We start from the raw sequence: 57,671 nt of genomic DNA on the forward strand, positions 1-57,671 counted from the left end.
GCGGCCGGTGCCTGCCGGGATCGGTCGGCGGCGCGGGAGTCGGGGAACGGGCCCCGGGGCGGGCCGCACCCCGGCCAGTCCACCCGGGAGCCGGGGCCGCCGCATGCGGCGCGCACCCGAGCGGGTGAGCGCCGGCGGGGGCCGGGGGTGCGCGGCCGCGGCCCGACATTTGACGGTGCTCAGTCTGCTCTACGGTCTCCGACCGGGCACGGAATCATAAATTCCGGGCCGACTGTCAGTGCGGTGGGACACCATGTCCGGCATGTCCTACGAACTCCAAGCGCTGATAGGAACATTGGAGCTGCTGACGGTGGCGGCGGCGGAGGTTCCGACAGCCCGGGTGGTGCCGCTGGCGCAGGGGCTGGCGCTGATCCCGGTCACCCCCGCCGTCCTCGCCGCGCTCCAGGGCGACGGCAGTGTGCGGAAGCCGTTCGGCGGAGCCGGGTTCGGCTGGCACTCGGACGGCTTCGAGCTCCGCCTGGCGGCCTGGTCGAAGGCCGGCCCGATCGCCTGCGTGGAGGCCGAGTACTTCGGCGGCAGCGGCACCCAGCGCGCCGCGGTCTGGGAGGACGGCCGGGTCGTCCTCGGCCCGCTCGCCATCGGCGAGTTCGAGCCCGCGTCGGCCGAGGGCGCGCCGATCTCCCGGGCCCTGCGGCGGATCGGCGCGCGCACCGAGGAGGGCCGGGTGGACGAGTTCGACTCGGTCGGCCTGGGCGCGCACCGCAGCACCGGAGGCTGGGCCGGCACCGACTAGCCCGCGCTCACCGTTCGGCGTACGTGCGGTGGCTGCGTCCGGACTGCTGCCCGACCGTGTGATGCAGGCGAGCTCGCCTGATCCACAGTGAGAGGAAGCGGTACCCATGCGTGCCACCCGGATGGCCGTCGTGCTGACCGCAGCGTTCGCGCTGACCATGGTCGCCACGGCGTCCGCCACCGCCGCCGGCCATGGAGCCGCGGCCGCCCGTACCACCGTCCCCGTCCCCGCCCTCGTCGGCGTCCCCGGCGTTCCCGCCGTCCCCGGGATCCCCGGCGTCCCCGCGGTGACGCCGTCGACCCTCCCGGCCGTCGCCGACCCGGCCGCGTCCACCCTCCCGCCTCTTCCGGCCCTCCCGTCCCTCCCCGCCGTGCCGGATCCGACCGCGGCGCTGGGCGACATCCTCAAGCTGGTCACCGGTCTGCTCTCGACGGTGACCTCCGCCCTTCCCGACCCCGCTGCCGTCCAGCAGCTCGTCGCCGCCCTGCAGGCCGCCCTGCAAGGCCTGATCGGCCAGCTCCCGACGCCGCCGACGGTGGCCCCGGCCCCGTCCAAGGCGCCCGGACCGGCCGACACCCCGCAGCAGCAGCTCGATGCCCTCCGCACTCAGGTCCAGGCGCTGAGCGCGGCGGCCCGCGCCCATCCCGCCGCCGGGTGACCTCACCGACGCGAACGGCCCCGCCGACGCGAACGGCCCCGCTCCCGAACCCGGGAGCGGGGCCGTGCCGTTCGCCCGCCGACCGGAGGCCGGCGGCAGGTCACGATCGGAGGCGGTCCGTGATCAGGCCGCGATCACATCCGCGATCACGTCCGTGATCAGCGGTAGTTCACGAACTGGATCGCGAAGTCCAGGTCCTTGCCCTTGAGCAGGGCCTGCACGGCCTGGAGGTCGTCGCGGCTCTTCGAGCTGACGCGCAGCTCGTCGCCCTGGACCTGGGCCTTGACGCCCTTCGGGCCCTCGTCACGGATGATCTTCGCGACCTTCTTCGCGTCCTCCGTGGTGATGCCCTCCTTGACGTTGGCAAAGATCTTGTACTCCTTGCCGGAGAGCTGGGGCTCGGCGGCGTCCAGAGCCTTCAGCGACAGGCCGCGCTTGATGAACTTCGTCTGCAGCACGTCGAGGATGGCGCGCACGCGCTCCTCGCCGTTGGCCTTCATCTCGATCTTTTCGCCGGAGCGGCTGATCTCGCCGCCCACGCCCTTGAAGTCGAAGCGCGTCGCGATCTCACGGGAGGTCTGGTTGATCGCGTTGTCGACCTCCTGCCACTCGACCTTCGAGACGATGTCGAAACTGGAGTCGGCCATGGGTATTGGTCTCCTTGATGCTCTGGCTTCACTGGCACGGCCCGCCCCACCGGGCGCCCGCCGCCTCAGCCTATCCAGCGCTGCCCCGCCCTCGCCCGTGGCGACCACGCCGCGTTCCTTGATCATCGCGTGATCTACCGAGTGGCGGAGCACCCCCCGGCATCGGGTATGGTTTACCAAGTCGAACGGGGCGAACACCCCGGTCGGCGAAAATCCTGGCTGGTTGCCCGAGCGGCCAAAGGGAGCAGACTGTAAATCTGTCGCGCAAGCTACGCAGGTTCGAACCCTGCACCAGCCACAGGATAGAGAACAGCCCCTGATCTGCGGAAACGCAGATCAGGGGCTGTTCTGTTTTCCCACCCCGCGCACTATTGCGAACTACTTGCAATTGCCTCCATGAGGCAGCAGAGTGGGAGCCCGGGGGTGGGAGTCCTTCGACCGAGCTGATCGTCTTCCCAACCGGCGCCCGCCGGGACAACGGCTCACCCCACCCCCGCCAGTCACCCCCGTCGAAACAGCCCCTCCAGGGCGGACGGCAGGCGCGTCAAGGGCCCGTCAAAGCCGCTCGTGGCCGCGTCAGGAACGCGTAGGGGCCGGGGGAGGGCCGGGCGCGCGGACCGCAGGATCGGAGCAACTACCGACCGCGGAGGTTCCGTCCGATGTCCAGCGCCACCACCACCCCGGCCGTCGCGGCCGATCCCCAGCCTCCGGATACCGGCGCCGGTGACGAGCGGCACCGGCTCAGCGTGCTCGGCGGACTGGCGGCGCTCTCCCTGGACGCCATGGCCTCGGTCGCGTACGGGCCGGAGTCGATCGTGCTGGTGCTGGCCGCCGCCGGGGCGTACGGGCTGGGCTTCACGCTGCCGGTCACCGTGGCGATCGCCGTGCTGCTGGCGGTGCTGGTCGCCTCCTACCGGCAGGTGATCGCGGCGTTCCCGGACGGCGGCGGCTCCTATGCCGTCGCCAAGGCGCACCTGGGCCGCCGGACGGCGCTGACCGCGGCCGCCTCGCTGGTGATCGATTACGTCCTGAACGTCGCGGTCTCGGTCACCGCCGGCGTGGCCGCGCTGACCTCGGCCGTACCGGGCCTGTACGACCAGCGGGTCTGGCTGTGCCTGGGCGTGCTCGCCCTGGTCACCGCGGTGAACCTGCGGGGGATAGCCGAGTCGGCGCGCTGGTTCATGGCGCCGACGGCCGTCTTCGTCGTCGCCGTCCTGGCGATCATCGTGGTCGGCCTGTTCCGGGACGGCCCGGCCGGCACCGCGGCCGCCGCCGGGCACGCCTCCGCGCTCGCCGGGAACGCCACCACCGTGGGCGCGTTGCTGCTGCTCAAGTCCTTCGCGGCCGGCTGCTCCGCGCTGACCGGGGTGGAGGCGGTGGCCAACGCCGTCCCCTCCTTCCGCACCCCGCGGGTCAAGCGCGCCCAGCACACCGAGGTCGCGCTCGGCGCCCTGCTCGGCGTGATGCTGATCGGACTGGCCGTGCTGATCGGCCGCTTCCACCTCCAGCCGGTCGAGGGCGTCACCGTGCTCGCCCAGCTCGCCGACGCCTCGCTGGGCCACGGCGCCGGCTTCTACGTCGTCCAGTTCGCCACCGTGGTCCTGCTGGGCCTCGCCGCCAATACCTCCTTCGGCGGGCTGCCGGTGCTGCTCGACCTGCTCGCCCGGGACAACCACCTGCCGCACCTGTTCGCGCTGCGCGCCGACCGCCAGGTGTACCGGTACGGCGTGCTCTTCCTGGCCGCGGTGTCCGCGGTGCTGCTGGTCGGCTCCGGCGGGGACGTGAACAGCCTGGTGCCGCTGTTCTCGATCGGCGTGTTCGTCGGCTTCACCATCTGTCAGGTCGGCATGGTCCGGCACTGGCTGCTGCGCCGCCCGGCCGGCTGGCGCCGAAAGGCGGCACTGAACGGCTTCGGCGCGCTGCTCACCGGCGTCGCCGCGCTGGTCGTCACCGGCACCAAGTTCACCGAGGGCGCCTGGGGCATCGTGGTGGCCCTGCCGCTGCTGGTGGTGCTGTTCGAGGCGATCCACCGCAGCTACGGGCGCATCGGCGAGCGGCTGGAGCTGGGCCGGGTGCCCGGCCCGGTGATCAGGCAGCGCAGCCTGGTCGTCGTCCCGGTGACGGCGATCACCAGGCTCACCCGGGACGGCCTGTCGGCGGCGCTCTCGCTCGGCGACCAGGTGATGGCGGTGACCGTGGTGCACGAGCCGACCGCGGCCGAGGCGCTGCGCCGGGACTGGGAGCTGTGGCAGCCGGGCGTGCCGCTGGTGGAGATCCCGGACGACCACCGCCGGTTGGGGCGGCCGATCGCCGAGTTCGTCAACGAGCTCGGGGCGGAGCACGTCTACGACCGGCTGACGGTGCTGATCCCCGAGGTGGAGCCCGCCCACTGGTGGCAGCGGGCGCTGCAGAACCGGCGCGGCGCCGTGATCGACCGCGCCCTGCGCCGGAACACCGACGCGGTGGTCTGCCGGCTGCGGATGCGGATGTGACTAGGCGGGTGTGACCGGGCGGGGTGACCAGGCCGATGTGACCAGACGGACGTGACCGGGCGGCTATCAGCGCGCCCTGTGCCCGCGAACGGCCCCGGACGGCAGCCAGCCGTCCGGGGCCGTTCGTCGTCCCACCACCCGTTCGCGTCAAGGTCCCGTCAACGCGGCGCCGTCACCCGTATGGAGGGCGTCAGGGCCCGATAACGCGCCCCTGACGGCTGCTTGGCTGCATCTGCCGGTCGTCCGCCGGCGCCGCGCGAGCCCTCCGGCCAGGTCGCGGCATCTCCCGAACCACGCTGGTGGAGCCCATGTCCGATCTCATCTACGTCGGTGTCACGGTCGCCGTGTTCGCCGTCATCGCCCTGATCGCCCGGGGGGTGGAGAAGCTGTGAGTGCGGAGAACATCGCTGGTCTGGTCGTGGCCGTCGCGCTCGTCGGCTACCTCGTCGTCGCGCTGATCTACCCGGAGAAGTTCTGACATGAGCTCCACTCTCGCGGGCTGGCTGCAGGTCCTCGCCCTCGTCGGCGCGCTGGTCCTGTGCTACCGGCCCCTGGGCGACCACATCGCCCGCGTCCTGACCACCTCGAAGCACCTCAGAGTCGAGCGCGGCATCTACAAGGTGATCGGCGTCGACGGTGACGCCGACCAGCGCTGGCCGGTGTACCTGCGCTCGGTGCTGGCCTTCTCGGCCGTCTCGGTGCTCTTCCTGTACGGCCTGATCCGCCTCCAGGGCCACCTGCTGCTGAGCCTGGGCGTTCCGCCGATGGAGGGCCACCAGGCCTGGAACACCGCGGTCTCCTTCGTCACCAACACCAACTGGCAGTCCTACGGCGGCGAGTCCGCGATGGGCCACCTGGTGCAGATGGCGGGCCTGGCGGTGCAGAACTTCGTCTCCGCCGCCGTGGGCATCGCCGTCGTGGCGGCGCTGATCCGCGGGTTCACCCGCAACCGGACGGACCGGCTGGGCAACTTCTGGGTCGACCTGGTCCGGATCAACCTGCGCCTGCTGCTGCCCATCTCGATCGTGTTCGCCCTCGTCCTGGTGGCCAACGGCGTGATCCAGAACTTCCACGGCTTCCACCAGGTCGCCAACCTCGCGGGCGACGTGCAGAGGATCCCGGGCGGCCCGGTGGCCTCGCAGGAGGTCATCAAGGAGCTGGGCACCAACGGCGGCGGCTTCTTCAACGCCAACTCGGCGCACCCGTTCGAGAACCCGACCGGGTTCACGAACTGGCTGGAGATCTTCCTGATCCTGCTGATCCCGTTCGCGCTGCCGCGGACCTTCGGCCGGATGGTCGGTGACAACCGCCAGGGCTACGCGATCGCGGCCGTGATGGCGATCTTCTGGGTCGCCTCGGTGGCGCTGATCACCCTTGCCGAGTCGCAGCACTCGGGCTCCGCCCTGCAGGCCGCGGGCGGCGCGATGGAGGGCAAGGAGCAGCGCTTCGGCATCGCCGCCAGCTCGCTGTTCGCCGCGTCGACGACGCTGACCTCGACGGGTGCGGTGGACGCCTTCCACGACTCGTTCACGCCGTTCGGCGGCGGGATCACGATCTTCAACATGATGCTGGGCGAGATCGCGCCCGGCGGTGTGGGCTCCGGTCTGTACGGGATGCTCGTGCTGGCGATCGTCGCGGTGTTCGTGGCCGGCCTGATGGTCGGGCGCACCCCGGAGTACCTGGGCAAGAAGCTCGGCGGCCGGGAGATGAAGTTCGCCTCGCTGTACATCCTGACCACGCCGACGATCGTGCTGGTCGGCACGGGTGTGGCGATGGCCCTGCCGGGCGAGCGGGCCGGGATGCTCAACTCGGGCGCCCACGGCTTCTCCGAGGTGCTGTACGCCTTCACCTCCGCCGCCAACAACAACGGCTCGGCGTTCGGCGGGATCACCGTCAACACCGACTGGTACGACACGGCGCTGGGCCTGGCGATGGTCCTCGGCCGCTTCCTGCCGATGGTGTTCGTGCTGGCGCTGGCCGGCTCGCTCGCCCAGCAGCAGCCGGTCCCGGCGACGCCGGGCACCCTGCCCACCCACAAGCCGCTGTTCGTGGGCCTGCTGTCGGGCGTCGTCCTGATCGTCGTCGGCCTCACCTACTTCCCGGCCCTGGCTCTCGGGCCGATCGCGGAAGGTCTCTCCTCCTGATGTCCACTCCTACGCTCACCCCCGCGCCGGCCGAGACCCAGGCCGAGCCCGCCGCACCGCACAGAGTGGCCGGCGGCCTCCTCGACCCCAAGTTGATCGCCGCCTCCCTGCCGGACGCGGTGAAGAAGCTCGACCCCCGGGTGATGGTCAAGAACCCGGTGATGTTCGTGGTCGAGGTCGGCTCGGTCGTCACCACGGTCTCCGCGATAGCCGACCCGTCCGTGTTCGCCTGGGCCATCACGGTGTGGCTCTGGCTGACCACGATCTTCGCCAACCTGGCCGAGGCCGTCGCCGAGGGCCGCGGCAAGGCCCAGGCCGACACCCTGCGCAAGACCAAGACCGAGAGCGTCGCCCGTCGGCTGACGAACTGGCCCGCCACGCAGGACGAGGAGGAGGTGCCCGGCACCGCGCTCAGGCTCGGCGACCACGTCGTCGTGGAGGCCGGGCAGGTCATCCCGGGCGACGGTGACGTCGTCGAGGGCGTCGCCTCCGTGGACGAGTCGGCGATCACCGGCGAGTCCGCGCCGGTGATCCGCGAGTCCGGCGGCGACCGCAGCGCCGTCACCGGCGGCACCAAGGTGCTGTCCGACCGGATCGTGGTGAAGATCGCCTCGGAGCCGGGCAAGTCGTTCATCGACCGGATGATCGCCCTGGTCGAGGGCGCGGCCCGACAGAAGACGCCGAACGAGATCGCGCTGAACATCCTGCTGGCCTCGCTGACCGTCGTCTTCCTGGTCGCGGTCGTCACGCTCCAGCCGATGGCCACCTACGCGGGCGCCCCGCAGTCGATGATCGTGCTGGTCGCCCTGATCGTGGCGCTCATCCCGACCACCATCGGCGCGCTGCTCTCCGCGATCGGCATCGCCGGCATGGACCGGCTGGTGCAGCGCAACGTGCTGGCGATGTCCGGGCGTGCCGTCGAGGCCGCCGGCGACGTCAACACCCTGCTGCTCGACAAGACCGGCACCATCACTCTGGGCAACCGCCAGGCCGCCGAGTTCCTCGCGGTGAGCGGCGTCTCCACCGACGAGCTGGCCGGTGCCGCGCAGCTGTCCTCGCTCGCGGACGAGACGCCCGAGGGTCGCTCGATCGTGGTCCTCGCCAAGACCGAGTACGGTCTGCGGGCCCGCGCCCAGGGCGAGTTGACGCACGCCACCTGGGTCCCGTTCACCGCCCAGACCCGGATGTCGGGCGTCGACCTGGACGAGACCTCCGGCGTCCACCAGGTCCGCAAGGGCGCGGCCGCCGCCGTGTCCACCTGGGTCACCGAGAACGGCGGCAAGGTCACCGACGAGGTGTCCACGCTGGTGGACGGCATCTCGGCGGCGGGCGGCACGCCGTTGGTCGTGGCCACGAAGGTCGCCGATGCCCCGGCCCGCGTCCTGGGTGTCATCCACCTCAAGGACGTGGTCAAGGAGGGCATGCGGGAGCGCTTCGACGAGCTGCGCCGGATGGGCATCAAGACCGTCATGATCACGGGCGACAACCCGCTGACCGCCAAGGCGATCGCGGAGGAGGCCGGCGTGGACGACTTCCTCGCCGAGGCCACGCCCGAGGACAAGATGGCGCTGATCAAGAAGGAGCAGGAGGGCGGCAAGCTGGTCGCGATGACCGGCGACGGCACCAACGACGCCCCCGCGCTCGCCCAGGCCGACGTCGGCGTCGCGATGAACACCGGGACCATGGCGGCCAAGGAGGCCGGCAACATGGTCGACCTCGACTCCAACCCGACCAAGCTGATCGAGATCGTGGAGATCGGCAAGCAGCTGCTGATCACCCGCGGCGCGCTGACCACCTTCTCCATCGCCAACGACGTGGCCAAGTACTTCGCGATCATCCCCGCGATGTTCGCCGGGGTCTACCCGGGCCTGAACCACCTCAACATCATGGGCCTGCACAGCCCGCAGTCCGCGATCACCTCGGCGATCATCTTCAACGCCCTGGTCATCATCGGCCTGATCCCGCTCGCCCTGCGCGGCGTGAAGTACCGCCCGTCGGATGCCAGTTCGTTGCTGCGCCGCAACATCGGGATCTACGGCTTCGGCGGTCTGGTGGTGCCGTTCGTCGGCATCAAGCTGATCGACCTGATCGTCCGGTTCATCCCCGGCCTGAGCTGAGAGAGGAGTCCACCGCCATGTCCAAGCCCCTGCCCGCCGTCGTGCGGACCCACGTCACCGCCCTGCGCGTGCTCCTGGTGCTGACCGTGATCCTCGGAGTCGCCTACCCGCTGCTGGTCACCGGCGTCTCCCAGGTCGCCTTCGGCGAGAAGGCCAACGGCTCGATCGTGAAGTCCGACGGCAAGGAGATCGGGTCCAGCCTGATCGGCCAGAACTACAACCTCCCGAAGAAGAACCCCGACGGCCCGAAGGAGGAGGCGGAGCCGGACCCCAAGTGGTTCCAGCCCCGGCCCTCCGCCGCCGGGACCGGCTACGACGCCTCCTCCTCCGGCGCCTCCAACCAGGGCCCGAACAGCGAGGACCTGCTGAAGGCCGTCAACGACCGCCGCGCCGCCGTCGCCGAGTTCGACGGGGTCGACCCGGCGAGCGTCCCGGTCGACGCGCTGACCGCCTCCGGCTCCGGCCTCGACCCGCACATCTCGGTGGCCTACGCCAAGGAACAGGTGAACCGGGTCGCCAAGGCGCGCAACCTGCCCGCGGAGAAGGTGGCCGAACTGGTCGACACGTACACCGAAGGCCGTTCCCTCGGCTTCCTCGGACAGGAGGGCGTCAACGTCGTCCTGCTCAACAAGGCTCTGGAAGAGCAGAAGTGACGCAGCCTCACCCATCAGGATGACCGGCCCGGCCCGGGCGCGGGAGGATGCTTCCCGCGCCCGGGCCGGCCGCCCCGTGACCGCAGACGTCCACCAGCTCCGATCCGATGGAAAGAGCAGTGCCCATGGCCCGCGACCTCACCCCCGGCTCCGGCATCCGCGGCGGCCGGCTGAGGGTGTACCTCGGCTCCGCGCCGGGGGTCGGCAAGACCTACCGGATGCTGGACGAGGCCCGTCGCAGACGGGAACGCGGCGTCGACGTGGTGGTCGGGTACGTCGAGTGCCACGGACGCCGCCACACCGAGGGCATGCTGGCCGGTCTGGAGGTCCTGCCGAGGGCGCACCGCTCGTACCGGGACGCCGAGTTCGAGGAGATGGACCTCGACGCGGTGCTCGCCCGCCGCCCCTCCGTCGTCCTGGTCGACGAACTGGCGCACACCAACATCCCCGGCGGCCGGCACGCCAAGCGCTGGCAGGACGTCGAGGAACTGCTCGCCGCCGGCATCGACGTCATCACCACCGTCAACGTCCAGCACCTGGAATCGCTGAACGACGTGGTCCGGAAGATCACCGGCATCCCGCAGCGCGAGACCGTCCCGGACGAGGTGGTCCGCCGGGCCGACCAGATCGAGCTCGTCGACATGGCCCCGCAGGCACTGCGCCGCCGGATGGCCCACGGCAACGTCTACAAAGCGGAGAAGGTGGACGCCGCGCTCTCCAACTACTTCCGGGTCGGCAACCTCACCGCCCTGCGCGAACTCGCCCTGCTCTGGGTCGCCGGGCGGGTGGACGAGGGCCTGCGCGACTACCGGGCGGCCCACCGCATCGACCGGGTCTGGGAGACCCGCGAGCGCGTCGTGGTCGCCCTCACCGGCGGCCCCGAAGGCGAAACGATCATCCGCCGGGCCGCCCGGATCGCGGACCGGACGGCCGGCGGCGAGCTGCTCGCCGTCCACGTCACCCGCAGCGACGGCCTGGCCGGCGCCTCCTCCGGCGCACTCGCCCAACAGCGGCAGCTGGTCGAGGACCTGGGTGGCAGCTACCACGTGGTCGTCGGCGACGACATCCCCGCCGCGCTGCTCGCCTTCGCCCGCGCCCACGACGCCACCCAGCTGGTCCTCGGCACCAGCCGCCGCGGCCGGATCAACCGCTTCCTCACCGGCCCCGGCACCGGGCAGACCACCGTGGACGCCTCCGAGGACATCGACGTCCACATGGTCACCCACGAGTTCACCGGCCGCGGTCGGCTGCCCGCACTCGGCCGCCGCCACTCCAAGCGCCGCACCATCGCCGGGTACGTGGCCGGCTTCGTGCTGCCCGCGCTGCTCACCGCCGCGCTCTCCCAGGCGCACCACAGCATCAACCTCACCACCGACGCGCTGATCTTCCAGCTCGGCGTGGTCATCGTCGCCCTGCTCGGCGGGGTCACCTCCGCGCTGGTCGCCGCGCTCATCGCCTCGGTGCTGCTGAACTACTACTTCATCCCGCCGATCCACACCCTGACCATCGGCGAGACCAACAACATCGTGGCCCTGGTGGTCTTCGCCGCCATCGCCCTCACCGTCTCCACCGTGGTCGACCACGCCGGCCGGCTCACCAGCCGGGCCGCCCGCGCCACCGCCGAGGCCGAGACCCTCTCCACCCTGGCCGGCAGCGTGCTGCGCGGCGCCGACGCGCTGCCCGCCCTGCTGGAGAAGTCCCGGACGGCCTTCGGCATGCACGCCGTCGCCCTGCTCTCCCGCTTCGACGGCGAGGTGCTCGCGCACTCCGAGGGCGAGCACCAGGGCGACGGCGACGCACCGCACGAGACCACCGAGGTCCCGGTCGGCACCGACGCCCTCCTGGTGCTCACCGGGCGCCGGCTGCCCGCCGCCGACCAGCGCGTCCTCACCGCCTTCGCCGCGCACGTCGCCGCCGCCCTGGAACGCGACCGGCTGGCCGTCGTCGCCGCCGAGGTCGAGCCGATCAGGGCCGCCGACCGGATGCGCACCGCCCTGCTCGCCGCCGTCAGTCACGACCTGCGCACCCCGCTCGCCGCCGCCCGCGCCTCGGTCGGCTCACTGCGCAGCCCCGACGTCGAGTTCTCGCCCGAGGACCAGGCCGAACTCCTCGCCACCGCCGACGAATCGCTGGTCAAGCTCACCCGCCTGGTCGACAACCTGCTCGACATGAGCCGCCTTCAGGCCGGCGCCCTCACCCTGCACCTCACCGAGACCCACCTGGACGAGATCCTGCCCCGGGCGCTCGACAGCCTCCCCGACCCGTACGCGCCGATCCAGCCGCTCGACCTCGACACCGCCCCCGCGGTACTCGCCGACCCGCCGCTGCTGGAACGCGTGCTCGCCAACGTCATCACCAACGCGCTGCGCCACAACGCCCCCGGCGCGCCCGTCCTGGTCACCGCCAGCCACCACGCCGAGCAGGTCGAGATCCGAGTGATCGACCGCGGCCCCGGCATCGCCCCCGAGGACCGCGACCGGGTCTTCCTGCCCTTCCAGCGCCTCGGCGACACCGACAACACCACCGGCGTCGGCCTCGGCCTTGCCCTCTCCCGCGGCCTCGCCGAGGCCATGGGCGGCAGCCTGGAGGTCGAGGACACCCCCGGCGGCGGCACCACCATGCTGCTCACCCTGCCCGCCGCCGCGCCCGCCCCGCCCGCCGTCCATGGGGAGGAACCACCGCATGAATGAGATCCTGATCGTCGACGACGAGCCCGCCCTGCTGCGGACCTTACGGATCAACCTCAGCGCCCGGCAGTACGCCGTCCGCACCGCCGCCAGCGGGGGCGAGGCGCTCGACCGCGCCGCGTACTCGCTCCCCGACGCCGTCCTGCTCGACCTCGGCCTGCCCGACCTCGACGGGATGGAGGTGCTGCGCGGCCTGCGCACTCACAGCGCGATGCCGATCATCGTGCTCTCCGGCCGCAGCGACGCCGCCGACAAGGTCGGCGCCCTGGACGCGGGCGCCGACGACTACCTCACCAAGCCGTTCCTGATGGACGAACTCCTGGCCCGGCTGCGGGCGGTGCTGCGCCGACCGCTGGGCGGCGTCCCGCCCGCCCGGCCGGTGATCGGCGACCACACCGTGGACCTCGCGGCCACCACCGTGACCGGCCCGAACGGCACGGTGCGGCTCACCCCGACCGAGTGGCGGATCCTCGCCCTGCTGCTCGCCGACCCCGGCCGGCTGGTGCCCGGACGGCAGATCCTGCGCGAGGTGTGGGGCCCGGCCCAGGAGGGGCGCGGCAACTACCTGCGGGTCTACCTCGCGGGGCTGCGCCGCAAGCTGGAGCGCGACCCGGCCCGGCCGCGGCACCTGATCACTGAGCCGGGGATCGGATACCGGTACGTGCCGTAGGGTCCGTTCCCCGGCCCGCGTCATCGGTGAGGCGTCAACGAGGCGTCAAGAGCGGGCCGCGGGCCGACAGGAGGGCGTCAAGGCCGGGCTGCGGCGGCGCTCCGTGGGCGTAGCGTCGGTACCGAACCGAGCGGGCCCTGCTCCGTGTGGGGGAGGCCTGGGGCCGCTCACGCCGCCGTCGAAGGACGGCCAGCAGGTGGGGAAAGGGGCGCGCGACAATCCGTCGCGCGCCCCTTTTGGCTGCCGATCCTGTGCGTGCCGATCCTGTGCCTGGCGATCCTGTGCGTGCCGGTCTCCGCGGGTCAGTCTTCCGCGCTCCCGGACTGCCGCGGCAGCGCCAGCGCCACCGTGTCCGCGAACTCCCGCACCGCGCTGGTCCGGCTGACCACCCGGCCGCTGTGCACCACCAACCGGCTGTGCCCGCCCGCGAGCGCCCCGGCCAGGCTGTCCCCGCGCACCGCCAGCAGCTCCGCCGGGAACCCGGCGTCCACCCGGACCGGCGGCAGCCCGAGCGCCGCCCGGGCCTGGTTCGCCACCGCGTCGTACGCCGCCTCCGGGTCCAGCTCGCCACCGGCCGCCAGCAGGTACGCCGACTCCAGCGGATCCGCCCGGCCGACCGGGTTGGACGGGTCCCGCAGTGCCCCGCTGCCCGCCGCCAGCGGCACCCGGGCCGACGCCAACTCCCGTAGCAGGCCCGGCCGCAGGCCCGTCGTCCGGCCCTCCAGCCCGGTGCAGCCGCCGTTCTGCGGCAGGCAGACCACCCGCACCCCGCTGGTCGCCAGCACCGTCGACGCGCCGCGGGCCAGCGCACCGCACGGGCCGAGCGTCACCCGGGGCCGCAGTGGAGCCAAGGCGCCTGCCAGCCTGGCGAGTTGGGCGGCATCGGCGGCGGTGGTGTGCAGGTCCACCGGGCAGTCCGCCTCCCGGGCGGCCTCCAGCAGCAGCTGCACGTACCCGGCCGGGTCCGGGTCCAGCTCCGGGCAGCCGCCGGCCGCCGTGGCACCCAGCTTGAGCGCCTCCCGCAGCTGCGCCCGGCCGTCGGCGCCGGCCCGGCCGGTGAGCAGCCGGGGCATCGCCACCGCCTGCAGCTCGGCCAGTCCGCGCAGCGCCTGCCGGGCGGTGAGCACCGCCTCCAGCCGGCGCAGACCGTGCACGTCGCCGATCCGGACGTGGGTGCGCTGGGCGGTGGCGCCATAGCCGAGCGAGGTGAGCGCGGCCTCGGTGACCCGGCGGGTGAGGTCGGTCTGGGTGTCCGGCGGCGGGACGGGCAGGGCGGCGGAGAAGGCGGCGTCGTAGTGGGCGTGCGCCTCGGCGGGGGCGGGGAGCAGCAGGTAGCCCCTGAGGTCGATCCGGGCGCCGGTGGTGACGGTGGGCGCGCCGGGCAGGGCGGGCAGCGGGCCGAGGCTGCCGACGGTGCCGACGGCCTGGATCCGGTCGCCGCTGATCCGGACGTCCACCATCCGCCCGTCGGCCAGCCGGGCGCAGGTGAGCAGCAGGACCGGGCCGTGCCCGAGCGGGTTGGCCGCCGGGCCGGGCCCCTGGTGCGGGCCGTCGGCGGCTGCGCTGTCCATTGCCGGCTCCTTCTCGCGCCGGCCCGTGCGGTCGGCCAGTCGATCCCGATCAACCCGATCAATGAGGGTCGAGCCTATGGCGCGCAGCGGCGGGGAGCCGGGAGGCGGGCAATAGTCGTATCGGGTCGGGCCGTGCGCCTCGCGGGACGGTCGAACGCCCGGCCTTGGATCGCTCCTCCGTGCACCTCGCCCACCTGCGGTCTTCGCCGCGGGATACGGATTTCACCTCCGGGCGCGAAACGTGTAATCTCTTCCTCGTTCGCCCCTATAGCTCAGTCGGTAGAGCGTCTCCATGGTAAGGAGAAGGTCTGCGGTTCGATTCCGCATGGGGGCTCTGGTGAGAAGCAGTCAGTTTTGGCTGTGCTGCGGATCACTGTGGCGGTGTAGCTCAGTTGGTAGAGCAAGCGGCTCATAATCGCTGTGTCACCGGTTCAAGTCCGGTCACCGCTACCCCGCGTAGTCGGTCGGGAGATCGCACTCCCGGTCGGCTACTCTTGTTGTGTTCTTATTCGTTGTCCAAGGAAGGCACTCCCGTGGCTGCCACCGACGTCCGCCCGAAGATCACGCTGGCCTGCGTGGAGTGCAAGGAGCGGAACTACATCACCAAGAAGAACCGGCGTAACGACCCGGACCGTCTTGAGATGAAGAAGCACTGCCCCCGCTGCAACTCGCACACCGCGCACCGCGAGACCCGCTGACCTCGTCGTAGGGCATCGGGCCTGTGTGAATTCAGGTCTTCGACTCCGGGCCGCATCCCTCACGGGGGGTGCGGCCCGGAGTCTTTTTCGTATCCGTCCGCTTCGTATCCACCCGCGTTCCGAGGAGCTGCCATGGCACTCGACCCCTCCTTCATCGGGCGTAGTTACCCGCCCACCGAGCCGTACGAGGTCGGCCGGGAGAAGATCCGCGAGTTCGCGACCGCGATCGGCGACGCCAACCCGGCGTACACCGACGCGGAGGCGGCGAAGGCGCTGGGCCACCCGGACGTGATCGCCCCGCCGACCTTCCCGTTCGTGATCACCTACCGCGCGGCCGCCCAGGTCGTCGAGGACCCGGAGCTGGGCCTGGACTTCAGCCGGGTGGTGCACGGCGACCAGAAGTTCGCCTACACCCGCCCGGTGCGGGCCGGTGACCGGCTGTCGGTCGCGGTGACCATCGACAACATCAAGTCGCTCGCGGGCAACGACGTGCTGACCGTGCGCGGCGAGGTGACGGACGCGACCGGCGAGCACGTGGTGACGTCGGTCATGACCCTGGTGGCCCGGGCCGCCGACGAGGCGGGGGAGTGAGCGCGATGGCGATCAGCTACGACGAGGTCGAGGTCGGCACCGAGCTGCCGACGCAGTCCTTCCCGGTGACCCGCGACACACTGGTGCGCTACGCGGGCGCCTCGGGGGACTTCAACCCGATCCACTGGAACGAGAAGTTCGCGCTGGAGGTCGGCCTGCCCGACGTCATCGCGCACGGCATGTTCACCATGGCCGAGGCGATCCGGGTGGTCACCGACTGGGTCGGCGACCCGGCCGCGGTGGTGGAGTACGGCGTGCGGTTCACCCGCCCGGTGCCGGTGCCGAACGACGGGGTCGGTGCGGTGGTCGAGGTCTCGGCCAAGGTCGCCAAGAAGCTGGACGACCGCAAGGTGCAGGTCGACCTGCTGGCCACCACCGGCGGGCAGAAGGTCCTCGGGATGTCCAAGGCGGTCGTCCGGCTCGGCTGAGACCGGCTCGTCCGAGGCCTGCTCCTTCGAGGCCGGCGGACGTCGACGGGCTGAGGCCGGCCGATCGGCGGCGACCGGGGTGGTGCGACGGAACCCCGGCCGCCGCCGCGGGCCTTGCGAAGATAGTGATTGGCCACTAACTTGGAACCCATGGCGAGGTCGAGCATGCGGATGAGTGCGGAGGAGCGGCGCGAGAGCGTCATCCGTGCCGCGATGACCGAGTTCGCCCGGGGCGGCTACCGGGGCACCTCCACCGAGGCGATCGCCCGCCGGGTGGGCGTCTCGCAGCCGTACCTGTTCCGGCTGTTCCCGGGCAAGCAGGCGATCTTCGAGGCGGCCGCCGAGCGCTGCGTCGAGGAGACCTGGCGGGTCTTCGACGAGGCCTCGGCCGGGTTGACCGGCCAGGAGGCCGCCGAGGCGATGTCCACCGCGTACCTGGGCCTGGTCGAGGACCGCGACCAGCTCATGATGCAGATGCAGCTCTACGTCTCGGTGTTCGCGGCCAGGGCGGTCGGCGAGGAGGAGATCGGGGAGTCCGCGCGGCGGCTGTGGGAGAGCCTGTTCGAGCGGGTCAGGATCCGGATCGGTGGCGACATGAAGGACGCCACGCAGTTCTTCGCGTACGGGATGCTCATCAACACGCTGGTGGCGCTGGGGTACCCGCCGGACCACCGGATCTGGACCGGCTTCGACGGGTGCGAACCGGCCGAGTAGACCGGCCGCACGGTGGTGTCCGTGCGGCCTCTTTTCGGCCCCTGAAAGTTATTGAGTAATAACTACCTAGAGGAACTGGGGGAAGTCATGACGGAGAAACCGGCCCTCGGCAGGACCGCGATCTGGACCCTGGTGATCGTCAGCGCGGCCGGGTTCATGGCCGCACTCGACAACCTGGTGGTCACCACCGCACTGCCGTCGATCCGCGAGGAACTCGGCGGCGGGCTGTCCGACCTCGAATGGACGGTCAGCGCCTACACCCTGAGCTTCGCCGTGCTGCTGATGTTCGGCGCGGCCCTCGGCGACCGCTTCGGCCGCCGCAGGATCTTCCTGGTCGGCCTGGCGATCTTCACCGCCGGCTCCGCCGCGGCCGCCCTCTCCCCGGAGATCGGCGAGCTGATCGCCGCCCGGGCCGTCCAGGGCGTCGGTGCCGCGGTGATGATGCCGCTCACCCTCACCCTGCTCACCGCCGCCGTGCCCGAGGCCAAGCGGGGGCTGGCCTTCGGCATCTGGTCGGGCGTCAGCGGCCTCGCCGTCGCCGCCGGACCGCTGATCGGTGGCTCGCTGACCGAGCACTTCTCCTGGCAGTGGATCTTCTGGGTGAACGTCCCGGTCGGCCTGGTCCTGCTGCCGCTGGCCTTCCTGCGGCTGGAGGAGAGCCGGGGTGCCAACCGGGCCCTGGACGTCCCCGGAACGGTGCTGGTCAGCCTGGGGATGCTCGGGGTGGTGCTCGGCCTGATCCGCGGCAACCCGGACGGCTGGACCAGCCCGCTGGTCCTCGGCGCCCTGACCGGCGGCGCCGTGCTGCTGGCCGCCTTCGTCTGGTACGAGCAGAGCGTGGCCGCCCACCCGATGCTGCCGATGCGGCTCTTCCGCAGCCGCGCCTTCTCGGCCGTCAACGCCGCCAGCCTGCTGATGTACCTCGGGATGTTCGGCTCGATCTTCCTGATCAGCCAGTACCTCCAGGGGGTCGGCGGCTACAGCCCGCAGGAGGCCGGCATCCGGATGCTGCCCTGGACGGCGATGCCGCTGCTGATCTCGCCGATCGCGGGCATCGTCTCCGACCGGATCGGCGGACGGCCGATCGTGGTCGCCGGACTGGCGCTGCAGGCCGCCGGACTCGCGATGTTCGCGCTCGTCGCCGACGGCAGCGGCGGGTTCGACTACCTCGCGCAGGTCCCGGCCATCGTGGTCTGCGGGATCGGCATGTCGCTCTACTTCGGCCCGACCGCCCAGCTGGTGATGGCGAGCGTCCGGCCGCAGGAGCAGGGCATCGCCTCGGGCGCCAACAACGCGCTGCGCGAGGTCGGCGGGGCGCTCGGGGTCGCCTCGCTCTCGGCGGTCTTCTCGGCACAGGGCGGCTACCAGTCGGCGCAGGCCTTCGTGGACGGGCTGGTGCCCGCGCTGTACGTCGGCGCGGTGGCGGTCGGGGCCGGGGCGCTCGCCGCGGTGCTCATCCCGCGCCGGCGCAGGGCCGCGGCGGCGGCTGCCGCCGGGCAGCCGGTGGCGGACCGGGCCGAGGCCGCCCGGGTCTGACGCGGCGCGGCGCGGCGACGGCCGGTGCGGGTCGGCACCGGACCAGGAGCGCCCGGAGGCGAGCGGGCGAGCAACGGCCCGCCCGTCCCCCCGTACGCTGGTGGGCGTGCTGGTAGAAAACGACGCCCCCCTCGCCCCGCTGACCACGCTCCGGCTCGGCGGCCCGGCCCGCCGCCTGGTGACCGCCCACACCGACGACGAGGTGATCGCCGCCGTCCGCGAGGCCGACGCGGCCGGCGAGCCGCTGCTGGTCCTCGGCGGCGGCTCCAACCTGGTGATCGGCGACGCCGGCTTCCCCGGCACCGTGCTGCGGATCGCCACCGCCGGCTTCGCCCTGGACGGCACCGTGCTGGAGCTGGCCGCCGGCGAGGTGTGGTCGGAGGCGGTCACCCGGGCGGTGCGCGACCACGGCCTGGCGGGCATCGAGTTCCTGGCCGGCATCCCGGGCTCGGCCGGTGCCACCCCGGTGCAGAACGTCGGCGCGTACGGCCAGGAGGTCGCCCAGACGATCACCGAGGTCGTCGCCTACGACCGCACGGCCGACGAGGTGGTCACCCTCTCGAACGCCGAGTGCGCGTTCTCCTACCGGCACAGCCGCTTCAAGGCCGCGCCGGACCGCTACGTGGTGCTGCGGGTGCGCTTCGCCCTGGCGGACCACGACGGGCTCTCCAGCCCGGTCAAGTACGCCGAGGTGGCCAAGCACTTCGGCGTCGGGCAGGACGAGCGGGTGCCGCTGGCGGAGGCGTACGGGGCGGTGCTGAAGCTGCGGTCCGGCAAGGGCATGGTGCTGGACCCGGCGGACCACGACACTTGGTCGGCGGGCTCCTTCTTCACCAACCCGGTGCTCACGGCCGCGCAGTACGAGTCCCTCCGCACCCGCCCGGGCGCCGAGAATGCCCCCGCCTACCCGGCACCGGAGGGCTGCACCAAGACCTCGGCGGCCTGGCTGATCGACAAGGCCGGCTTCGGCAAGGGCTACGGCAACGGCCCGGCGACCCTCTCGACCAAGCACACCCTGGCGCTCACCAACCGCGGCTCCGCCACCGCCGAGGACCTGCTGGCCCTGGCCCGGGAGATCCGGGACGGGGTCCGCGAGGCCTTCGGGGTGGAGCTGGTCAACGAGCCCGTGATGGTCGGCGTCGCGCTCTAGGCGCTCACGCTCACGGCAGCCGCGTTCCCGGCGCCGGCGGCGGCGGTGACGGGCGCGCCCGCGGGGACGTGCCCGTTCGCCAGCCAGGCGTCGATGTCCGCCAGCAGCTCCTTGCGGACGGCCTCCGGCGCGACCGAGCCGCGCACCGACTGCCGTGCCAGCTCGGCGAGTTCGGCGTCGCTGAAGCCCAGGACGTCCCGGACCAGGTCGTACTGGGCGGCCAGCCGGCTGCCGAACAGCAGCGGGTCGTCCGCGCCCAGCGCCAGCGGCACCCCGGCGTCGAAGAGCCTGCGCAGCGGGACCTCCTCGGGGGTCTCGTAGACGCCGAGCGAGACGTTGGAGGACGGGCACACCTCGCAGGTGATCTGCCGGGCCGCGAGCCGCTCCATCAGCCGCGGGTCCTCGGCGGCCCGTACGCCGTGGCCGATCCGGCCGGCGTCCAGGTCGTCCAGGCAGTCCCGGACGGACTCCGGGCCGGCCAGCTCGCCGCCGTGCGGGGCGGCCAGCAGCCCGCCCCTGCGGGCGATCGCGAAGGCCCGGTCGAAGTCCCGGGCGAGGCCGCGGCGTTCGTCGTTGGAGAGGCCGAAGCCGACCACCCCGTGGTCGGCGTAGCGGACGGCCAGCCGGGCCAGGGTCCGGGCGTCCATCGGGGACTTCATCCGGTTGGCCGCGACCAGCACCCGGATGCCCACCCCGGTGGCTCCGGCGGCGTGCTCCACCGCGTCCAGGATCAGCTCCAGCGCCGGGATCAGCCCGCCCAGCCGGGGCGCGTACGAGGTCGGGTCGACCTGGATCTCCAACCAGCGGGAGCCGTCCTGCCGCTCGTCCTGCGCGGTCTCCAGGACCAGCCGGCGGATGTCCTCCTCGTCCCGCAGCACCGAGCGGGCGGTGTCGTACAGGCGCTGGAAGCGGAACCAGCCGCGCTCGTCGGTCGCCCGCAGTTTCGGGGGCTCGCCGGAGCTGAGCGCCTCCGGCAGCCGGACGCCGTGCTTGTCGGCCAGCTCCAGCAGCGTGGCGGGGCGCATCGAGCCGGTGAAGTGCAGGTGCAGGTGGGCCTTCGGGAGGCCCCTGACGTCTCGCGGGTTCAACAGGCGTTCCATTCACCGATACTGCCGTATGAGGCCCCCAAACGGGAACCGCCCTCTTTTCCTCCCCCGAAGGGGTGAAAGAGGGCGGTGTGCCGGGTGAATCACCTATGTCGGCTTGACGTCGGACGTCAGTCGCGGGCCTCGCCGAGCAGCTTCTGCATCCGGCTGACGCCCTCGACCAGGTCGGCGTCGCCGAGCGCGTAGGAGAGCCGCAGGTAGCCGGGGGTGCCGAAGGCCTCGCCCGGGACGACCGCGACCTCGGCCTCCTCCAGGATCAGGGCCGCCAGCTCACCGGTGGTCTGCGGGCGCTTGCCGCGGATCTCCTTGCCCAGCAGGCCCTTGACCGACGGGTAGGCGTAGAAGGCGCCCTCGGGCTCGGGGCAGACGACGCCCTCGATCTCGTTGAGCATCCGCACGATGGTCCTGCGGCGGCGGTCGAAGGCGGTGCGCATCTCGGCGACGGCGTCCAGGTCGCCGGCGACGGCGGCCAGGGCGGCGCGCTGGGCGACGTTGGAGACGTTCGAGGTGGCGTGCGACTGCAGGTTGGTCGCGGCCTTGACGACGTCCTTGGGGCCGATCACCCAGCCCACCCGCCAGCCGGTCATCGCGTAGGTCTTGGCGACACCGTTGACCACGATGCACTTGTCGGCCAGCTCGGGCAGCAGGGCCGGCAGCGAGGTGAAGGTGGCGTCGCCGTACACCAGGTGCTCGTAGATCTCGTCGGTGAGCACCCACAGGCCGTGCTCCAGCGCCCAGCGGCCGATCGCCTCGGCCTCGGCCCGGGTGTACACCGCGCCGGTCGGGTTGGACGGCGAGACGAACAGCACCACCTTGGTGTTCTCGGTGCGGGCGGCCTCCAGCTGCTCGACCGAGACCTTGTAGCCGGTGGTCTCGTCGGCCACGACCTCCACCGGGACACCGCCGGCCAGCTGGATGGACTCCGGGTAGGTGGTCCAGTACGGCGCCGGGACGATGACCTCGTCGCCCGGGTCGAGGATCGCGGCGAAGGCCTCGTAGATGGCCTGCTTGCCGCCGTTGGTGACCAGCACCTGGGAGGCGTCCACCCGGTAGCCGGAGTCGCGCAGCGTCTTGGCGGCGATCGCTTCCTTGAGCTCGGGCAGCCCGCCCGCCGGGGTGTAGCGGTGGTTCCTCGGGTCGCGGCAGGCCTCGACGGCCGCTTCGACGATGTAGTCCGGCGTCGGGAAGTCGGGCTCGCCGGCGCCGAAGCCGATGACCGGGCGGCCGGCGGCCTTGAGGGCCTTGGCCTTGGCGTCCACGGCGAGGGTCGCGGACTCGGCGATCGCACCGACCCGGGCGGACACCCGGCGGTCGGCGGGGCGGATGGACTGGTCGGGCTGCGGGGTGGAAGCGCTCATGCCTGCATGGTCGCAGAACCCGGACGGACCGGGCATGGAGGTTCCAGTATCCGTACGGTCCCGTCCGCTTCCCGGCGCCCGGCGATCCGCCGGTGGGCGGCCCGTCGGACCGCACATCCGCCGGGCGATCGATCGTCCCGGAAGAAGAGGTTCGACCAAACACCCCTCGACCACGTACACTCGCTGCTCGACGGCCCGCCGAAAAAGACCGGAGCTTTCACCGCATGTGCAGACAGCGGGGAGAGATGCGGTAGGTTGGTCGCCACCGGAGCCGCGAGGCACCGTAGGGCAATAGCTCAATTGGTAGAGCACCGGTCTCCAAAACCGGCGGTTGGGGGTTCGAGTCCCTCTTGCCCTGCTGCTAGATTCGTCTTCAGCCCGTTCGCTCCACAGAGCGAGCGGGCTTGATGCGGAGATGGCACCGATCAGCACCGCTAAGCCGGCCGGTCGTGCCCCATCGGGGTGTGCGGCGACGGTCCGGCAGGACCCGGATTCAGGTGAGGACGAGTGACGGAGACCACGGGCTCCACCGCAACGCCTGAGAGCGGCAACCCCGAGGGGGCCGACGGCGCTGCCGAGACCACGCCCGTCGAGGGCGAGGCGCTGTCGCGCCGCGACCGCAAGCGGGCCAACCGCTCGGGTGACAAGAAGTCCGGCAAGCGGGCCAAGAAGGGCCTGTTCGCCCGCATGGGGCTGTTCTACCGCCAGATCATCGCCGAGCTGCGCAAGGTCGTCTGGCCCACCCGGGGCGAGCTCACCAGCTACACCACCGTCGTGGTCGTGTTCGTCGTGGTCGTGATGGCCTTCGTGGCCGGTCTGGACTACGGCTTCTCCAAGCTGAGCCTCTGGATCTTCGGCTGACGCGGCCGACCACCTTCGAAACAGCCTCCCGACCCGGGCCGACCTTCGGCCCGGGTCGAGCTGTCGGCGGCGGACGTACGCGCCGTTACCGTTGACTCGGTACTGTTGAAGTCTCCGAGACCTCACCAGGCGCCCGCGTGAGCGGCAGCGTGCCGGGTCCGGTTTCGGAGCGCGCCACCTTCACCATCTCCAGGAAAGAAGCAGCCACCGTGTCTGAGTCCCCCCTGTACGACGCCGACGAGACCGTCCGCGAGGCGGATGTCGCCGCCGAGCTGGACGCGGCCGAGCTGGCTGACGACGCCGAGTCCGCCGAGCAGATCGTCGACGCCGCGGACAGCGACGAGGACGAGGTCGAGGCGTACGACGAGGCCGAGGCCGGCGAGTCCGCCGAGGAGGCCGCGCTGCACGTGGAGGGCGACGTCGAGGCCGAGGTCGAGGAGGCCGAGGAGGTCGACCCGGTCGCCAAGTTCCGCGAGGACCTGCGCTTCATGCCGGGCGAGTGGTACGTGATCCACACCTACGCCGGCTACGAGAACCGGGTGAAGCAGAACCTGGAGCAGCGCGCCGTCTCGCTGAACGTCGAGGAGTACATCTTCCAGGCCGAGGTGCCGCAGGAGGAGGTCGTCCAGATCAAGAACGGCGACCGCAAGACCATCCGCCAGAACAAGCTCCCCGGCTACGTCCTGGTGCGCATGGACCTCACCCCGGAGTCCTGGGGCGTCGTGCGCAACACCCCGGGTGTCACCGGCTTCGTCGGCAACGCCTACGACCCCTACCCGCTGACCCTGGACGAGGTCGTCAAGATGCTCGCCCCGGACGTCGAGCGCCAGGCCGCCAAGGAGGCCGGCAAGGCCTCGCCGGTCCGCCCGGTCGAGGTCCAGGTGCTGGACTTCGAGGTCGGCGACTCGGTCACCGTCACCGACGGCCCGTTCGCGACCCTGCAGGCGACCATCAACGAGATCAACCCCGACTCGAAGAAGGTCAAGGGCCTGGTCGAGATCTTCGGCCGGGAGACCCCGGTCGAGCTCTCCTTCGACCAGATCCAGAAGAACTAGTCATACGGTCTTCGGATCGGGGCAGGGCCGAGCGTCGGCCCTGCCCCGAATCCGTTTTGGTCCAGCGGCGCAGACGCGTTAGCCTGGTCCGATGTGTGTGCTGGCGGCCGGGTGTCGCCCCGGTTCGGCACGCACCAGCAATCACCTCTCGGAAGGACCCGGAGAGAAATGCCTCCCAAGAAGAAGAAGGTCACGGGGCTTATCAAGCTCCAGATCAACGCCGGTGCGGCCAACCCGGCGCCGCCGGTCGGCCCCGCGCTGGGTCAGCACGGCGTCAACATCATGGAGTTCTGCAAGGCCTACAACGCTGCGACCGAGTCGCAGCGCGGCATGATCGTGCCGGTGGAGATCACGGTCTACGAGGACCGTTCCTTCACCTTCATCACGAAGACGCCGCCGGCCGCGCGCCTCATCCTGAAGGCCGCCGGTATCGACAAGGGCTCCAGCGAGCCGCACAAGACCAAGGTCGCCAAGCTCACCAGCGCCCAGGTCCGCGAGATCGCCACGACCAAGATGCCCGACCTGAACGCCAACGACCTGGACGCGGCGGAGAAGATCATCGCCGGCACCGCCCGGTCGATGGGCATCACCGTCGAGGGCTGATCCCCCCGTCCCGTCAGGGACAAATCGGCTCAGCCGCCCCCTGTGGTAGGGCCTGCGCAGGCCCGTTGACTACCACAACTCCAATCACCATTCAGGAGCAGCAGTGAAGCGCAGCAAGGCTCTGAAGGCCGCGGACGCCAAGGTCGACCGCGAGCGCCTCTACGCCCCCCTCGAGGCCGTCCGCCTCGCCAAGGCGACCAGCACCACCAAGTTCGACGGCACCGTCGAGGTCGCCATGCGTCTGGGTGTCGACCCGCGCAAGGCCGACCAGATGGTCCGCAGCACCGTGATCCTCCCGCACGGCACCGGTAAGACCGCTCGGGTCCTGGTCTTCGCGACCGGCGAGCGTGCCGAGGCCGCGCGTGCTGCGGGTGCCGACATCGTCGGTGCCGACGAGCTGATCGACGAGGTCGCGAAGGGCAAGCTGGACTTCGACGCCGTCGTCGCCACCCCGGACCTCATGGGCAAGGTCGGCCGCCTCGGCCGCGTGCTCGGTCCCCGTGGTCTGATGCCGAACCCGAAGACCGGCACCGTCACCCCGGACGTCGCCAAGGCTGTCAACGACATCAAGGGCGGCAAGATCGAGTTCCGCGTCGACAAGCACTCGAACCTGCACTTCATCATCGGTAAGGCCTCCTTCACCGACGAGCAGCTGGTCGAGAACTACGCCGCCGCGCTGGACGAGGTGCTCCGCGCCAAGCCGTCCGCCGCCAAGGGCCGCTACATCAAGAAGACCGCGTTCTCGACCACCATGGGCCCCGGCATCCAGGTGGACCCGAACCGCACCCGCAACCTCCTCGTCGAGGAGGACCCGGCCGCGGTCTGAGCCCCAGCGCTCTAGAGCAGTCCGTACGGCGGGCCCGTACCCCCTTCACCGGGGGTGCGGGCCCGCCGTCGTTTCCCGGCCCGGGGCCGGTCTCCGGACCGGTTGCGGCGCCGGGACCTGCCCGGATGGGAACGGTTGACCGAGTCGTCGTACGCTCTGTCGGTCCGCATGTGGAGAACCCGTGACCGACGGAGTGTGCCGTGCGCCCCGCCCCCCGCTCCGCCGTCCTCGTGGCGGCCCTGCTGGTGCTCGGCGCCGGCGCCGGCTGCAGCCTGCTGGCCGCCCCGGACACCCGGACCCCGGCCGGCCCGACGGTCGTACCGCCCAAGCAGGTGGTGCTCGCGGCCGCGCGGGCACTGGACGACGCGGGCGGCGCCCGGGTCGAGGTGGTGCGGGAGGGCCCGGAGGGCCGGCGCACCGCGAGCGGCACGCTGGTCTGGGGCCCCCGGGACGAGGCCGCGCTGACCGTCACCGACGAGGCGGGCACCGGGCAGCTGGCGCTCAAGGACGGCGCGGTCGACCTCGCGTACCAGGGCGGCGCGGCCGGGCACGCCGACCGGTCCACCGCCGAGTCGCTGGACCCGGGGGCCGCTGCCGGTCCGGACGGCTACGCGGGCGGCTGGATGACCGCGCTGGTCACCACCCCGGGCAGCCGCGCGTACGCGATCGCGCAGAACGTCGTGCTCGGCTCGCTCGGCGGCGAGCAGCTGGACGGGACGACCGTCGCGCACTACCAGGGCTCCGCGCCGGTGGACGAGTTCTTCGGCGCGGACCAGGAGTCGAGCCCGCAGCGGCGTGCCGCGACGGTCGACTGGTACCGGCAGCGCGGGGTGACGGCGATCGGTTTCGACGTCTGGGTCGGGCCCGGCGAGCGCCTGCTGAGGCTGCGTGAGACGGTCCGCGGGAGCGCCGGAACCACCGTGACCACGACGGATGTCCCATCCTCCGGGACGGGGGACGCGACACCCGCCGCGGGAGGCTGACGGGGGACCGGAGATCCGGCGCGTGGGGGATCCGACGATCCGTTAGAGTCCGCCTGGGCAAGAGCCGGGAAGAGCCGGCCATCAGCTTTTCCACGGATCGATTCGGATCTCACGGGGGTATTCCATGCGCGCTGTTCGCCTCGTTTCGGCCGTCGCCACGACGGTCGTCCTGCTCGGTGCGGTCACCGCCTGCGGCAGCAGCGGCAGCAAGGGCGGCAACGACGCCAAGGGCGGTGACGCCAAGGGCGGCGACCCGATCGCGGCGGCGCTGACCGGGGACCCGAAGGCGGCGCTGACCGCCTCCGCGCTGGTCATGCAGAAGGCCGGCAACGGCAAGGTCAGCATGGCCAGCCCGGACGACGCCAAGGGCAGCGGCACCGGCGACGCCGACTGGAAGGACCCGGGCAAGGCCTCCGTGGACCTGGCCGGCGACTCGGACGGCAAGAAGATCCGGTTCCGGGTGGTCGGGGCGGACACGTACATCGGCGGCGACGACGCGGCCGCGGCCCTGGGCGGCAAGCACTGGGTCAAGATGCCCGGCGGCAACGAGGCCGGCGACACCTTCGGGGCGGCCGCCCAGATGCTCAATCCGGTCGTCGTGCTCACCGTTGCCGCTCAGAGCGGCAAGCTGTCCAAGGTCGGCCAGGAGAGCCTGGCCGGCGTCCAGACCACCCACCTGCGGGCGGTCGAGGACACCTCCGTCCTGGTGGCAGGGATGTCGTCGCTGCCCGAGGCCCAGCGCAAGGCCGTCCAGAAGACGCTGGAGAGGGACGGCAAGACCCTCACCTTCGACTTCTGGCTGAACGGCAAGCAGGAACTCGTCCAGTACCAGGAGTACGGCGAGACGAACGGCGCCAAGAGCGCCGTCACCGTCAAGTACTCGGACCTCGGCAAGGCCGCCCCGATCACCGCGCCCGCCGCCGCCGACCTCGGCAGCGAGGCCGACCTCCTCAAGCTGCTCGGCTGACCCGTTCCGCCGACCCGGTGGATCCTCGGGGCCCGCGCGGCCCCACGAGGGGGCCGCCACCGGGCGGACGGGGGAGGGGTGGCATCGTGACCGGGACGAGGGGCGGCCGTCGGACGGGGCCGGGCGAGGAAGGGAACGGACGTGGCGGGACGGCAGCGGTTGGCGGCAGTGGCCGTCGCGGCCCTGCTGGCGAGCGGGCTGAGTGGCTGCGGTGGGGGAGCGGACGCGCCGGCCACGCCGCCCGACAGCCCGACCTCGACCAGCGCCGCGCCGACCGTCGCCTCCCCGACCGGGCCCGCGAAGCCGACCGACCGCTCCCCGCACGGGGTGCTGCTCTCCTCCCAGCTGGCCATGCAGACCGCCCGCCGGGCCAAGGTCAGCTACCGGCTCGGCGCGGACGCCGGGTCCGGCCCGCTGTTCTGGCAGCCCAAGACGGCACTGCAGGTCAAGCGTTCGACCCCGGCCGACGCCGGGCAGCTGATCGTCGTGGACACCGTCGCCTACCAGGGCGGGGACGCCGCCACCGCGGCCCGACAGGGCGGCAGGCACTGGGAGCGCTTCACCGTCCCGCCCGGCCCGGACGGTCACAAGGAGGTCCCGTACGCCGGGCTGATCGACCTGCTGAACCCGGTCGAGGCGCTGGCCGCGGCCACCGCCGAGGGGGCGGACGCCTCCTTCGTCGGCGAGGAGAAGTACGAGGACTCGACCGTCGAGCACTACCGGGTCACCACCACCGCCGAGAAGTACGCGGCCGCCCAGACCCAGCTGTCCCAGGCCCGCCGGGACGGCCTGCGGGCCGCGCTCGCGCCCGGCGGCTCGCAGTCGCTCACCCTGGACCTCTGGCTCAACGAGAAGGACCAGCTGGTCCGGCTCCAGCGCACCGGCAGCGGGGACGGCGGCCGGGTGGACGACTCGGTGCTCTACACCGACCTCGCCGGGGCCCTCCTCTCGGCGCAGGCGCCGGCCGAGACGGACACCGTGGACACCGGCGTCCGGACGGTCTCCCCGCTCGCCCGCTGAGCCGCCGCCGGCCCGCCGAGCCGCCGCCGGCCCGGCCCCGAGGGTTGCTCCGTCCGAGGGCGATTTGCACCTTGCGAACCGCTCCGGCTAATGTGGCGGAAGCCAAAGACCGCTGGTTGTCGCCGCGCGCCCGTCAGGGAGCCGGTGGCCGAAGGATCTGCGATTCGTCGCAGGCAGCCCGCGCAGGTGTGTCTGGAGCTTCGACTTCCGGGTCCCGCGTTCGCGCGGCCGCCCGTCGAGGTCGTCACGAGCCCCGTGCGCCTGCGCACCGGGGCTCATTGCATTTCCGCAGGAGCTTTCCTTCCTCCAATCGGTCCGCGGCGGAATTGGTCGACTTTCGTGGTCGGCCTGACTTCGACATCACGGAAGGAGGCGTAAGCCTATGGCCAGGCCCGACAAGGCTGCTGCCGTCGCCGAGATCACGGACAAGTTCCGTGGCTCCTCCGCGGCGCTGCTGACCGAGTACCGCGGTCTCTCGGTGAAGCAGGTCAAGAACCTGCGTCGCTCGCTCGGCGACAACGCCGAGTACGCCGTGGTGAAGAACACGCTGACCAAGATCGCGGCCAACGAGGTCGGGATCACAGAGCTCGACGACCTGTTCAACGGTCCGACGGCTGTCGCCTTCGTCACCGGTGACCCGGTGGAGTCGGCGAAGGCTCTGCGTGACTTCGCCAAGGAGAACCCCGCTCTCATCATCAAGGGCGGTGTCCTTGACGGTAAGGCGCTGTCCGCCGATGAGATCAAGAAGCTCGCGGACCTCGAGTCCCGCGAGGTGCTGCTCGCCAAGCTGGCGGGTGCCCTGAAGGCCAAGCAGTCCCAGGCTGCCGCGCTCTTCCAGGCCCTGCCGTCGAAGCTCGTCCGCACCGTGGACGCGCTGCGCGACAAGGTCGAGCAGGGCGGTGCCGGTACGCCGGCTCCCGCCGCCGAGGACGCTGCCGCCGAGTAATTCGGCAGGCTCACGCCTCGCTGCGGGCCCGTGCCCGCCCAACCCGTACATCCGGCACCACCTGCCGATTTAGTGGAAGGACGCCATCATGGCGAAGCTGTCCCAGGACGAGCTGCTCGCGCAGTTCGAGGAGCTCACCCTCATCGAGCTGGCCGCCTTCGTGAAGGCCTTCGAGGAGAAGTTCGACGTCACCGCTGCCGCCCCGGTCGCCGTTGCCGCCGTTGCCGGCGGTGGCGCTGGCGCCGAGGCCGCTGTCGAGGAGCAGGACGAGTTCGACGTCATCCTCGAGTCGGCCGGCGACAAGAAGATCCAGGTCATCAAGGAGGTGCGCACCCTGACCTCCCTCGGCCTGAAGGAGGCCAAGGACCTCGTTGACACCGCTGGTGCCAAGGTCCTGGAGAAGGTTGCCAAGGACGTTGCCGAGAAGGCCAAGGCTGCCCTCGAGGGCGCCGGCGCCAAGGTCACCGTCAAGTGATCTTGCGCCCCCTCTGAGGGGGCGTGCGGCCGGGCCGATCACCCTTGCGGGTGGTCGGCCCGGCCTTTTCGCGTTCCCGGAGCCCCGCCGGGTGCCGACGGGAACCACCGGTGTGGCCGATCGCGCACTCGGCACCGTCGGTGCCGGGGGGTATGGTGATCACCGTCGTCGGGGCGGCCCCCACCACGGCTTCTGTAACGCCGGAGGGGTTCGGACCGATGAACGGGACGAGGTCCGCCCCGCAGGCGGGCCCTTGACGAACCCGGCGCGGCGCGCGATTCTCAAGGCGCGAGTCCGCCCGGTTGGTCCGCTGCTGGATGCATAACCAGTGGCTCCGGCGGGAAATGACTCCACGTGAGTTAGAGCAGTACCCGGTGGGCGTCCGCGCTCGCCGGCTACCGGGAGGAGTCTCCGATTCGGTCTCCGAATCAGAGCTGGACAGCAGTGTGGCCTTTGGCTACACTGTCCCTTTGCGCTGCCTGTTAGCTGCTCCGTGACTCGTCGCCCGGAGTTTGCGTTGCCCTGAAGGGGTCTGGCATCGCCTCCGCAAAGCGGCTCTGACCTCGGGTTTCGACTCCGGCAGAGGCCAGTGGCGAGGGAGGCGGGACCAAGCCCAAGCAGGCCCGGCTGGTACGCGCGTAGTGAGCTCCGAGCCCTCGGAAGGACCCCCCTCTTGGCCGCGCCGCGCAACGCCTCGAACAATTCCGCCGCATCCACCGCCCCGCTCCGCGTCTCCTTCGCGAAGATCAAGGAGCCCCTCGAGGTCCCGAACCTCCTGGCCCTGCAGACCGAGAGCTTTGACTGGCTGCTCGGCAACGCGGCCTGGAAGACCCGGGTCGAGGAGGCGCTGGAGTCTGGTCTGGACGTCCCCACCAAGTCCGGTCTGGAGGAGATCTTCGAGGAGATCTCCCCGATCGAGGACTTCAGCGGGTCGATGTCCCTGACCTTCCGCGACCACCGTTTCGAGCCGCCGAAGAACTCCATTGACGAGTGCAAGGACCGCGACTTCACGTACGCGGCTCCGCTCTTCGTCACGGCCGAGTTCACCAACAACGAGACCGGTGAGATCAAGTCTCAGACGGTCTTCATGGGCGACTTCCCGCTCATGACCCACAAGGGCACGTTCGTGATCAACGGCACCGAGCGTGTCGTCGTGTCGCAGCTGGTCCGCTCCCCGGGTGTGTACTTCGACTCCACCCTGGACAAGGTGTCCGACAAGGACATCTACTCCTGCAAGGTCATCCCCTCGCGTGGTGCCTGGCTGGAGATGGAGATCGACAAGCGCGACATGGTCGGCGTCCGCATCGACCGCAAGCGCAAGCAGTCCGTCACCGTGCTGCTGAAGGCCCTCGGCTGGACCAACGAGATGATTCTCGAGGAGTTCGGCGAGTACGAGTCCATGCGCAACACCCTGGAGAAGGACCACACCCAGGGCCAGGACGACGCGCTGCTGGACATCTACCGCAAGCTGCGCCCGGGCGAGCCGCCGACGCGCGAGGCCGCGCAGACGCTGCTGGAGAACCTGTACTTCAACCCGAAGCGCTACGACCTGGCGAAGGTCGGCCGCTACAAGGTCAACCGCAAGCTGGGCAACGCCGAGTCGCTGGACTCCGGCGTGCTCACCGAGCCCGACATCATCGGTGCGATCAAGTACCTGGTGAAGCTGCACGCGGGCGAGACCGAGTGGCGTGACGGCGAGGGCCGCGACATCGTGGTCGAGGTCGACGACATCGACCACTTCGGCAACCGTCGCCTGCGCAACGTCGGCGAGCTCATCCAGAACCAGGTCCGTACGGGTCTCGCCCGTATGGAGCGCGTCGTGCGCGAGCGCATGACCACCCAGGACGTCGAGGCGATCACGCCGCAGACCCTGATCAACATCCGGCCGGTCGTCGCCTCCATCAAGGAGTTCTTCGGCACCAGCCAGCTGTCGCAGTTCATGGACCAGACGAACCCGCTGTCGGGCCTGACCCACAAGCGTCGTCTGTCCGCCCTCGGCCCCGGCGGTCTCTCCCGTGAGCGCGCCGGCTTCGAGGTCCGTGACGTGCACCCCTCGCACTACGGCCGCATGTGTCCGATCGAGACCCCCGAAGGCCCGAACATCGGTCTGATCGGCTCGCTGGCCTCGTACGGCCGGGTCAACGCGTTCGGCTTCATCGAGACGCCGTACCGCAAGGTCGTCGACGGTGTGGTCACCGAGCAGGTCGACTACCTGACCGCCGACGAGGAGGACCGCTACGTCATCGCCCAGGCGAACGCGCCGCTGACCGCGGACCTGCACTTCGCCGAGCCGCGCGTCCTGGTCCGCCGCCGCGGCGGCGAGATCGACTACATCCCGGGCTCCGAGATCGACTACATGGACGTCTCGCCGCGCCAGATGGTGTCGGTCGCGACCGCCATGATCCCGTTCCTCGAGCACGACGACGCCAACCGCGCGCTCATGGGCTCGAACATGATGCGCCAGGCGGTGCCGCTGCTGAAGAGCGAGGCTCCGCTGGTCGGTACCGGCATGGAGTACCGCTGCGCCGTCGACGCCGCCGACGTCATCACCGCCGAGAAGGCCGGTGTCGTCCAGGAGGTCTCGGCCGACTACGTCACCGTGGCGAACGACGACGGCACGTACACCACGTACCGCGCCGCCAAGTTCACCCGCTCCAACCAGGGCACCTCCTTCAACCAGAAGGTGCTCGTGGACGAGGGCGCCCGGGTCGAGGCCGGCCAGGTGCTGGCCGACGGCCCGTGCACCGACGAGGGCGAGATGGCCCTCGGCAAGAACCTGCTCGTGGCGTTCATGTCGTGGGAGGGTCACAACTACGAGGACGCGATCATCCTGTCGCAGCGCCTCGTGCAGGACGACGTCCTCTCCTCGATCCACATCGAGGAGCACGAGGTCGACGCCCGTGACACCAAGCTCGGCCCCGAGGAGATCACCCGGGACATCCCGAACGTCTCCGAGGAGGTCCTCGCCGACCTCGACGAGCGCGGCATCATCCGCATCGGCGCCGATGTCGTCACCGGCGACATCCTGGTCGGCAAGGTCACCCCGAAGGGTGAGACCGAGCTGACCCCGGAGGAGCGCCTGCTCCGCGCGATCTTCGGTGAGAAGGCCCGTGAGGTCCGCGACACCTCGCTGAAGGTGCCGCACGGTGAGTCCGGCAAGGTCATCGGCGTCCGCGTCTTCGACCGCGAGGAGGGGGACGAGCTTCCCCCGGGCGTGAACCAGCTGGTCCGCGTCTACGTCGCCCAGAAGCGCAAGATCACCAACGGTGACAAGCTCGCCGGCCGTCACGGCAACAAGGGTGTCATCTCCAAGATCCTCCCGGTCGAGGACATGCCGTTCCTCGAGGACGGCACCCCGGTCGACATCATCCTCAACCCGCTGGGTGTCCCGTCCCGAATGAACCCGGGACAGGTCCTGGAGATCCACCTCGGGTGGCTCGCCAAGCAGGGCTGGGATGTCTCCGGTCTCGCCGACGAGTGGGCCAAGCGCCTGCAGGCGATCGGCGCCGACCAGGTCGAGGGCGGCACCAACCTCGCCACCCCGGTCTTCGACGGCGCCCGCGAGGACGAGATCACCGGCCTGCTGGACAACACCACCCTCACCCGTGACGGTGAGCGCCTGGTGAACTCCACCGGCAAGGCCCGGCTGTTCGACGGCCGCTCCGGCGAGCCGTTCCCGATGCCGATCTCGGTCGGCTACATGTACATCCTCAAGCTGCACCACCTGGTCGACGACAAGCTGCACGCCCGTTCGACCGGTCCGTACTCGATGATCACCCAGCAGCCGCTCGGTGGTAAGGCGCAGTTCGGTGGTCAGCGCTTCGGTGAGATGGAGGTGTGGGCCCTCGAGGCGTACGGCGCGGCCTACGCGCTGCAGGAGCTGCTCACCATCAAGTCCGACGACGTGCTCGGCCGCGTGAAGGTCTACGAGGCCATCGTCAAGGGCGAGAACATCCCCGAGCCCGGCATTCCCGAGTCCTTCAAGGTCCTCATCAAGGAAATGCAGTCGCTCTGCCTCAACGTGGAGGTGCTGTCCTCGGACGGCCAGTCCATCGAGATGCGGGACTCCGACGAGGACGTGTTCCGCGCCGCCGAGGAGCTCGGCATCGACCTGTCCCGGCGCGAGCCGAGCAGCGTCGAAGAGGTCTGACGGAGGTTGGGCCGGCCGCACGACCGCGGCCGGCCCGCCCCCAGGCCCCCCTCAGACCACATGAACGACTCTCGACTTACGAAAGAGGGCTTGACGACCAGTGCTTGACGTCAACTTCTTCGACGAGCTCCGCATCGGCCTGGCCACCGCCGACGACATCCGCCAGTGGTCGCACGGCGAGGTCAAGAAGCCGGAGACCATCAACTACCGCACCCTGAAGCCGGAAAAGGACGGGCTCTTCTGCGAGAAGATCTTCGGCCCCACCCGGGACTGGGAGTGCTACTGCGGCAAGTACAAGCGCGTCCGCTTCAAGGGCATCATCTGTGAGCGCTGCGGCGTCGAGGTGACCCGCGCCAAGGTGCGCCGTGAGCGGATGGGCCACATCGAGCTGGCCGCTCCGGTCACCCACATCTGGTACTTCAAGGGCGTGCCGTCGCGCCTGGGCTACCTGCTGGACCTGGCGCCGAAGGACCTCGAGAAGGTCATCTACTTCGCCGCCTACATGATCACCTGGGTCGACGACGAGCGCCGCCAGCGCGACCTGCCGTCCCTGGAGGCGCACGTCTCGGTCGAGCGCCAGCAGATCGAGAACCGCCGCGACTCCGACCTCGAGGCCCGTGCCAAGAAGGCCGAGACCGACCTGGCCGAGCTCGAGGCCGAGGGCGCCAAGGCCGACGTGCGCCGCAAGGTGCGCGAGGGCGCCGAGCGCGAGATGAAGCAGCTGCGCGACCGCGCGCAGCGCGAGCTCGACCGCCTCGACGAGGTGTGGGCCCGCTTCAAGAACCTCAAGGTCCAGGACCTCGAGGGCGACGAGCTGCTCTACCGCGAGCTGCGCGACCGCTTCGGCACCTACTTCTCCGGCTCGATGGGCGCGGCGGCCCTCAAGGACCGCCTCGAGAACTTCGACCTGGCGGAGGAGTCCGAGCGCCTGCGCGAGATCATCCGCACCGGCAAGGGCCAGAAGAAGACCCGTGCGCTGAAGCGCCTCAAGGTCGTCTCCGCGTTCCTGCAGACCACCAACAAGCCCAACGGCATGGTGCTGGACTGCGTCCCGGTCATCCCGCCGGACCTGCGTCCGATGGTGCAGCTGGACGGTGGCCGCTTCGCGACCTCCGACCTGAACGACCTGTACCGCCGCGTGATCAACCGCAACAACCGCCTGAAGCGCCTTCTCGACCTCGGTGCCCCCGAGATCATCGTGAACAACGAGAAGCGCATGCTCCAGGAGGCCGTCGACGCGCTGTTCGACAACGGCCGCCGCGGCCGTCCGGTCACCGGCCCGGGCAACCGCCCGCTGAAGTCCCTCAGCGACATGCTGAAGGGCAAGCAGGGTCGTTTCCGTCAGAACCTGCTCGGCAAGCGAGTCGACTACTCGGCCCGTTCGGTCATCGTCGTCGGCCCGCAGCTCAAGCTGCACCAGTGCGGTCTGCCGAAGGCCATGGCGCTGGAGCTCTTCAAGCCGTTCGTGATGAAGCGCCTGGTCGACCTGAACCACGCGCAGAACATCAAGTCGGCCAAGCGCATGGTCGAGCGTGCCCGCCCGGTCGTGTGGGACGTGCTCGAAGAGGTCATCGCCGAGCACCCGGTCCTGCTGAACCGTGCGCCCACCCTGCACCGCCTCGGCATCCAGGCCTTCGAGCCGCAGCTGGTCGAGGGCAAGGCCATCCAGATCCACCCGCTCGTCTGCACCGCGTTCAACGCGGACTTCGACGGTGACCAGATGGCCGTCCACCTGCCGCTCTCCGCGGAGGCGCAGGCCGAGGCCCGCATCCTGATGCTGTCCTCGAACAACATCCTGAAGCCGGCCGACGGTCGCCCCGTCACCATGCCGACCCAGGACATGGTGCTCGGTCTGTTCTTCCTCACCTCGGACCGCGAGAACGTGAAGGGTGCCGGCCGCACCTTCTCGTCGACCGCCGAGGCGATCATGGCCTTCGACGCCCGCGACCTGGACGTCCAGGCCCCGATCGAGCTGCGCCTGCCGGCCGGCACCGTCCCGCCGCGCGGCTGGACCGCTCCGGTGGACGAGGACGGCCAGCCGGGCTGGTACGAGGGCGAGCCCTTCCGCCTGACCACCACCCTGGGCCGCGCGCTCTTCAACGAGCTGCTGCCCGAGGACTACCCGTTCGTCGACTACGAGGTGGGCAAGAAGCAGCTCTCCGCGATCGTCAACGACCTGGCGGAGCGCTACCCCAAGGTCGTCGTCGCGGCGACCCTGGACAACCTGAAGGCGGCCGGCTTCCACTGGTCGACCCGTTCGGGTGTCACCGTCTCGATCTCGGACGTCATCGTCCCGCCGAGCAAGCCCCAGATCCTGGAGGGCTTCGAGGCGAAGGCGGAGAAGGTCCAGAAGCAGTACGAGCGCGGTCTGATCACCAACGACGAGCGCAAGCAGGAGCTCGTCGGCATCTGGACCCAGGCGACCAACGAGGTCGCGGACGCCATGGCCGCGAACTTCCCGAAGACGAACCCCATCTTCATGATGGTCGACTCGGGTGCTCGTGGAAACATGATGCAGATGCGCCAGATCGCCGGTATGCGTGGTCTGGTGTCGAACGCCAAGAACGAGACCATCCCGCGACCCATCAAGGCGTCGTTCCGTGAGGGTCTCACCGTGCTGGAGTACTTCATCTCCACCCACGGTGCCCGTAAGGGTCTGGCCGACACCGCCCTCCGTACCGCCGACTCCGGTTACCTCACCCGTCGTCTGGTCGACGTCTCCCAGGACGTCATCATTCGCGAGGAGGACTGCGGCACCGAGCGCGGCCTGAAGCTGGCGATCGGCGTCGTCGGTGCCGACGGCGTCCTGCGCAAGACGGACGACGTCGAGACCAGCGTCTACGCCCGCATGCTCGCCGAGGACATCACCGTCGACGGCAAGCTGCTGGCCACCGCGAACACCGACCTCGGTGACGTCCTGATCGACGAGCTGATCCGCCACGGCATCAGCGAGGTCAAGACCCGCTCGATCCTGACCTGTGAGTCGGCCGTCGGCACCTGTGCCTTCTGCTACGGACGCTCGCTGGCCACCGGCAAGCTGGTCGACATCGGTGAGGCGGTCGGCATCATCGCCGCCCAGTCCATCGGTGAGCCCGGTACCCAGCTGACGATGCGTACCTTCCACACCGGTGGTGTGGCCGGTGACGACATCACCCAGGGTCTGCCGCGTGTCGTCGAGCTCTTCGAGGCCCGTACCCCCAAGGGTGTGGCCCCGATCTCGGAGGCCACCGGCCGGGCGCGGATCGAGGACACCGAGAAGACCCGCAAGATCGTCATCACCCCGGACGACGGCACCGACGAGATCGCCTACCCGGTCTCCAAGCGTGTCAAGCTCCTGGTCAGCGAGGGCGAGGCAGTCGAGGTCGGCCAGAAGCTGACCATGGGTGCCACCAACCCGCACGACGTCCTGCGGATCATGGGCCAGCGTGCCGTCCAGGTCCACCTGGTCGCCGAGGTCCAGAAGGTCTACAACTCGCAGGGTGTGTCGATCCACGACAAGCACATCGAGATCATCATCCGGCAGATGCTCCGCCGCGTGACGATCATCGAGTCGGGCGACGCCGAGCTGCTCCCGGGCGAGCTCGTCGAGCGCGGCCGCTTCGAGACCGAGAACCGTCGTGTGGTCGCCGAGGGCGGTCACCCCGCCTCCGGCCGTCCGCAGCTGATGGGTATCACCAAGGCCTCGCTGGCCACCGAGTCCTGGCTGTCGGCCGCCTCCTTCCAGGAGACGACCCGGGTCCTCACCGACGCGGCGATCCACGCCAAGTCGGACCCGCTGCTGGGCCTCAAGGAGAACGTCATCCTCGGTAAGCTCATCCCGGCCGGTACGGGTCTGCCCCGCTACCGCAACATCCGGGTCGAGCCGACCGAGGAGGCCAAGGCCGCGATGTACTCGGCCGTCGGCTACGACGACTACGACCTGTCGCCCTTCGGCGCCGGCTCCGGCCAGGCGGTTCCGCTGGACGACTACGACTACGGCCCGTACACCGGCTGAGTCATCTCTTCGGCCGGCGACGGCCGCTGATCGCCAGGGCGGTCACCCCTCACGGGGTGGCCGCCCTGCGGCGTTTCCGGGGCCGGGAGGGGAGCGCGCGCCGGACCGGCTCACCCGTGCGGGGGAGGGGCGGGAACCGCTCCGGGGAGGGAGGCGCAGGAGGGGGCCGGCGCGGCAGTGTGCTCGGTGTCGGGATGACGGGGCTTTCGAAGGGGGCCGGAATGAAGCGGGCGCTGGGCGCGATGGCGATCACGGCGGGGGTGCTGGTCGGGATGTCGGCCTGCCTGCCGATCGGGGACGACCGGGAGCACCGGAGGGTCGAGTACGGGGTGGCCGAGTCGGTCAAGGAGCTGGTGGTCGAGGGGCAGAACGGCGGCGTGGAGGTGACCGGCGGCGGTGACGCCGTGCACGTGGTGGAACGGCAGAACTACCGGGGGGACGCGCCGAAGAGCACGCACGAGGTGAAGGACGGCGTGCTGCGGCTGACCTACGACTGCGACAGCTGCGGCATCGGGTACACCGTGCAGGTGCCGGCCGGGACCAAGGTGCGGGTGAAGGAGACCAACGGCGGCATCAAGCTGTCCGGGCAGGTCGGCGAGGCGGAGGCCACCGTGGAGAACGGCGGGGTCGAGACCAGCGGGCTGACCTCGCCGCAGGTGAAGCTGACCGCGGTGAACGGCGGCGTGAAGGCCGACTTCGCCGCCGCGCCGTCGAAGGTGGAGGCGACGACGGACAACGGCGGAGTGCACGTGAGCGTGCCGCGCGGCGAGGCGTACGCGGTGGACGCGCACGCGTCGGACGGCGGGGTGGACGTGGAGATCCCCTCGCAGCCGGGGGCGGCGCACAGCATCACCGCGCGGGCGAAGACCGGCGGTGTGACGGTCAGCGGTGGCTGACCGGGCCGTACCGGAGGTCCTGCCGGTAGGGCATGATCTTCTCCGCGGGGGTGGCGCCCCCGGCTACGGGGGAGGGACCGGGGTGGAGAGCGCGCAACGCTGGTGGAGCCGGGCTACCGGGCTGAGCCCCTACGTGCTGGACTCGTTGCTGGCTCTGGTGTCCGGCGGGGTCGCGGTGTGGGCGGTCTACAACGACGACCCCCACTGGCCCGCCTGGGTCTATCTGCTGGCGCTCGCCACCGCGGTGCCGCTGCCGTGGCGGCGCGTGGCGCCGCTGACCGTGCTGGCGCTCAGCAGTGCCGCCGAGATCACGCTGTCGGTGCTGGCGCACTCGGCGAACGCCCAGGTGCCGCTGGCCGGTGTCATCGGGCTCTACACGGTGGCGGAGCGGTGCTCGGACCGGGTGCGCTGGGCGGTGCTGGCGGTGACCGTCGTCGGCAACGTGCTCGGGACGCACTCGCCCAACGGCATGGTGTTCAGCCTGCTCACCTCGGTGGGCTGCTTCGTCTTCGGCTCGCTGGTGCGCGCCCAGCGGCAGTTGGCCCGGGTGCAGGCGGAGCGGGCCCGGGAGGCCGGTGAACGCTCGGCGAGCGACGCGGCGCGGGCGGTCGCCGAGGAGCGGGCCCGGATCGCGCGGGAGATGCACGACATCCTGGCGCACGCGGTCTCGTTGATGGTGATCCAGGCCGAGGCCGGGCCGGTGGTGGTGCGCAGCGATCCGGACCGGGCGATCCGCGCGTTCGACACCATCGCCGACGCCGGGCGGGACGCTATGGTCCAGCTGCGGCGCGTACTCGGGGTGTTGAAGGACCCGGAGGCGGGCCGGCAGCTGGCCCCGCAGCCCCGGCTGGCCGAGCTCGCCGACGTGGCCGAGCGGGTGCGCGGGGCCGGCCTGCGGGTGGAGCTCGAACTGCCCGCGGACCAGGGCGGGTTGCCCGCCGACGTGGAGGCGGCGGCGTACCGGATCGTGCAGGAGGCGCTGACCAACACGGTCAAGCACGCCGGGGCCGACCGGGCGGCGATCCGGGTGCGGCGGGTCGGGGAGGTGCTGGAGGTGGTGGTCTCCGACAACGGCCGCGGGGTGCCGCCGACGGCCGACCGTAGGGTGGTCGGCTGGTCGGGCGGGCGCGGGCTGGTCGGCATCCGGGAGCGGGCGGCGGCCTGCGGCGGGCGGGCCGAGGCCGGTCCGGGGCCGGAGGGCAGGGGTTTCCTGGTGAGCGCCCGGCTGCCGCTGGGGGCGGGCGCAATGGTGGAGGGGGTGGGCGGATGACGCCGATTCGGGTGGTCGTCGCGGACGACCAGGAGCTGGTGCGGGCCGGGTTCGGGATGATCCTGGACGCGCAGCCGGACATCGAGGTGGTGGCCGAGGCGGCCGACGGCGCCGAGGCGGTCGAGGCGGTGCGCGCGCACGGCCCGGACGTGCTGCTGCTGGACGTCCGGATGCCGGTGATGGACGGGCTGGAGGCGGCCCGCCGGGTGTGCGCGGAGTTCCCGTCCACCAAGGTGATCATGCTGACCACCTTCGACATCGACGACTACGTCTTCGACGCGCTGTACGCGGGCGCCAGTGGCTTCCTGCTCAAGGACGTCCGGCGGGACGACCTGGCGCACGGGGTGCGGATGGTCGCCTCGGGGGAGGCGCTGCTCGCGCCCTCGGTGACCAGGCGGCTGATCGGCGAGTTCGCCGCCCGCCGTCCGGGGACGCCGGAGCGGGCGGTGCGGCCGCCGTCCAAGCTGCTGGAGCAGCTGACCCTGCGCGAACAGGAGACGCTGCGGCTGATCGCGCGGGGGCTGTCCAACGCCGAGATCGCGGCGGAGCTGGTGGTCAGCGAACACACGGTGAAGACGCACGTCAGCAATGTGCTGAGCAAGCTCGGGCTGCGGGACCGGGTGCACGCGGTGGTGTTCGCGTACGAGGCGGGGGCGGTGGTGGCGGGGGAGTCCTGACGGGTTCCTCGCTGGTGGGCTCCTCGCTGGTGGGCTCCCTCGTGCGGGGGAGGCGGGGAGTTCGCCGGTGCGGGCGATCCGCGGTGCGGGCCCGGGCCGGGAGGCTCTGGGGTGTCGGAACGGACCACACCACGGGAGATCGTCAGATGAACGCCGGCCTCACTCGCCTCACCCGCCTCACCCCGTACGCCGTCGTCGGTGCCCCCGCCCTGATGGCCCTCTACGGCGGCATCCGCCTGGTGCCGGGCTCCCGCCAGCCGGGCCTCGGCTGGACGGCCGGCCACACCGCGATGTTCGCCGGGCTGCTGCTGTTCGCCCCGGTCTTCCTCGCCCTGCGCCGACGGCTCGCCACGCGCGGCACGGCCGGTCGGATCGCGGTGGGCGCGGCGCTGGGGACGGCCTTCGCGGGGCTGCTCTGCTCGCTGGCGCAGATCGGGATCGACCTGGTGGTCGGCATCGAGGCGGCGGACAAGGCCGAGCAGTCGCGGCTGTTCGACCGGGTGCAGTCCGTCCCGGGTGTGCTGCCGGTCGTCTACCAGGTCGGCCCGCTGCTGTTCTACGTCGGCCTGCTGGCGCTGCTGATCGCCGCGTCGGTGGGCGCGGCCCGGACGCTGCGCTGGTGGAGCCCGGTGCTGGTGCTGCTCGGCACCGTCGCCTCGGCTGCCGACCTGGCCCTCATCCCGCTCGCCGCCGCCTGCTACCTGGTCGCGCTGGCCCCACTGGCCCGGCCCACCGCCGCGCCCCGGCTGGCCCTGGCCTGAGTGGGTGTCCGCCGGAATTCGGTGGCCGGGGGCCGGCCGGCGCCCGTACCGTCCCGGGTATGAACGCGAAGCGCCCCCTGATCGCCGTGCTCACCGGCGCGGGCATCTCGACCGACTCCGGCATCCCCGACTACCGCGGCCCGCAGGGCCTGTGGCAGAAGGACCCGTCGGCGCAGCGGCTGGTCACCATCGGGCCGTACCTCGCGGATCCGCAGGTGCGCCGCGCGTCCTGGCTGATGCGGCGGGAGGCCGGCGCGCTGGCCGCCGAGCCGAACGCCGGGCACCGGGCGCTGGTCGAGCTGGAGCGCTCCGGACTGCCCGTCCGGGTGCTCACCCAGAACGTGGACGGGCTGCACCAGCGGTCCGGGCTGACCGCCCGCAAGGTGCTCGAACTGCACGGCACCGCACGGGAGGTGCAGTGCGTGCGCTGCCGGGTGGTCGGAGCCATGGCGGACGCGCTGGCGCGGGTCGACGCGGGCGAGCCGGACCCGGACTGCCGGGAGTGCGGGGGGATCCTGCGGCCGCGGACGGTGATGTTCGGGGAGGCGCTGGACCCGGTGGTGCTCCGGCAGGCCGATGCCATCGCCCAGGCCTGCGACCTGTTCATCGCGGTGGGGACCAGCCTGCAGGTGTACCCGGTGGCGTCGCTGCCGCAGATCGCGCTGGAGTCCGGCGCCCGGCTGGTGGTGGTGAACGGCGAGCCGACGCCGTTCGACGAGGCGGCGGCCGAGGTGATCCGGGAGCCGATCTCGCAGGCGCTGCCCGAGCTGGTGCGGCGGCTGGTGATGGAACGGGCGTAAGGCCTCTTTACGGACGTACCGCGTGCGTACGATGATCGTTCCGGCGTCCCCCTCACGGCCTGGAGTGATCGAGCGATGACGACGACGGCGAAGTTCGACCCCTGGTCGGCGGCGTTCGTGGCCCACCCGTACGACGCGTACGCGGAGCTGCGCGAGCACGCGCCGGTGACGTACTTCGAGCCGACGAACCAGTGGCTCGTCTCCCGCCACGAGGACGTCAGCGCGCTGCTGCGCGACCGGCGGCTCGGCCGCACCTACACCCACCGCTTCAGCCACGCGGAGTTCGGCCGCCCCGAGCCCGACCCGGCGCACGAGCCCTTCCACACCCTGAACGACCACGGGCTGCTCGACCTGGAGGCGCCCGACCACACCCGGATCCGCCGGCTGGTCTCGAAGGCCTTCACCCCGCGCATGGTCGAGGGCCTGCGCCCGACCGTCCGGCGGCTGGCCGGCGAACTGGTCGACGACCTGCTCGGGGCCGGCGGCGGAGACCTGATCGCCACCGTCGCCGAGCCGCTGCCGGTCGCCGTGATCGCCGAGATGCTCGGCGTCCCGGAGGGCGACCGGCACCTGCTGCGCCCGTGGTCCGCCGACATCACCGGGATGTTCGAGCTCAACCCGACCGAGGAGGCCGCCCGACGGGCTGTCACCGCGAGCGTCGAGTTCTCCGACTACCTGCGCACCCTGATCCGCGAGCGCCGGACGGCACCGGGCGAGGACCTGATCAGCGCGCTCATCCAGGCCCAGGAGGGTTCCGACGCGCTCAGCGAGCAGGAGATGGTCTCCACCTGCGTGCTGCTGCTCAACGCCGGCCACGAGGCGACCGTCAACACCACCGGCAACGGCTGGTGGGCGCTGTTCCGCCACCCGGGGGAGCTCGCCCGGCTGCGCGGCTCGGTGGACGAGCTGCTGCCCACCGCGATCGAGGAGCTGATGCGCTGGGACACCCCGCTGCAGATGTTCGAGCGGTGGGTCCTGGAGGACATCGAGGTCCGCGGCGTCACCATCCCGCGCGGCTCCGAGGTCGCCCTGCTCTTCGGCTCCGCCAACCGCGATCCCGAGCGCTTCGCCGACCCCGACCGGCTCGACCTCGCCCGCACCGACAACCCGCACATCACCTTCGGTGCCGGAATCCATTTCTGTCTGGGCGCCCCGCTCGCCAGACTGGAGCTCACCGAGTCCTACGGCACCCTGCTGCGCCGGGCCCCGGGCCTGCGGCTGGTCCGTGAGCCCGAGTGGAACCCGGGCTACGTGATCCGCGGGCTCGGAGAACTGCTGGTCGAGGTCTGACGGAGAAGAAGGGGGAGCGGCCGTGGGCAAGGCGACGGGGGCGCTGCTGGGGCTGGCGATCGGGGACGCGATCGGCCGGGTGACGGAGTTCAGGAGCATCGAGGCGATCGCCGCCGAACATCCGGACTGGCGTCAACTCCCACTGCCCGCAAGGGCGTTGGTCACCGATGACACCCAGATGACGCTCGCCCTCGGCCGCGGCCTGCGCACCGCCCTGGCACGCGGACCGCTCACGCCCCTGCGGCTGGAGCGGCCCGTCCGCGAGGAGTTCGTCGACTGGTGGCGCTCCCCGGAGAACAACCGCGCCCCCGGCTTCACCTGCCTGCGCTCCTGCGAGCGGCTCAGCCACGACGGCGTCCGCTGGCAGCAGGCGAGCGACGTCGGCTCCAAGGGCTGCGGCGCCAACATGCGGGTCGCCCCGATCGGGCTGGTCCGCGAACTGGACGCCCGGCAGCTCTCCGGCGCCGCGCAGCTGCAGTCCGCGCTCACCCACGGCCACCCCACCGCGCTCGCCGCGAGCGACCTCACCGCGTACACGGTCCGACGGCTCGCCGAGGGCGTCCGGCCCGCCGACCTGCTGGCGGTGCTGCGGACGTACGCGCTGGCGAGCCGCGAGCGGTACGACGAGTTCTGGCTCGGCGACCTCGCCGCGAGGTGGTACGGCCGCTCGCCGCAGGCCGTCCTCGCCCGCGGCTGGGACGACTGCCTCGCCGTCCTCGACCAGCTGGACGCCGCGCTCGCCGCACCCGACGTCGAGACCGACCCCTGCCTGGCCACCGGCGAGGGCTGGGTCGCCGAGGAGGCCTTCGGCACCGGCCTGCTCTGCTTCCTGCTGCTGCCGGACGACCCGGTGGCCGCCGTCCGCCGGGCCGCCTACTCCGGCGGCGACTCCGACTCCCTCGCCTGCCTGACCGGCGCCTTCGCGGGCGCCCACCACGGGGAGGCGGTCTGGCCGGCCGACTGGGTGGAGCGGATCGAGTACCGGGACGAACTGCTGGAGCTCGGGGCGCTCTGGGACTGAGCCCCGGGACCGAGCCCGCGGGACCGGGACGGAACCCGGAGCCGGGGCCACGCGTCGAAGGGCCATGACGAACAGCAGCACCGGAACCCGTCGCCGTCCGTCCCGCCGCCCGGCGGCGCTGCTCCTCGCCGCCGCGCTCGCCGCACCGCTGATCGCCGGCTGCGGCAGCACCGCGACCGCGACCGGCACCGAGGTGAGGGCCTCCGCGCCGGCAAGCAAGCCCGCGGTCGATCCGGCCCAGGTGGCGGCCACCGCGAAGGCCACCGACGCCTTCGGGCTGGACCTCCTGCACGCCCTCACCGCCAAGCCGGACGACACCGGGCGCAACCTCGTGGTCTCCCCGTCCGGCCTGGCCACCGCGCTCGCCATGCTGCTCCCCGGCGCCCGCGGCGCGACCGCCGATGAGCTCGCCAAGGCCCTGCACACCGACCTCGACCCGAAGCAGTACGCCCTCGCCACCGGAGCGCTGAACCGGCCCGTGCCGACCACCGACGGGCTCACCCTGCGCCGGAGCGACGAGGTCTGGACGCAGCAGGGCTTCCCGGTGCAGCCCGACTACCTGGCCACCCTTGCCACCGCCTTCGACGCCGGAGTGCACACCACCGACTTCAAGAAGGACCCCGACGGCAGCCGCAAGGCGGTCAACGCGGCCGTGGAGAAGGCCACCGACGGACGGATCAAGGACCTCTTCGCCCCGGCGCAGATCAACGGGGACACCCGGCTGGTCCTCACCGACGCGCTCTACCTCAAGGCGAAGTGGGCCTCCGCGTTCAAGCCCGGCCACACCGAGGACCGCCCGTTCCACAAACTCGACGGTTCCACCCCGTCCGTCCCCTCGATGAGCCAGACCGGCGGGTTCAAGTACGCCGACGGCTCCGGCGGCATCGTCGGCGAGCCCTGGCAGGCCGTCGAGCTCCCCTACCGGGACGGCAACGTGGTGATGGACCTGATCGTCCCCGCGCAGGGCGGCTTCGCGGCCTTCACCAAGGGGCTGGACCAGCCCCAGCTCGACCGGATCCTCGGCGCCCTCGTCGAGCAGCCCGTCGACCTGCAGCTGCCGCGCTTCCACTTCGACACGTCCAACGAGCTCACCCCCGCGCTGCGCTCGCTCGGCGTCCACTCGGCCTTCGACGACGCCGACCTCAGCGGCATCGCCAAGGAGCCGCTCGCCGTCAGCACCGTGGTGCAGAAGGCCACCGTCCAGGTCGACGAGGAGGGCACGGTCGCGGCGGCCGGCAGCGGCGTCGGGATCGGCGTGGCGGCGGCGCCCGCTCCGCGCGAGGCCGTCCAGCTGCACATCGACCGGCCGTTCCTGTTCCTGATCCGGGACACCTCGGGCGGGGGCCCGCTGTTCCTCGGCCAGGTCACCGACCCGCAGGCGAAGTAGCCCCGGACGGGCGGACAGCCCGAATCGGGTGGGATCCCCTACCAGGCCGGGTAGCGCCCGCCGAGCCCCGGGTGGAGCGGGTCGCGGCTGCCGAACAGCACCAGCAGGTCGTCCGCGACCTGCCGCAGCTCGGCCCGCCCCTCCACCGCCCCGGCCCACTCGGCGGGCAGCGCCGAGGCGCCGTACGCGGCCCCGACCAGGTTGCCGCAGACCGCGCCGGTCGAGTCGCTGTCCCCGGAGTGGTTCACCGACAGCAGCAGCGCGGTGCGCACCGGGTCGGGGTCCAGGGTGGCCGCCAGCAGCGAGTACACCGCGATGGCCAGGCACTCCTCGGCGATCCAGCCGAGCCCGACCCGCTCCACCGCCTCCGCCGCGGGCTCGGACTCCTGGGCGATCCGCACCGCCCGGGCCAGCGCCTGGACGGTCTCCTTGGACTGGGGCAGGTCGCGGATCTGCTCCACGGTCTCGCCGACCGCCGCCCACGGCTCCGTCCCGTTCACCAGCCGCTCGACCAGCGCCGCGAAGGCGCCCGCCGCCAGGTAGCCGGTCGGGTGCCCGTGGGTGAGCTGGGCGCACTGCACCGCCAGCCCGAAGGACTGCTCGACCCCCAGCCGGGCCAGCCCGAACGGCGCCGAGCGCATCACCGTGCCGCAGCCCTTGGAGCCCGGGTTGATCGGCCCCGGCCACCCGATCGCGGACGGCGCCTCGAACACCGGGTGCTCAGACACCCCGCTCAGGCAGGCGTTGCCCGGCGCCCGCCTCGCGTACAGGAAGGGCTGCCGCAGCAGCCAGCCGTCGTACGGGCGGGGCTGCGGTTCGGCGTCCGGCGCGGGCTGGTACTGCGTCAGCAGCCAGCGCCGGTAGGCGCCGTGGACGGCCTCCGGCACCGAGCCGCCGCCGCCCGTCCAGCCGCGGACGAAGCCGCGGATCAGGCCCTCGGCGGTGAACAGCGTCATCTGGGTGTCGTCGGTGACCTCGACCGGCCCCGGCCCGGCCGGCAGCGCGGTCACGCCCGCCGGCCCGTACCGGTCCTGGATCTGGTGGAGCTGCTGGAACTCCACCGGCCAGCCCAGCGCATCGCCGATCGCTCCGCCGAGCAGCGCTCCGCGCACCCGGTCCCGGTAACCCGACTCGGCCGCCGGCTCCGTCACGTCGAATCCCCCTTCGTTCGTGGCGGGATACGTTCTATCAGGTCTCCCGGAGCCGACGGGTCCGCCCGCGGCGCTACCGGTGGATCTCCCCGGCGCGCCCGTGCAGCGCGGCCCGGTCGGCGGCGGCGCGCCCGGCCGCCCAGCCCTCGCCGTCGCTGACCCGGACCCGCTGCGAGACCAGCTTCGGGAACAGCCGCCCGACCTCCTCGTCCACCGCCTCCGAACGGGCGGCGAGCGCGGGCAGCAGCCTCTCGTCCGGCAGCAGCTGCTCCTCGGTGCCGTCCTCGCGCAGGTGCCGCCCGGCCGCGGCGGCGCTGGTGGTCCGCTCGGTGGCGGCGGTCAGCCGCTCGCGGATCCGCGCCGCGTACGCGACCAGGAAGGACTGCCGGAACGCCTTGCTGCGCGAATCTCGGCCGGAGCCCGCCTTGTTGAGGGCGTGGGTGGCCTGCACCAGCAGCGAGGTGTAGAGCAGCTCGACGCCGTCCAGGTCGCCGTCGAAGCCGACCACGGTGCAGAAGCCGAACTCCTTGGCCCACACCACCCGGCACCGGTTGGCCGCCGCGACCGCGTCCAGCAGCATCGTCTTGGGGCCCTCGTACGGGTTGTCCACCCCGATCCGCAGCGCCGCCGGGGTGTCGCGGTCGGCACCGGCGGCGGCCACCAGCGCCTCGTCGATGCTGTGCTGGGCCATCAGCTGCTGGGCCTTGGCCGTCAGCGCCTCGGCCTCCTCGGGGTACTCGGTGGACTCGGCCTTCGCCAGCAGCGCCCGGATCCGGGCCAGCATCCGCGGCTCGCCGGTCGGCGCCCCGGCGTGCTCGGGCCCGGACCGATGCGGGCGTGCCGCCTGCCCGGGGGCCGGCCCGACCGGGGCGATCGGCGGCAGCCGGCCCCAGGTGCGCAGCAGCTCCAGGGCGGCGGTGGCGAGCGCGAAGCGGTCCAGCCGGTGCCGGTGCGCGAAGGCGCCCAGGTACTGCTCGTCGCCGGGCCACCAGACCTCGGCCTCCAGCTCGCGCAGCTGCTCCCGCCAGCGCCGGTCCAGCGTCGCCGCAGGGTGCCGGCGGTCCTCCGCGGCGATCAGGTCCACCGCGAGGGCCAGGTGGACGGGCTTCAGCCCGCGCCGCACCACCCGCACCAGGTCCGCCGGGCGCCACCCGGCGGACCAGCAGCGGCCGACGGCGGTGTCCGCGTACCCCAGCAGCGCCCGGCTGACCGCCGGCCACTGCCCGGCGGAGGCGGCGAGCAGCGACGCCCCGGTGTCCAGCGCGAGGTCCAGCCCCTCCTCCGGGGCCGTCAGCACCGACCGCACCGCCTGCTCCAGCAGCGGCCCGGCGTCCCCGCCCTGCTGCGCGCGCTTGCCCACGGTGTGTCCCTGCTCTCCTCGACGGCCCGGTTCCTCCTGCCCATGATGCCGGAGCGCCCGGCCCCACCGAGGGGGCCGGGCGCTCCGGACGGTGCGGGGAGCCTCAGCGCTCGACGGCCTTGGCCAGGATCTCCGGGCTGCGCTGCAGCAGCCGGGTGGCCGCCATCCGCACGCCGAGGACGGCGACCAGGGCGCCGTAGAGCGGGCCGATCAGCAGCACCGGCCAGCTCGGCCCGTCCGAGAGCAGCGCCCAGCCGAGGTAGCCGCCCACCGGCAGGGCGAGCAGCGCGACGCCGAACATCGAACCGAAGGAGTTGAGCATGATCAGCCCGCTCTGGCCGGGGGCGGCGTTGCGCATCGGGTTGCTGTCGGCCGGCATGGTGTACGGCACCAGCACGCTGAACATCGCGCCGAGCGCCACTCCGCAGCCGAGCAGCGCGAACGCGAGACCCAGCGCGGACGGCAGCTCGCCCCACTGGCCGGTGACGGACGCCAGCGCCAGCCCGAGCACCACCGTCACCGGGACGGCGTACGACAGCACCGCGTACGCCCGGCCGCGCAGCTCGTCGCGGGCGTCCGCCGGGGTGCGCAGGGTGGCGGCGACCATCCAGAACGCCGAGCCGTCCATGCCGAACAGGTTGAGCATCTGCAGCCCGAGGAACATCCCGCTCATCGCCAGCAGGTAGACGCTCGCCCAGCCCTGGACCATCGACAGCACGCAGCCGACCGCCGTCATGCCGATGCTGGTGAACAGCGCGGCCTTGGCCCGCGGTTCGCGCCAGGCGTACCGCAGGTGGCGCTGCATCACCGCGCCGGCCCGGCCCTCGGGCAGGAAGCCCCAGCCGCGCGAGCGCTGCACCCCGCGGGCCACCTCCAGGGTGGAGGAGTCCGCGGTGACCATCAGCTCCTGCAGGCTGCCGCGCCACCAGCGCAGCAGCAGCGCCACCAGCACGCCGGCCGCGGCGAGCTGCAGCAGCGCGAGCCCGTAGCGGCCCTCGGCCGCGGTGCGCGGCGCGTCGGCCGCGCTGATCGGCGGGATCCAGCGCAGCACGGAGGCGATCGGCTTCAGCGGGCTGAGGTCGATGTCGTGGCCCGGACGGCCGAAGACGCTCTGCGAACCGACGTTGGCGGCCTGGATCAGCAGCGCGAAGGCCAGCCCGCCGAAGATCGCGAAGTCCTTGCCGCGGCGGCTGGAGAGCATCCGGGCGTTGCCGGCCGCGACCGCCCGGGAGAGCGTGACCAGGCAGGACACCGCGAGCGGCACACCGACCACCGCGACGGCGGCCGAGACACCGCCGCCGGCACCGGCCAGCACCGCGCCGGTCACCAGCACCAGGTTGATCAGCGGTCCGGGCCCGATCAGCGCGGCCAGCAGCGAGCCGCGCAGCAGCGGGCCAGGCCGCAGCGGCAGCATGGTGAGCCGGGTGGGATCGGCGCTCTCGTCACTGGAGAACAGGAACAGCGGCAGCGCGGCCCAGCCCAGGGTCAGCACGCCGACCAGCATCACCCCGGCGTCGCCGGAGCCCGCGAAGCGCCCGTTCAGCGCGGCCATGGCGACGGCTATGCCGCTCGCGAAGGCCAGGCCGACGATGCCGCCGATCACGTAGACGGCGGTCCGGCCGGGGCTGCGCCGCAGTCCGTTGCGCAGCAGCCGCAGCTTGAGCGCCACCAGGGCGCGGACCACCGTCCGCCCGTCGGGCACCGCGTTGGGCACGGTCGCACTCACTGCCCGCCCCCGAGCTGGCTGCCCCCGAGCTGCCCGTCGGTGACCGGACCGCCGTCGGCCCGCCCGCCGCCGAGCCAGCCGAGCGCCTGCCCGTCGTCCTCCCGGACGCCGATCAGCTCCAGGAACGCCTCGTGCAGGCTGCGCCCGCCCCGGACCGAGTCCAGCGGCCCGTGGGCGATCACCTGGCCCGCGTTGACCACCGCGACCCAGTCGCAGAGCTGCTCGACCAGCTCCATCACGTGGCTGGAGAAGACGACCGTGGAACCGGCCGCCGCGTACCGCTTGAGCACGCCGCGGATGGTCTGGGCGGAGACCGGGTCGACGCCCTCGAAGGGCTCGTCCAGGAAGAGCACGTCGGGGTTGTGCAGCAGCGCGGCGGCCAGGCCGATCTTCTTGCGCATGCCGGTGGAGTAGTCGGCGACCAGCTTGTCGGCGTCGCGGCCGAGGTCCAGGACGGTCAGCAGCTCCTCGGCCCGGCGGTCCACCTCGGCGCCGGGCAGGCCGCGCAGCCGCCCGGTGTACTGCAGCAGTTCGCGCCCGCTGAGCCGCTCGAACATCCGCAGGCCCTCGGGCAGGATGCCGATCCGCGCCTTGACCGTGACCGGGTCGGTCCACACGTCGGTGCCGTGGACCAGGACGGTGCCCTGGTCGGGCCGCAGCAGCCCGGTGGTCATCGACAGGGTGGTGGTCTTGCCCGCGCCGTTCGGGCCGACCAGGCCGATGAACGAGCCGGCCGGCAGCTCCAGGCTCAGCCCGGCCACGGCGGCCTGGGTGCCGAAGTGCTTCCACAGCCCTCGGATGCTGACGGCGGACGGGGTGCCCGCCCCGGGGAGGTCGGAGGGCGGTGGTGTTGACACCTGCATTGCTGCCTTCTCTGTTCGTGGTGGACGGAGCTCTCGGGGCTCAGCCTGGCACTGTCCGAACAGGCTGTCGTCCCAGTTGAGGATCCCCTGAGCGTGTCCGCCGAACGGGTGAGGAGCGCCGCCCGGGCTCTGTTCCGGCAGTTGATGGGCCGAATTGGCAACTACTCAGTTCCCTTGTTCGTCCTGCACTATGAGGAACAGTGAGGGCGCGGGGGTGCCGCGGCACCGGGAGGTGGCGGATGTCCGTTCAACGGTGGGGCGAACCCGGTCCCGGCCGCGAACACGGCCAGGGTCACGGGCGGGAACACGGCCGGGGCAGCGACCACCGGCCGGTCGCCGGGCGGCAGCCGGCCCCGCTCCCGCAGGCGGCGATGCGGGCGGGCCACGCGGACCGCGACCGCACGGTCGACGTGCTGAAGGCGGCGTTCGCCGAGGGCCGGCTCTCCGTCGAGGAGTACGAGGAGCGCCACGAGGCGGTGGTCGCGGCGCGGACCTTCGGCGAGCTGGCCGCGCTGGTGGCCGACCTGCCGGCCGGCCCGATGATGACGCCGGCCCCGGCCGCACCGCCGGTTCCGGCCACCTTCCTGCCCGCCCAGCCCCCGCAGGCCCGCCAGACCAGCGTGCTGGCGGTCGTCTCCCTGATCCTGAGCCTGATGTTCTTCTCCCTCCCCGCGGTGGTCACCGGCCACATCGCCCGCTCGCAGATCCGGGCCCGGAACCTGGACGGCGACTGGGCGGCCGTCCTCGGCCTGGTCATCGGCTACACGGGCAGCGCGTTCTGGACCCTGGGGATCCTGGCGGGCCTCGGCCTCGGCTGAGGGCCGGTCCGCGTCGCGCACTCCGGTGGCGGGCGGTCGGGGACTGTGGTAGAGCGGGTGAAGACGGCCCGACACCGGGCGGCCACGTACGGGACACTCGCGTGACGCCCGGCCGAAGGCGGCGACCTGCGGCGTTGCATTTGTTTTGACCGCGCCCCATGCGCTAGGTACGCTCTGACCTTGTGCCTGGGGTGTCCCCGGGTCCTTGTGCGTGCATGCACACCGGTCGCCGCGCCGAGCCGGAGCGCCTTCCAGCGCTCCGCGCGTAGAGCGCCGTCGCTGTACATCAGCCATGGGATTCCGTGTCGTAACAAGCCCAACACACCCGACCGCGTGGGTCGACCACGGGGCCGTGTGCGAGGGAGACACCGCAGGTTAGTTCCACCAAGCCTTGGCACACAGAAAACGGAGAAACGGTGCCTACGATCCAGCAGCTGGTCCGAAAGGGCCGGCAGGACAAGGTCGAGAAGAACAAGACTCCCGCGCTGAAGGGCTCCCCGCAGCGCCGTGGGGTCTGCACGCGTGTGTACACGACCACCCCGAAGAAGCCGAACTCGGCGCTTCGTAAGGTCGCCCGTGTGCGCCTCACCAGCGGGATCGAGGTCACCGCTTACATTCCGGGCGAGGGCCACAACCTGCAGGAGCACTCCATCGTGCTGGTGCGCGGTGGTCGTGTGAAGGACCTTCCTGGTGTCCGCTACAAGATCATCCGCGGTTCGCTCGACACCCAGGGTGTCAAGAACCGCAAGCAGGCCCGCAGCCGCTACGGCGCCAAGAAGGAGAAGTAAGAATGCCTCGTAAGGGCCCCGCCCCGAAGCGCCCGGTCATCATCGACCCGGTTTACGGCTCCCCGGTCGTCACCCAGCTGGTCAACAAGATCCTGCTGCACGGCAAGCGCTCCACCGCCGAGCGGATCGTCTACGGCGCCCTCGAGGGCGTTCGCGAGAAGACCGGCTCGGACCCGGTCGTCACGCTGAAGCGCGCGCTGGAGAACGTCAAGCCGGCCCTCGAGGTCAAGTCCCGCCGTGTCGGTGGCGCGACCTACCAGGTTCCGGTCGAGGTCCGTCCGGGCCGCGCCAGCACCCTGGCGCTGCGCTGGATGGTCGGTTACTCCCGCGCCCGTCGCGAGAAGACCATGACCGAGCGCCTGATGAACGAGATCCTCGACGCCAGCAACGGCCTGGGCGCTTCCGTGAAGCGTCGCGAGGACACCCACAAGATGGCCGAGTCCAACAAGGCCTTCGCGCACTACCGCTGGTAGTCCGTACCCCGTCACTAGACAGAGAGAGAACGAGCCACCATGGCTGCAACCTCCCTTGACCTCGCCAAGGTCCGCAACATCGGGATCATGGCGCACATCGACGCGGGCAAGACCACCACCACCGAGCGGATCCTGTTCTACACCGGTGTCTCGTACAAGATCGGTGAGGTCCACGATGGCGCTGCCACCATGGACTGGATGGAGCAGGAGCAGGAGCGCGGCATCACGATCACGTCGGCCGCGACGACCTGTCACTGGACGGTCGACGACGTCGACAACACCATCAACATCATCGACACCCCGGGTCACGTCGACTTCACCGTCGAGGTGGAGCGCTCGCTGCGCGTCCTCGACGGTGCCGTCACGGTGTTCGACGGTGTCGCCGGTGTCGAGCCCCAGTCCGAGACCGTGTGGCGGCAGGCTGACCGCTACGGCGTCCCGCGCATCTGCTTCATCAACAAGCTGGACCGCACGGGCGCGAACTTCTTCTTCTGCGTTCAGACCATCGTGGACCGCCTCGGCGCGACCCCGCTGGTCATGCAGCTCCCGATCGGTGCCGAGGCGGACTTCAAGGGCGTTGTCGACCTTGTCCGCATGAAGGCGCTGGTCTGGTCCGCCGAGGCCGCCAAGGGCGAGATGTACGACATCGTCGACATCCCGGCCGACCTGCAGGAGCAGGCCGAGGAGTACCGCGAGGCGCTCATCGACACGGTCTCGAACGTCAGCGACGAGATCATGGAGCTCGCCCTCGAGGGCGAGGAGATCCCGGTCGAGCTGCTGCAGGACGCGATCCGCAAGGGCACCCTGAACTCGGACTTCACCCCGATCTTCTGCGGTACCGCCTTCAAGAACAAGGGCGTTCAGCCCCTGCTCGACGCGGTCGTCAAGTACCTGCCGTCGCCGCTGGACATCGAGTCCATCGAGGGCACCAAGCCCAACGACCCGGACACCAAGATCTCCCGCAAGGCGTCGGACGACGAGCCGCTGTCCGCGCTGGCGTTCAAGATCATGTCCGACCCGCACCTGGGCAAGCTCACCTTCGTCCGGATCTACTCCGGTCGCCTGGAGTCCGGCACCTCGGTGCTGAACGCCGTCAAGGGCAAGAAGGAGCGCATCGGCAAGATCTACCGCATGCACGCGAACAAGCGTGAGGAGATCGAGTCGGTGGGCGCCGGCGACATCGTCGCCGTCATGGGCCTGAAGCAGACCACCACCGGTGAGACGCTGTCCGACGAGAAGAACCCGGTCATCCTGGAGTCCATGGACTTCCCGGCCCCGGTCATCCGCGTCGCGATCGAGCCCAAGTCCAAGGGTGACCAGGAGAAGCTGGGTGTCGCCATCCAGCGTCTCGCCGAGGAGGACCCGTCCTTCCAGGTCAACACGGACGAGGAGACCGGCCAGACCATCATCGCGGGTATGGGCGAGCTGCACCTCGAGGTGCTGGTCGACCGTATGAAGCGTGAGTTCAAGGTCGAGGCCAACGTCGGCAAGCCGCAGGTCGCCTACCGCGAGACGATCCGCTCGGCTGTCGAGCGCATCGACTACACGCACAAGAAGCAGACCGGTGGTTCGGGCCAGTTCGCGAAGATCCAGATCGCGATCGAGCCGCTCGAGCAGGCCGAGGGCTACGAGTTCGTGAACAAGGTCACCGGTGGCCGCGTGCCGAAGGAGTACATCCCTTCGGTCGACGCCGGTTGCCAGGAGGCCATGGAGTTCGGTGTGCTCGCCGGCTACCCGCTCCAGGGTGTCCGCGTCACGCTGCTCGACGGTGCCTCGCACGACGTCGACTCCTCCGAGCTCGCGTTCAAGATCGCCGGTTCGATGGCCTTCAAGGAAGGCGCGAAGAAGGCCAAGCCGGTCCTCCTCGAGCCGATGATGGCCGTCGAGGTCACCACGCCCGAGGACTACATGGGCGACGTGATCGGTGACATCAACTCTCGCCGTGGCCAGATCCGGTCCATGGACGAGCGTCACGGTGCCCGCGTCGTCACGGCGCTGGTGCCCCTCTCCGAGATGTTCGGCTACGTCGGTGACCTGCGCAGCAAGACCTCTGGTCGCGCCAGCTACTCGATGCAGTTCGACTCGTACGCCGAGGTCCCCAAGGCCGTGGCTGAGGAGATCATCGCCAAGTCCAAGGGCGAGTGAGGTCCGGCTCTGCCGGCTTCAGAATCAGTCCGACATTCGGGATGATTCCGACCCCTTAGGCTATTAGGAGGCGACCCGGGAGGATCCGCACGGATTCTCCCGGGGCCTCCGGCCCCCACCCGCGGGACGGTGCGAGGTGCTCTCGGCACCCGGACCCAGCCCGATCAAGACCAACTGACGTCAGCACGGCGTACAGGAACTGTCCTCAGGAGGACTGCAGTGGCGAAGGCGAAGTTCGAGCGGACGAAGCCCCACGTCAACATCGGCACCATCGGTCACATCGACCACGGTAAGACGACCCTTACCGCGGCCATCACCAAGGTGCTGCACGACGCGTACCCGGAGATCAACCCCTTCACGCCGTTCGACCAGATCGACAAGGCGCCGGAGGAGCGGCAGCGCGGTATCACCATCTCGATCGCGCACGTCGAGTACCAGACCGAGGCGCGTCACTACGCCCACGTCGACTGCCCGGGTCACGCGGACTACATCAAGAACATGATCACCGGTGCGGCCCAGATGGACGGTGCGATCCTCGTCGTCGCCGCCACCGACGGCCCGATGCCGCAGACCAAGGAGCACGTCCTCCTGGCCCGCCAGGTCGGCGTCCCCTACATCGTTGTCGCCCTGAACAAGGCCGACATGGTGGACGACGAGGAGATCCTGGAGCTCGTCGAGCTCGAGGTCCGTGAGCTGCTCTCCGAGTACGAGTTCCCGGGCGACGACCTGCCGGTCGTCCGCGTCTCCGCCCTGAAGGCCCTCGAGGGCGACAAGGAGTGGGGCGAGAAGCTCCTCGGCCTCATGCACGCGGTCGACGAGAACATCCCCACCCCGGCCCGCGCCGTGGACCAGCCGTTCCTGATGCCGATCGAGGACGTCTTCACGATCACCGGTCGTGGCACCGTCGTCACCGGTCGTATCGAGCGCGGCATCCTCAAGGTCAACGAGACCGTCGACATCATCGGCATCAAGACCGAGAAGACCACCACCACGGTCACCGGCATCGAGATGTTCCGCAAGCTGCTCGACGAGGGCCAGGCCGGTGAGAACGTCGGTCTGCTGCTCCGTGGCATCAAGCGCGAGGACGTCGAGCGCGGCCAGGTCATCATCAAGCCGGGTTCGGTTACCCCGCACACCGACTTCGAGGCCCAGGCCTACATCCTGTCGAAGGACGAGGGTGGCCGCCACACCCCGTTCTTCAACAACTACCGCCCGCAGTTCTACTTCCGTACCACGGACGTGACCGGCGTCGTGACCCTCCCCGAGGGCACCGAGATGGTCATGCCGGGCGACAACACCGCCATGACCGTCGCGCTGATCCAGCCCGTCGCCATGGAGGAGGGCCTGAAGTTCGCCATCCGTGAGGGTGGCCGCACCGTCGGCGCCGGCCAGGTCACCAAGATCGTCAAGTAATTGACGTTCTGACCTGCCTGCCTCGTACAGGCTGAGTCCGAAGGGCCCCGCGCACCACACCGGTGCGCGGGGCCCTTCGCCCTTCACGGGCAACCCTTCATGGGGCGCTCACGGGAGCGCGCTTCCTTTCACCGCCCGCTCATCGCCGACTGTTATGGTCGGGCCACCATCAAGCCCCCGCCGTCGCGGAAAGTGGGATCCAACGCATGTCAACGGCACCGCTGTTGTCGGTCGTGATGCCGATCTACAACGAGCAGGAGGCGCTCCCGCTGACCGTCGAACGGCTGCGGCCGATCCTCGACGGGCTCGACGTGACCTACGAGGTGGTCGGTGTCGACGACGGCAGCACCGACGCCACGCCGGTGCTGATGCAGAAGATCCGCCAGGACTGGCCGGAGTTCCGCGTCGTCCGCTTCGCCCGCAACTCCGGGCACCAGGCCGCCCTCACCGCCGGCATCCACCGCGCCTTCGGCGACTACGTCGTCTCCATCGACGCCGACCTGCAGGACCCGCCGGAGAAGATCCCCGAGATGCTGGAGCTCGCTCGCGAGCAGGGCCTCGACATCGTCTACGGCGTCCGCGGCGACCGCGGCACCGACACCTTCTTCAAGCGGCACACCGCCGGCGCGTACTACTGGATGATGCGCAAGCTGGTCGGCCAGCGGATGCCCAACCAGGCGGGCGACTACCGGCTGCTCAGCCGGGCCGCGGTGGACGCGCTGAAGGCCATGCCCGAGCACCAGCCGGTCTACCGGCTGCTGGTGCCGTGGCTGGGCTTCCCCAGCGGCGAGGTGGTCTACGTGCGGGAGGAGCGGGTCGCGGGCAGCACCCACTACCCGCTGTCCAAGATGGTCCGGCTGGCGCTGGACAGCGTCACCAACTTCTCCGCCGCCCCGCTGCGGCTGGCCACCTGGCTCGGGCTGTTCAGCTTCCTGGTCTGCATCGCGCTGGCGCTCTACACCACGGTCGCGTACGCGG

The 57,671-nt window shown here is 71.3% G+C and carries 48 protein-coding genes and 4 tRNA genes (1 of these 52 running past the window's edge); 44 read left to right on the forward strand and 8 right to left on the reverse strand.

Annotated features, from left to right (window positions below; genetic code table 11):
• Nucleotides 1-262 precede the first annotated feature (262 nt).
• Both ACZ3TI_RS01355 and ACZ3TI_RS01360 read left to right on the forward strand, forming a co-directional pair.
• A complete protein-coding gene (locus ACZ3TI_RS01355; protein ID WP_465722096.1) occupies nt 263-754 on the forward strand; it encodes a hypothetical protein in 492 nt (163 codons plus the stop codon).
• Nucleotides 755-860: 106 nt separating this feature from the next.
• A complete protein-coding gene (locus ACZ3TI_RS01360; protein WP_465722098.1) occupies nt 861-1,412 on the forward strand; it encodes a hypothetical protein in 552 nt (183 codons plus the stop codon).
• A 158-nt stretch (nt 1,413-1,570) separates the two neighbouring features.
• Here ACZ3TI_RS01360 and ACZ3TI_RS01365 read toward each other — a convergent pair whose 3' ends face one another.
• Nucleotides 1,571-2,059 (reverse strand): YajQ family cyclic di-GMP-binding protein, encoded by a 489-nt coding sequence (locus tag ACZ3TI_RS01365; protein WP_465722100.1) that lies wholly within the window; start codon nt 2,057-2,059, stop codon nt 1,571-1,573.
• A gap of 217 nt (nt 2,060-2,276) precedes the next feature.
• On the opposite strand from ACZ3TI_RS01365, the gene ACZ3TI_RS01370 reads away from it, so the two are divergent.
• From ACZ3TI_RS01370 to ACZ3TI_RS01405, 8 genes are all read left to right on the forward strand, one after another.
• Nucleotides 2,277-2,357: transfer RNA gene (locus tag ACZ3TI_RS01370), tRNA-Tyr, on the forward strand.
• Between the two features lie 361 nt (nt 2,358-2,718).
• Nucleotides 2,719-4,551, forward strand: coding sequence for an APC family permease (locus ACZ3TI_RS01375; RefSeq protein ID WP_465722102.1), 1,833 nt, complete (start codon nt 2,719-2,721; stop codon nt 4,549-4,551).
• A 388-nt stretch (nt 4,552-4,939) separates the two neighbouring features.
• Nucleotides 4,940-5,029: a K(+)-transporting ATPase subunit F gene (gene kdpF / locus ACZ3TI_RS01380; RefSeq protein WP_266275987.1), complete on the forward strand. Its 90-nt coding sequence runs from the start codon at nt 4,940-4,942 to the stop codon at nt 5,027-5,029.
• 1 nt (nt 5,030) lies between these two features.
• The gene (gene kdpA / locus ACZ3TI_RS01385; RefSeq protein WP_465722104.1) at nt 5,031-6,695 is read left to right on the forward strand and encodes a potassium-transporting ATPase subunit KdpA; all 1,665 of its coding nucleotides are present in this window, start codon (nt 5,031-5,033) and stop codon (nt 6,693-6,695) included.
• The gene (gene kdpB, locus ACZ3TI_RS01390) at nt 6,695-8,812 is read left to right on the forward strand and encodes a potassium-transporting ATPase subunit KdpB (protein ID WP_465722106.1); all 2,118 of its coding nucleotides are present in this window, start codon (nt 6,695-6,697) and stop codon (nt 8,810-8,812) included. The genes kdpA and kdpB overlap by 1 nt, the downstream gene beginning before the upstream one ends.
• Before the next feature lie 17 nt (nt 8,813-8,829).
• A complete protein-coding gene (gene kdpC / locus ACZ3TI_RS01395) occupies nt 8,830-9,465 on the forward strand; it encodes a potassium-transporting ATPase subunit KdpC (protein WP_465722108.1) in 636 nt (211 codons plus the stop codon).
• A 125-nt stretch (nt 9,466-9,590) separates the two neighbouring features.
• Nucleotides 9,591-12,155, forward strand: coding sequence for an ATP-binding protein (locus tag ACZ3TI_RS01400; RefSeq protein ID WP_465722110.1), 2,565 nt, complete (start codon nt 9,591-9,593; stop codon nt 12,153-12,155).
• Nucleotides 12,148-12,822 (forward strand): response regulator, encoded by a 675-nt coding sequence (locus ACZ3TI_RS01405; protein ID WP_465722112.1) that lies wholly within the window; start codon nt 12,148-12,150, stop codon nt 12,820-12,822. The genes ACZ3TI_RS01400 and ACZ3TI_RS01405 overlap by 8 nt, the downstream gene beginning before the upstream one ends.
• 302 nt (nt 12,823-13,124) lie before the next feature.
• On the opposite strand, the gene ACZ3TI_RS01410 is transcribed toward ACZ3TI_RS01405, so the two are convergent.
• Complete coding sequence (locus ACZ3TI_RS01410) at nt 13,125-14,393, reverse strand: amidohydrolase family protein (protein WP_465722114.1); 1,269 nt, start codon at nt 14,391-14,393, stop codon at nt 13,125-13,127.
• A 261-nt stretch (nt 14,394-14,654) separates the two neighbouring features.
• Between ACZ3TI_RS01410 and ACZ3TI_RS01415 the strand changes: the two genes are divergently transcribed.
• From ACZ3TI_RS01415 to ACZ3TI_RS01450, 8 genes are all read left to right on the forward strand, one after another.
• Nucleotides 14,655-14,727 (forward strand) — tRNA-Thr (locus tag ACZ3TI_RS01415).
• 43 nt (nt 14,728-14,770) lie between these two features.
• Nucleotides 14,771-14,843 (forward strand) — tRNA-Met (locus ACZ3TI_RS01420).
• Nucleotides 14,844-14,926: 83 nt separating this feature from the next.
• Nucleotides 14,927-15,091, forward strand: a complete 165-nt coding sequence (gene rpmG, locus ACZ3TI_RS01425; protein ID WP_006604855.1) for a 50S ribosomal protein L33 — start codon at nt 14,927-14,929, stop codon at nt 15,089-15,091.
• A gap of 132 nt (nt 15,092-15,223) precedes the next feature.
• Nucleotides 15,224-15,682, forward strand: coding sequence for an FAS1-like dehydratase domain-containing protein (locus ACZ3TI_RS01430; RefSeq protein WP_465722116.1), 459 nt, complete (start codon nt 15,224-15,226; stop codon nt 15,680-15,682).
• Nucleotides 15,683-15,687: 5 nt separating this feature from the next.
• A complete protein-coding gene (locus ACZ3TI_RS01435) occupies nt 15,688-16,110 on the forward strand; it encodes a MaoC family dehydratase (RefSeq protein WP_465722118.1) in 423 nt (140 codons plus the stop codon).
• 150 nt (nt 16,111-16,260) lie between these two features.
• Nucleotides 16,261-16,824: a TetR/AcrR family transcriptional regulator gene (locus ACZ3TI_RS01440; protein WP_465722120.1), complete on the forward strand. Its 564-nt coding sequence runs from the start codon at nt 16,261-16,263 to the stop codon at nt 16,822-16,824.
• Nucleotides 16,825-16,911: 87 nt separating this feature from the next.
• Nucleotides 16,912-18,360, forward strand: coding sequence for an MFS transporter (locus tag ACZ3TI_RS01445; RefSeq protein WP_465722122.1), 1,449 nt, complete (start codon nt 16,912-16,914; stop codon nt 18,358-18,360).
• 106 nt (nt 18,361-18,466) lie between these two features.
• Nucleotides 18,467-19,510 carry a UDP-N-acetylmuramate dehydrogenase gene (locus tag ACZ3TI_RS01450; protein WP_465722123.1) on the forward strand — a complete coding sequence of 348 codons (1,044 nt, stop codon included), beginning with the start codon at nt 18,467-18,469 and terminating at the stop codon, nt 19,508-19,510.
• Here the strand turns inward: ACZ3TI_RS01450 and ACZ3TI_RS01455 are convergent.
• Entirely contained in the window at nt 19,507-20,610 is a 1,104-nt protein-coding gene (locus tag ACZ3TI_RS01455) for an adenosine deaminase (protein WP_465722125.1), read from the reverse strand. The genes ACZ3TI_RS01450 and ACZ3TI_RS01455 overlap by 4 nt on opposite strands.
• Nucleotides 20,611-20,726: 116 nt before the next feature.
• On the reverse strand, nt 20,727-21,974 hold the full coding sequence (locus tag ACZ3TI_RS01460; RefSeq protein WP_465722127.1) for a pyridoxal phosphate-dependent aminotransferase: 1,248 nt from the start codon (nt 21,972-21,974) through the stop codon (nt 20,727-20,729).
• A gap of 285 nt (nt 21,975-22,259) precedes the next feature.
• On the opposite strand from ACZ3TI_RS01460, the gene ACZ3TI_RS01465 reads away from it, so the two are divergent.
• The 20 genes from ACZ3TI_RS01465 to ACZ3TI_RS01560 all read left to right on the forward strand — a co-directional run bounded on the left by ACZ3TI_RS01465 (nt 22,260) and on the right by ACZ3TI_RS01560 (nt 45,956).
• Nucleotides 22,260-22,332, forward strand: a tRNA-Trp gene (locus tag ACZ3TI_RS01465).
• A 149-nt stretch (nt 22,333-22,481) separates the two neighbouring features.
• The gene (gene secE, locus ACZ3TI_RS01470; protein ID WP_465722129.1) at nt 22,482-22,835 is read left to right on the forward strand and encodes a preprotein translocase subunit SecE; all 354 of its coding nucleotides are present in this window, start codon (nt 22,482-22,484) and stop codon (nt 22,833-22,835) included.
• A gap of 209 nt (nt 22,836-23,044) precedes the next feature.
• Nucleotides 23,045-23,890, forward strand: a complete 846-nt coding sequence (gene nusG, locus ACZ3TI_RS01475; RefSeq protein WP_465722131.1) for a transcription termination/antitermination protein NusG — start codon at nt 23,045-23,047, stop codon at nt 23,888-23,890.
• Nucleotides 23,891-24,058: 168 nt separating this feature from the next.
• Nucleotides 24,059-24,493 carry a 50S ribosomal protein L11 gene (rplK, locus tag ACZ3TI_RS01480; protein ID WP_207809812.1) on the forward strand — a complete coding sequence of 145 codons (435 nt, stop codon included), beginning with the start codon at nt 24,059-24,061 and terminating at the stop codon, nt 24,491-24,493.
• A 103-nt stretch (nt 24,494-24,596) separates the two neighbouring features.
• Nucleotides 24,597-25,319: a 50S ribosomal protein L1 gene (gene rplA, locus ACZ3TI_RS01485; RefSeq protein ID WP_030290441.1), complete on the forward strand. Its 723-nt coding sequence runs from the start codon at nt 24,597-24,599 to the stop codon at nt 25,317-25,319.
• Nucleotides 25,320-25,519: 200 nt separating this feature from the next.
• The gene (locus tag ACZ3TI_RS01490; protein ID WP_465722133.1) at nt 25,520-26,302 is read left to right on the forward strand and encodes a hypothetical protein; all 783 of its coding nucleotides are present in this window, start codon (nt 25,520-25,522) and stop codon (nt 26,300-26,302) included.
• Between the two features lie 124 nt (nt 26,303-26,426).
• Complete coding sequence (locus ACZ3TI_RS01495) at nt 26,427-27,269, forward strand: SCO4651 family lipoprotein (RefSeq protein ID WP_465722135.1); 843 nt, start codon at nt 26,427-26,429, stop codon at nt 27,267-27,269.
• 141 nt (nt 27,270-27,410) lie between these two features.
• A complete protein-coding gene (locus ACZ3TI_RS01500) occupies nt 27,411-28,289 on the forward strand; it encodes an SCO4651 family lipoprotein (RefSeq protein WP_465722137.1) in 879 nt (292 codons plus the stop codon).
• A gap of 382 nt (nt 28,290-28,671) precedes the next feature.
• Nucleotides 28,672-29,235, forward strand: a complete 564-nt coding sequence (rplJ, locus tag ACZ3TI_RS01505) for a 50S ribosomal protein L10 (protein ID WP_465722139.1) — start codon at nt 28,672-28,674, stop codon at nt 29,233-29,235.
• Between the two features lie 88 nt (nt 29,236-29,323).
• Entirely contained in the window at nt 29,324-29,710 is a 387-nt protein-coding gene (gene rplL / locus ACZ3TI_RS01510) for a 50S ribosomal protein L7/L12 (protein ID WP_465722141.1), read from the forward strand.
• Nucleotides 29,711-30,383: 673 nt separating this feature from the next.
• A complete protein-coding gene (gene rpoB / locus ACZ3TI_RS01515) occupies nt 30,384-33,860 on the forward strand; it encodes a DNA-directed RNA polymerase subunit beta (protein WP_465722143.1) in 3,477 nt (1,158 codons plus the stop codon).
• Nucleotides 33,861-33,960: 100 nt separating this feature from the next.
• Nucleotides 33,961-37,854 (forward strand): DNA-directed RNA polymerase subunit beta', encoded by a 3,894-nt coding sequence (locus ACZ3TI_RS01520; protein ID WP_465722145.1) that lies wholly within the window; start codon nt 33,961-33,963, stop codon nt 37,852-37,854.
• A gap of 221 nt (nt 37,855-38,075) precedes the next feature.
• On the forward strand, nt 38,076-38,750 hold the full coding sequence (locus ACZ3TI_RS01525) for a DUF4097 family beta strand repeat-containing protein (protein ID WP_465722147.1): 675 nt from the start codon (nt 38,076-38,078) through the stop codon (nt 38,748-38,750).
• 82 nt (nt 38,751-38,832) lie between these two features.
• Nucleotides 38,833-40,020: a sensor histidine kinase gene (locus ACZ3TI_RS01530; protein WP_465722149.1), complete on the forward strand. Its 1,188-nt coding sequence runs from the start codon at nt 38,833-38,835 to the stop codon at nt 40,018-40,020.
• Complete coding sequence (locus tag ACZ3TI_RS01535) at nt 40,017-40,697, forward strand: response regulator (protein WP_465721562.1); 681 nt, start codon at nt 40,017-40,019, stop codon at nt 40,695-40,697. The genes ACZ3TI_RS01530 and ACZ3TI_RS01535 overlap by 4 nt, the downstream gene beginning before the upstream one ends.
• Nucleotides 40,698-40,843: 146 nt before the next feature.
• Nucleotides 40,844-41,458: a hypothetical protein gene (locus ACZ3TI_RS01540; RefSeq protein WP_465722151.1), complete on the forward strand. Its 615-nt coding sequence runs from the start codon at nt 40,844-40,846 to the stop codon at nt 41,456-41,458.
• Between the two features lie 59 nt (nt 41,459-41,517).
• Entirely contained in the window at nt 41,518-42,258 is a 741-nt protein-coding gene (locus ACZ3TI_RS01545) for an SIR2 family NAD-dependent protein deacylase (RefSeq protein WP_465722153.1), read from the forward strand.
• Nucleotides 42,259-42,333: 75 nt separating this feature from the next.
• On the forward strand, nt 42,334-43,548 hold the full coding sequence (locus tag ACZ3TI_RS01550; protein ID WP_465722155.1) for a cytochrome P450: 1,215 nt from the start codon (nt 42,334-42,336) through the stop codon (nt 43,546-43,548).
• Between the two features lie 22 nt (nt 43,549-43,570).
• Nucleotides 43,571-44,569: an ADP-ribosylglycohydrolase family protein gene (locus tag ACZ3TI_RS01555; RefSeq protein ID WP_465722157.1), complete on the forward strand. Its 999-nt coding sequence runs from the start codon at nt 43,571-43,573 to the stop codon at nt 44,567-44,569.
• A 64-nt stretch (nt 44,570-44,633) separates the two neighbouring features.
• Complete coding sequence (locus ACZ3TI_RS01560) at nt 44,634-45,956, forward strand: serpin family protein (protein ID WP_465722158.1); 1,323 nt, start codon at nt 44,634-44,636, stop codon at nt 45,954-45,956.
• Nucleotides 45,957-45,994: 38 nt separating this feature from the next.
• Here the strand turns inward: ACZ3TI_RS01560 and ACZ3TI_RS01565 are convergent, their stop codons facing one another.
• The 4 genes from ACZ3TI_RS01565 to ACZ3TI_RS01580 all read right to left on the reverse strand — a co-directional run bounded on the left by ACZ3TI_RS01565 (nt 45,995) and on the right by ACZ3TI_RS01580 (nt 51,056).
• The gene (locus ACZ3TI_RS01565) at nt 45,995-47,107 is read right to left on the reverse strand and encodes an ADP-ribosylglycohydrolase family protein (RefSeq protein WP_465722160.1); all 1,113 of its coding nucleotides are present in this window, start codon (nt 47,105-47,107) and stop codon (nt 45,995-45,997) included.
• 73 nt (nt 47,108-47,180) lie between these two features.
• Nucleotides 47,181-48,467: a DUF2786 domain-containing protein gene (locus ACZ3TI_RS01570; protein WP_465722162.1), complete on the reverse strand. Its 1,287-nt coding sequence runs from the start codon at nt 48,465-48,467 to the stop codon at nt 47,181-47,183.
• Between the two features lie 103 nt (nt 48,468-48,570).
• Nucleotides 48,571-50,193 carry a transporter gene (locus ACZ3TI_RS01575; RefSeq protein WP_465722164.1) on the reverse strand — a complete coding sequence of 541 codons (1,623 nt, stop codon included), beginning with the start codon at nt 50,191-50,193 and terminating at the stop codon, nt 48,571-48,573.
• Entirely contained in the window at nt 50,190-51,056 is an 867-nt protein-coding gene (locus ACZ3TI_RS01580; protein WP_465722166.1) for an ABC transporter ATP-binding protein, read from the reverse strand. Before ACZ3TI_RS01580 ends, ACZ3TI_RS01575 begins: the two co-directional genes overlap by 4 nt.
• Nucleotides 51,057-51,295: 239 nt before the next feature.
• Between ACZ3TI_RS01580 and ACZ3TI_RS01585 the strand changes: the two genes are divergently transcribed.
• The 6 genes from ACZ3TI_RS01585 to ACZ3TI_RS01610 form a co-directional block, all read left to right on the forward strand.
• On the forward strand, nt 51,296-51,874 hold the full coding sequence (locus tag ACZ3TI_RS01585; protein ID WP_465722168.1) for a DUF1707 and DUF4190 domain-containing protein: 579 nt from the start codon (nt 51,296-51,298) through the stop codon (nt 51,872-51,874).
• A gap of 416 nt (nt 51,875-52,290) precedes the next feature.
• Nucleotides 52,291-52,662 carry a 30S ribosomal protein S12 gene (gene rpsL, locus ACZ3TI_RS01590; protein WP_014144289.1) on the forward strand — a complete coding sequence of 124 codons (372 nt, stop codon included), beginning with the start codon at nt 52,291-52,293 and terminating at the stop codon, nt 52,660-52,662.
• A gap of 2 nt (nt 52,663-52,664) precedes the next feature.
• Nucleotides 52,665-53,135 carry a 30S ribosomal protein S7 gene (rpsG, locus tag ACZ3TI_RS01595; RefSeq protein ID WP_030055803.1) on the forward strand — a complete coding sequence of 157 codons (471 nt, stop codon included), beginning with the start codon at nt 52,665-52,667 and terminating at the stop codon, nt 53,133-53,135.
• A gap of 39 nt (nt 53,136-53,174) precedes the next feature.
• Nucleotides 53,175-55,280, forward strand: a complete 2,106-nt coding sequence (fusA, locus tag ACZ3TI_RS01600; RefSeq protein WP_465722170.1) for an elongation factor G — start codon at nt 53,175-53,177, stop codon at nt 55,278-55,280.
• A gap of 219 nt (nt 55,281-55,499) precedes the next feature.
• The gene (gene tuf / locus ACZ3TI_RS01605) at nt 55,500-56,693 is read left to right on the forward strand and encodes an elongation factor Tu (protein ID WP_030280743.1); all 1,194 of its coding nucleotides are present in this window, start codon (nt 55,500-55,502) and stop codon (nt 56,691-56,693) included.
• A gap of 206 nt (nt 56,694-56,899) precedes the next feature.
• On the forward strand, nt 56,900-57,671 hold the 5' portion of the coding sequence (locus ACZ3TI_RS01610) for a glycosyltransferase family 2 protein (protein ID WP_465722172.1). It continues 191 nt past the right edge of the window; the window shows 772 of its 963 coding nt (coding positions 1-772); its start codon is at nt 56,900-56,902; its stop codon lies beyond the right edge, outside the window.

The organism is Kitasatospora sp. NPDC023120 (assembly GCF_055560835.1).

What these genes read in the sequence shown, in the direction of transcription:
- ACZ3TI_RS01355 (WP_465722096.1), top strand. Translation starts at nt 263, where the DNA reads ATGTCCTACGAACTCCAAGCGCTGATAGGAACATTGGAGCTGCTGACG.
- ACZ3TI_RS01360 (WP_465722098.1), top strand. Translation starts at nt 861, where the DNA reads ATGCGTGCCACCCGGATGGCCGTCGTGCTGACCGCAGCGTTCGCGCTG.
- ACZ3TI_RS01365 (WP_465722100.1), bottom strand. Translation starts at nt 2,059, where the DNA reads ATGGCCGACTCCAGTTTCGACATCGTCTCGAAGGTCGAGTGGCAGGAG.
- ACZ3TI_RS01375 (WP_465722102.1), top strand. Translation starts at nt 2,719, where the DNA reads ATGTCCAGCGCCACCACCACCCCGGCCGTCGCGGCCGATCCCCAGCCT.
- kdpA (WP_465722104.1), top strand. Translation starts at nt 5,031, where the DNA reads ATGAGCTCCACTCTCGCGGGCTGGCTGCAGGTCCTCGCCCTCGTCGGC.
- kdpB (WP_465722106.1), top strand. Translation starts at nt 6,695, where the DNA reads ATGTCCACTCCTACGCTCACCCCCGCGCCGGCCGAGACCCAGGCCGAG.
- kdpC (WP_465722108.1), top strand. Translation starts at nt 8,830, where the DNA reads ATGTCCAAGCCCCTGCCCGCCGTCGTGCGGACCCACGTCACCGCCCTG.
- ACZ3TI_RS01400 (WP_465722110.1), top strand. Translation starts at nt 9,591, where the DNA reads ATGGCCCGCGACCTCACCCCCGGCTCCGGCATCCGCGGCGGCCGGCTG.
- ACZ3TI_RS01405 (WP_465722112.1), top strand. Translation starts at nt 12,148, where the DNA reads ATGAATGAGATCCTGATCGTCGACGACGAGCCCGCCCTGCTGCGGACC.
- ACZ3TI_RS01410 (WP_465722114.1), bottom strand. Translation starts at nt 14,393, where the DNA reads ATGGACAGCGCAGCCGCCGACGGCCCGCACCAGGGGCCCGGCCCGGCG.
- ACZ3TI_RS01430 (WP_465722116.1), top strand. Translation starts at nt 15,224, where the DNA reads ATGGCACTCGACCCCTCCTTCATCGGGCGTAGTTACCCGCCCACCGAG.
- ACZ3TI_RS01435 (WP_465722118.1), top strand. Translation starts at nt 15,688, where the DNA reads ATGGCGATCAGCTACGACGAGGTCGAGGTCGGCACCGAGCTGCCGACG.
- ACZ3TI_RS01440 (WP_465722120.1), top strand. Translation starts at nt 16,261, where the DNA reads ATGGCGAGGTCGAGCATGCGGATGAGTGCGGAGGAGCGGCGCGAGAGC.
- ACZ3TI_RS01445 (WP_465722122.1), top strand. Translation starts at nt 16,912, where the DNA reads ATGACGGAGAAACCGGCCCTCGGCAGGACCGCGATCTGGACCCTGGTG.
- ACZ3TI_RS01455 (WP_465722125.1), bottom strand. Translation starts at nt 20,610, where the DNA reads ATGGAACGCCTGTTGAACCCGCGAGACGTCAGGGGCCTCCCGAAGGCC.
- ACZ3TI_RS01460 (WP_465722127.1), bottom strand. Translation starts at nt 21,974, where the DNA reads ATGAGCGCTTCCACCCCGCAGCCCGACCAGTCCATCCGCCCCGCCGAC.
- rplK (WP_207809812.1), top strand. Translation starts at nt 24,059, where the DNA reads ATGCCTCCCAAGAAGAAGAAGGTCACGGGGCTTATCAAGCTCCAGATC.
- ACZ3TI_RS01495 (WP_465722135.1), top strand. Translation starts at nt 26,427, where the DNA reads ATGCGCGCTGTTCGCCTCGTTTCGGCCGTCGCCACGACGGTCGTCCTG.
- rplJ (WP_465722139.1), top strand. Translation starts at nt 28,672, where the DNA reads ATGGCCAGGCCCGACAAGGCTGCTGCCGTCGCCGAGATCACGGACAAG.
- rplL (WP_465722141.1), top strand. Translation starts at nt 29,324, where the DNA reads ATGGCGAAGCTGTCCCAGGACGAGCTGCTCGCGCAGTTCGAGGAGCTC.
- ACZ3TI_RS01525 (WP_465722147.1), top strand. Translation starts at nt 38,076, where the DNA reads ATGAAGCGGGCGCTGGGCGCGATGGCGATCACGGCGGGGGTGCTGGTC.
- ACZ3TI_RS01535 (WP_465721562.1), top strand. Translation starts at nt 40,017, where the DNA reads ATGACGCCGATTCGGGTGGTCGTCGCGGACGACCAGGAGCTGGTGCGG.
- ACZ3TI_RS01540 (WP_465722151.1), top strand. Translation starts at nt 40,844, where the DNA reads ATGAACGCCGGCCTCACTCGCCTCACCCGCCTCACCCCGTACGCCGTC.
- ACZ3TI_RS01545 (WP_465722153.1), top strand. Translation starts at nt 41,518, where the DNA reads ATGAACGCGAAGCGCCCCCTGATCGCCGTGCTCACCGGCGCGGGCATC.
- ACZ3TI_RS01550 (WP_465722155.1), top strand. Translation starts at nt 42,334, where the DNA reads ATGACGACGACGGCGAAGTTCGACCCCTGGTCGGCGGCGTTCGTGGCC.
- ACZ3TI_RS01560 (WP_465722158.1), top strand. Translation starts at nt 44,634, where the DNA reads ATGACGAACAGCAGCACCGGAACCCGTCGCCGTCCGTCCCGCCGCCCG.
- ACZ3TI_RS01580 (WP_465722166.1), bottom strand. Translation starts at nt 51,056, where the DNA reads ATGCAGGTGTCAACACCACCGCCCTCCGACCTCCCCGGGGCGGGCACC.
- ACZ3TI_RS01585 (WP_465722168.1), top strand. Translation starts at nt 51,296, where the DNA reads ATGTCCGTTCAACGGTGGGGCGAACCCGGTCCCGGCCGCGAACACGGC.
- rpsG (WP_030055803.1), top strand. Translation starts at nt 52,665, where the DNA reads ATGCCTCGTAAGGGCCCCGCCCCGAAGCGCCCGGTCATCATCGACCCG.
- fusA (WP_465722170.1), top strand. Translation starts at nt 53,175, where the DNA reads ATGGCTGCAACCTCCCTTGACCTCGCCAAGGTCCGCAACATCGGGATC.